The 54,381-nt window shown below is 66.4% G+C and carries 57 protein-coding genes (1 of these 57 running past the window's edge); 31 read left to right on the top strand and 26 right to left on the bottom strand.

Translation table 11 applies throughout. The annotated features are described in order from the left end of the window. Positions 1–593: 593 nt before the first annotated feature. The gene (locus BLP88_RS12975; RefSeq protein WP_074589769.1) at positions 594–971 is read right to left on the bottom strand and encodes a YegP family protein; all 378 of its coding nucleotides are present in this window, start codon (positions 969–971) and stop codon (positions 594–596) included. Between the two features lie 186 nt (positions 972–1,157). Continuing rightward, the gene (locus BLP88_RS12970; RefSeq protein WP_074589767.1) at positions 1,158–1,685 is read right to left on the bottom strand and encodes a methyltransferase family protein; all 528 of its coding nucleotides are present in this window, start codon (positions 1,683–1,685) and stop codon (positions 1,158–1,160) included. A gap of 130 nt (positions 1,686–1,815) precedes the next feature. Here BLP88_RS12970 and BLP88_RS12965 point away from each other — a divergent pair, with 130 nt between their 5' ends. Beyond that, positions 1,816–2,229 (top strand): hypothetical protein, encoded by a 414-nt coding sequence (locus tag BLP88_RS12965; protein WP_074589766.1) that lies wholly within the window; start codon positions 1,816–1,818, stop codon positions 2,227–2,229. 15 nt (positions 2,230–2,244) lie between these two features. Here the strand turns inward: BLP88_RS12965 and BLP88_RS12960 are convergent, their stop codons facing one another. Further along, a complete protein-coding gene (locus BLP88_RS12960; protein ID WP_444546274.1) occupies positions 2,245–3,318 on the bottom strand; it encodes a DNA polymerase IV in 1,074 nt (357 codons plus the stop codon). Between the two features lie 106 nt (positions 3,319–3,424). On the opposite strand from BLP88_RS12960, the gene BLP88_RS12955 reads away from it, so the two are divergent. Beyond that, positions 3,425–3,853: a DUF1003 domain-containing protein gene (locus tag BLP88_RS12955; protein ID WP_074589764.1), complete on the top strand. Its 429-nt coding sequence runs from the start codon at positions 3,425–3,427 to the stop codon at positions 3,851–3,853. Between the two features lie 12 nt (positions 3,854–3,865). Here BLP88_RS12955 and BLP88_RS12950 read toward each other — a convergent pair whose 3' ends face one another. The 3 genes from BLP88_RS12950 to BLP88_RS12945 are packed head-to-tail and all read right to left on the bottom strand — an operon-like array spanning position 3,866 to position 5,915. Next, entirely contained in the window at positions 3,866–5,311 is a 1,446-nt protein-coding gene (locus BLP88_RS12950; RefSeq protein WP_074589762.1) for a multicopper oxidase family protein, read from the bottom strand. Beyond that, on the bottom strand, positions 5,311–5,415 hold the full coding sequence (locus BLP88_RS19335; RefSeq protein WP_483771149.1) for an SHOCT domain-containing protein: 105 nt from the start codon (positions 5,413–5,415) through the stop codon (positions 5,311–5,313). Before BLP88_RS19335 ends, BLP88_RS12950 begins: the two co-directional genes overlap by 1 nt. 17 nt (positions 5,416–5,432) lie before the next feature. Next, positions 5,433–5,915 carry a pyridoxamine 5'-phosphate oxidase family protein gene (locus BLP88_RS12945; protein ID WP_074589761.1) on the bottom strand — a complete coding sequence of 161 codons (483 nt, stop codon included), beginning with the start codon at positions 5,913–5,915 and terminating at the stop codon, positions 5,433–5,435. A gap of 194 nt (positions 5,916–6,109) precedes the next feature. On the opposite strand from BLP88_RS12945, the gene BLP88_RS12940 reads away from it, so the two are divergent. Continuing rightward, positions 6,110–6,532, top strand: a complete 423-nt coding sequence (locus tag BLP88_RS12940; protein ID WP_084111172.1) for a pyridoxamine 5'-phosphate oxidase family protein — start codon at positions 6,110–6,112, stop codon at positions 6,530–6,532. A 396-nt stretch (positions 6,533–6,928) separates the two neighbouring features. Here the strand turns inward: BLP88_RS12940 and BLP88_RS12935 are convergent, their stop codons facing one another. After that, positions 6,929–7,402 carry a pyridoxamine 5'-phosphate oxidase family protein gene (locus BLP88_RS12935; protein ID WP_074589759.1) on the bottom strand — a complete coding sequence of 158 codons (474 nt, stop codon included), beginning with the start codon at positions 7,400–7,402 and terminating at the stop codon, positions 6,929–6,931. A 169-nt stretch (positions 7,403–7,571) separates the two neighbouring features. On the opposite strand from BLP88_RS12935, the gene BLP88_RS12930 reads away from it, so the two are divergent. Continuing rightward, positions 7,572–9,248, top strand: coding sequence for a GAF domain-containing sensor histidine kinase (locus BLP88_RS12930; protein ID WP_245679860.1), 1,677 nt, complete (start codon positions 7,572–7,574; stop codon positions 9,246–9,248). 15 nt (positions 9,249–9,263) lie between these two features. Here BLP88_RS12930 and BLP88_RS12925 read toward each other — a convergent pair whose 3' ends face one another. After that, a complete protein-coding gene (locus tag BLP88_RS12925) occupies positions 9,264–9,950 on the bottom strand; it encodes a response regulator (protein ID WP_074589758.1) in 687 nt (228 codons plus the stop codon). Positions 9,951–10,248: 298 nt separating this feature from the next. Between BLP88_RS12925 and BLP88_RS12920 the strand changes: the two genes are divergently transcribed. Beyond that, a complete protein-coding gene (locus BLP88_RS12920; protein ID WP_074589756.1) occupies positions 10,249–10,611 on the top strand; it encodes an SPW repeat domain-containing protein in 363 nt (120 codons plus the stop codon). Between the two features lie 82 nt (positions 10,612–10,693). Continuing rightward, on the top strand, positions 10,694–11,545 hold the full coding sequence (locus BLP88_RS12915; RefSeq protein WP_074589755.1) for a universal stress protein: 852 nt from the start codon (positions 10,694–10,696) through the stop codon (positions 11,543–11,545). Positions 11,546–11,589: 44 nt separating this feature from the next. Here BLP88_RS12915 and BLP88_RS12910 read toward each other — a convergent pair whose 3' ends face one another. The 4 genes from BLP88_RS12910 to BLP88_RS12900 are packed head-to-tail and all read right to left on the bottom strand — an operon-like array spanning position 11,590 to position 13,467. Further along, on the bottom strand, positions 11,590–12,474 hold the full coding sequence (locus BLP88_RS12910; protein ID WP_139163385.1) for a universal stress protein: 885 nt from the start codon (positions 12,472–12,474) through the stop codon (positions 11,590–11,592). A gap of 5 nt (positions 12,475–12,479) precedes the next feature. Continuing rightward, complete coding sequence (locus BLP88_RS12905) at positions 12,480–12,920, bottom strand: universal stress protein (protein ID WP_074589752.1); 441 nt, start codon at positions 12,918–12,920, stop codon at positions 12,480–12,482. Positions 12,921–12,941: 21 nt separating this feature from the next. Then, positions 12,942–13,082 carry a hypothetical protein gene (locus BLP88_RS18985; RefSeq protein ID WP_175453550.1) on the bottom strand — a complete coding sequence of 47 codons (141 nt, stop codon included), beginning with the start codon at positions 13,080–13,082 and terminating at the stop codon, positions 12,942–12,944. A gap of 46 nt (positions 13,083–13,128) precedes the next feature. Next, positions 13,129–13,467 (bottom strand): DUF3040 domain-containing protein, encoded by a 339-nt coding sequence (locus BLP88_RS12900; RefSeq protein ID WP_074589750.1) that lies wholly within the window; start codon positions 13,465–13,467, stop codon positions 13,129–13,131. A gap of 240 nt (positions 13,468–13,707) precedes the next feature. On the opposite strand from BLP88_RS12900, the gene BLP88_RS12895 reads away from it, so the two are divergent. Further along, the gene (locus tag BLP88_RS12895) at positions 13,708–14,748 is read left to right on the top strand and encodes a zinc-dependent alcohol dehydrogenase family protein (RefSeq protein WP_074589748.1); all 1,041 of its coding nucleotides are present in this window, start codon (positions 13,708–13,710) and stop codon (positions 14,746–14,748) included. On the opposite strand, the gene BLP88_RS12890 is transcribed toward BLP88_RS12895, so the two are convergent. Next, positions 14,717–15,178 carry a pyridoxamine 5'-phosphate oxidase family protein gene (locus tag BLP88_RS12890; protein WP_074589746.1) on the bottom strand — a complete coding sequence of 154 codons (462 nt, stop codon included), beginning with the start codon at positions 15,176–15,178 and terminating at the stop codon, positions 14,717–14,719. The genes BLP88_RS12895 and BLP88_RS12890 overlap by 32 nt on opposite strands. Before the next feature lie 4 nt (positions 15,179–15,182). Then, positions 15,183–15,653 (bottom strand): pyridoxamine 5'-phosphate oxidase family protein, encoded by a 471-nt coding sequence (locus tag BLP88_RS12885; protein WP_074589745.1) that lies wholly within the window; start codon positions 15,651–15,653, stop codon positions 15,183–15,185. Positions 15,654–15,830: 177 nt separating this feature from the next. On the opposite strand from BLP88_RS12885, the gene BLP88_RS12880 reads away from it, so the two are divergent. Then, positions 15,831–17,984 carry an amylo-alpha-1,6-glucosidase gene (locus BLP88_RS12880; RefSeq protein ID WP_074589743.1) on the top strand — a complete coding sequence of 718 codons (2,154 nt, stop codon included), beginning with the start codon at positions 15,831–15,833 and terminating at the stop codon, positions 17,982–17,984. A 15-nt stretch (positions 17,985–17,999) separates the two neighbouring features. Here the strand turns inward: BLP88_RS12880 and BLP88_RS12875 are convergent, their stop codons facing one another. Further along, entirely contained in the window at positions 18,000–19,337 is a 1,338-nt protein-coding gene (locus BLP88_RS12875; RefSeq protein WP_074589741.1) for an MFS transporter, read from the bottom strand. A 104-nt stretch (positions 19,338–19,441) separates the two neighbouring features. Then, complete coding sequence (locus tag BLP88_RS12870; RefSeq protein ID WP_245679859.1) at positions 19,442–20,932, bottom strand: FAD-dependent monooxygenase; 1,491 nt, start codon at positions 20,930–20,932, stop codon at positions 19,442–19,444. Between the two features lie 99 nt (positions 20,933–21,031). Here BLP88_RS12870 and BLP88_RS12865 point away from each other — a divergent pair, with 99 nt between their 5' ends. Then, a complete protein-coding gene (locus BLP88_RS12865; protein ID WP_074589737.1) occupies positions 21,032–22,423 on the top strand; it encodes an MFS transporter in 1,392 nt (463 codons plus the stop codon). Positions 22,424–22,502: 79 nt separating this feature from the next. Next, complete coding sequence (locus BLP88_RS12860) at positions 22,503–23,132, top strand: dihydrofolate reductase family protein (protein ID WP_074589735.1); 630 nt, start codon at positions 22,503–22,505, stop codon at positions 23,130–23,132. An 11-nt stretch (positions 23,133–23,143) separates the two neighbouring features. On the opposite strand, the gene BLP88_RS12855 is transcribed toward BLP88_RS12860, so the two are convergent. Both BLP88_RS12855 and nirB read right to left on the bottom strand, forming a co-directional pair. Continuing rightward, positions 23,144–23,740 carry a dihydrofolate reductase family protein gene (locus tag BLP88_RS12855; protein WP_074589733.1) on the bottom strand — a complete coding sequence of 199 codons (597 nt, stop codon included), beginning with the start codon at positions 23,738–23,740 and terminating at the stop codon, positions 23,144–23,146. Between the two features lie 173 nt (positions 23,741–23,913). After that, positions 23,914–26,532, bottom strand: a complete 2,619-nt coding sequence (gene nirB, locus BLP88_RS12850) for a nitrite reductase large subunit NirB (RefSeq protein WP_074589798.1) — start codon at positions 26,530–26,532, stop codon at positions 23,914–23,916. Positions 26,533–26,808: 276 nt separating this feature from the next. Between nirB and nirD the strand changes: the two genes are divergently transcribed. After that, positions 26,809–27,177 carry a nitrite reductase small subunit NirD gene (gene nirD, locus BLP88_RS12845; protein ID WP_074589731.1) on the top strand — a complete coding sequence of 123 codons (369 nt, stop codon included), beginning with the start codon at positions 26,809–26,811 and terminating at the stop codon, positions 27,175–27,177. 83 nt (positions 27,178–27,260) lie between these two features. Here the strand turns inward: nirD and BLP88_RS12840 are convergent, their stop codons facing one another. The 3 genes from BLP88_RS12840 to BLP88_RS12830 form a co-directional block, all read right to left on the bottom strand. Then, positions 27,261–28,670, bottom strand: coding sequence for an aldehyde dehydrogenase family protein (locus tag BLP88_RS12840; RefSeq protein ID WP_074589730.1), 1,410 nt, complete (start codon positions 28,668–28,670; stop codon positions 27,261–27,263). 143 nt (positions 28,671–28,813) lie between these two features. Beyond that, on the bottom strand, positions 28,814–29,356 hold the full coding sequence (locus tag BLP88_RS12835; RefSeq protein ID WP_074589728.1) for a hypothetical protein: 543 nt from the start codon (positions 29,354–29,356) through the stop codon (positions 28,814–28,816). Between the two features lie 24 nt (positions 29,357–29,380). Continuing rightward, on the bottom strand, positions 29,381–31,327 hold the full coding sequence (locus BLP88_RS12830) for a primary-amine oxidase (protein ID WP_074589726.1): 1,947 nt from the start codon (positions 31,325–31,327) through the stop codon (positions 29,381–29,383). Between the two features lie 101 nt (positions 31,328–31,428). Between BLP88_RS12830 and BLP88_RS12825 the strand changes: the two genes are divergently transcribed. The 12 genes from BLP88_RS12825 to BLP88_RS12770 all read left to right on the top strand — a co-directional run bounded on the left by BLP88_RS12825 (position 31,429) and on the right by BLP88_RS12770 (position 40,952). Further along, a complete protein-coding gene (locus BLP88_RS12825) occupies positions 31,429–32,055 on the top strand; it encodes a TetR/AcrR family transcriptional regulator (protein WP_074589724.1) in 627 nt (208 codons plus the stop codon). A gap of 258 nt (positions 32,056–32,313) precedes the next feature. Beyond that, positions 32,314–32,712, top strand: coding sequence for a hypothetical protein (locus BLP88_RS12820; RefSeq protein WP_308807338.1), 399 nt, complete (start codon positions 32,314–32,316; stop codon positions 32,710–32,712). Between the two features lie 224 nt (positions 32,713–32,936). Further along, the gene (locus BLP88_RS12815; protein WP_074589720.1) at positions 32,937–33,164 is read left to right on the top strand and encodes a Flp family type IVb pilin; all 228 of its coding nucleotides are present in this window, start codon (positions 32,937–32,939) and stop codon (positions 33,162–33,164) included. A 53-nt stretch (positions 33,165–33,217) separates the two neighbouring features. After that, positions 33,218–33,445 carry a Flp family type IVb pilin gene (locus tag BLP88_RS12810; protein ID WP_074589719.1) on the top strand — a complete coding sequence of 76 codons (228 nt, stop codon included), beginning with the start codon at positions 33,218–33,220 and terminating at the stop codon, positions 33,443–33,445. A gap of 120 nt (positions 33,446–33,565) precedes the next feature. Beyond that, positions 33,566–33,940, top strand: coding sequence for a TadE/TadG family type IV pilus assembly protein (locus BLP88_RS12805; protein ID WP_074589796.1), 375 nt, complete (start codon positions 33,566–33,568; stop codon positions 33,938–33,940). Next, positions 33,928–34,959 carry a pilus assembly protein TadG-related protein gene (locus BLP88_RS12800; RefSeq protein ID WP_074589717.1) on the top strand — a complete coding sequence of 344 codons (1,032 nt, stop codon included), beginning with the start codon at positions 33,928–33,930 and terminating at the stop codon, positions 34,957–34,959. Before BLP88_RS12805 ends, BLP88_RS12800 begins: the two co-directional genes overlap by 13 nt. 33 nt (positions 34,960–34,992) lie before the next feature. Beyond that, positions 34,993–35,763 carry a Flp pilus assembly protein CpaB gene (cpaB, locus tag BLP88_RS12795; protein ID WP_084111166.1) on the top strand — a complete coding sequence of 257 codons (771 nt, stop codon included), beginning with the start codon at positions 34,993–34,995 and terminating at the stop codon, positions 35,761–35,763. Continuing rightward, a complete protein-coding gene (locus BLP88_RS12790) occupies positions 35,760–36,953 on the top strand; it encodes a CpaE/TadZ family protein (protein ID WP_074589715.1) in 1,194 nt (397 codons plus the stop codon). The genes cpaB and BLP88_RS12790 overlap by 4 nt, the downstream gene beginning before the upstream one ends. Positions 36,954–37,085: 132 nt before the next feature. Next, a complete protein-coding gene (locus BLP88_RS12785) occupies positions 37,086–38,549 on the top strand; it encodes a TadA family conjugal transfer-associated ATPase (RefSeq protein ID WP_074589793.1) in 1,464 nt (487 codons plus the stop codon). A gap of 6 nt (positions 38,550–38,555) precedes the next feature. Continuing rightward, the gene (locus BLP88_RS12780) at positions 38,556–39,485 is read left to right on the top strand and encodes a type II secretion system F family protein (RefSeq protein WP_074589714.1); all 930 of its coding nucleotides are present in this window, start codon (positions 38,556–38,558) and stop codon (positions 39,483–39,485) included. Positions 39,486–39,494: 9 nt separating this feature from the next. Next, positions 39,495–40,379, top strand: a complete 885-nt coding sequence (locus BLP88_RS12775) for a type II secretion system F family protein (RefSeq protein WP_074589712.1) — start codon at positions 39,495–39,497, stop codon at positions 40,377–40,379. 123 nt (positions 40,380–40,502) lie between these two features. Then, on the top strand, positions 40,503–40,952 hold the full coding sequence (locus BLP88_RS12770) for an Hpt domain-containing protein (RefSeq protein ID WP_084111163.1): 450 nt from the start codon (positions 40,503–40,505) through the stop codon (positions 40,950–40,952). 6 nt (positions 40,953–40,958) lie between these two features. Here BLP88_RS12770 and BLP88_RS12765 read toward each other — a convergent pair whose 3' ends face one another. Next, complete coding sequence (locus BLP88_RS12765) at positions 40,959–41,750, bottom strand: response regulator transcription factor (protein WP_074589710.1); 792 nt, start codon at positions 41,748–41,750, stop codon at positions 40,959–40,961. Between the two features lie 280 nt (positions 41,751–42,030). Between BLP88_RS12765 and BLP88_RS12760 the strand changes: the two genes are divergently transcribed. Next, positions 42,031–43,728 carry a sensor histidine kinase gene (locus tag BLP88_RS12760; RefSeq protein WP_074589708.1) on the top strand — a complete coding sequence of 566 codons (1,698 nt, stop codon included), beginning with the start codon at positions 42,031–42,033 and terminating at the stop codon, positions 43,726–43,728. 23 nt (positions 43,729–43,751) lie between these two features. Here the strand turns inward: BLP88_RS12760 and BLP88_RS12755 are convergent, their stop codons facing one another. Then, complete coding sequence (locus BLP88_RS12755; protein ID WP_074589707.1) at positions 43,752–44,330, bottom strand: NUDIX hydrolase; 579 nt, start codon at positions 44,328–44,330, stop codon at positions 43,752–43,754. 121 nt (positions 44,331–44,451) lie between these two features. Here BLP88_RS12755 and BLP88_RS12750 point away from each other — a divergent pair, with 121 nt between their 5' ends. The 7 genes from BLP88_RS12750 to BLP88_RS12720 all read left to right on the top strand — a co-directional run bounded on the left by BLP88_RS12750 (position 44,452) and on the right by BLP88_RS12720 (position 52,267). After that, positions 44,452–44,922 carry a hypothetical protein gene (locus BLP88_RS12750; protein WP_074589705.1) on the top strand — a complete coding sequence of 157 codons (471 nt, stop codon included), beginning with the start codon at positions 44,452–44,454 and terminating at the stop codon, positions 44,920–44,922. Then, the gene (locus BLP88_RS12745) at positions 44,919–47,075 is read left to right on the top strand and encodes a bifunctional polysaccharide deacetylase/glycosyltransferase family 2 protein (RefSeq protein ID WP_245679858.1); all 2,157 of its coding nucleotides are present in this window, start codon (positions 44,919–44,921) and stop codon (positions 47,073–47,075) included. The genes BLP88_RS12750 and BLP88_RS12745 overlap by 4 nt, the downstream gene beginning before the upstream one ends. A gap of 78 nt (positions 47,076–47,153) precedes the next feature. Beyond that, positions 47,154–48,167, top strand: a complete 1,014-nt coding sequence (locus BLP88_RS12740) for an isopenicillin N synthase family dioxygenase (RefSeq protein ID WP_074589703.1) — start codon at positions 47,154–47,156, stop codon at positions 48,165–48,167. Between the two features lie 119 nt (positions 48,168–48,286). Further along, positions 48,287–50,134, top strand: a complete 1,848-nt coding sequence (gene ggt / locus BLP88_RS12735) for a gamma-glutamyltransferase (protein ID WP_074589701.1) — start codon at positions 48,287–48,289, stop codon at positions 50,132–50,134. A 148-nt stretch (positions 50,135–50,282) separates the two neighbouring features. Further along, a complete protein-coding gene (locus BLP88_RS12730; protein ID WP_084111180.1) occupies positions 50,283–50,930 on the top strand; it encodes a D-sedoheptulose-7-phosphate isomerase in 648 nt (215 codons plus the stop codon). A gap of 269 nt (positions 50,931–51,199) precedes the next feature. Continuing rightward, on the top strand, positions 51,200–51,739 hold the full coding sequence (locus BLP88_RS12725; RefSeq protein ID WP_074589700.1) for an SRPBCC family protein: 540 nt from the start codon (positions 51,200–51,202) through the stop codon (positions 51,737–51,739). Positions 51,740–52,003: 264 nt separating this feature from the next. After that, on the top strand, positions 52,004–52,267 hold the full coding sequence (locus BLP88_RS12720; protein ID WP_139163384.1) for a hypothetical protein: 264 nt from the start codon (positions 52,004–52,006) through the stop codon (positions 52,265–52,267). Positions 52,268–52,354: 87 nt separating this feature from the next. Here BLP88_RS12720 and BLP88_RS12715 read toward each other — a convergent pair whose 3' ends face one another. From BLP88_RS12715 to BLP88_RS12705, 3 genes are all read right to left on the bottom strand, one after another. Then, positions 52,355–52,819: an SRPBCC family protein gene (locus tag BLP88_RS12715; protein WP_074589697.1), complete on the bottom strand. Its 465-nt coding sequence runs from the start codon at positions 52,817–52,819 to the stop codon at positions 52,355–52,357. A 90-nt stretch (positions 52,820–52,909) separates the two neighbouring features. Then, on the bottom strand, positions 52,910–53,518 hold the full coding sequence (locus tag BLP88_RS12710; protein WP_074589695.1) for a cysteine hydrolase family protein: 609 nt from the start codon (positions 53,516–53,518) through the stop codon (positions 52,910–52,912). Positions 53,519–53,589: 71 nt separating this feature from the next. Further along, positions 53,590–54,381, bottom strand: partial view of a DNA topoisomerase IB gene (locus tag BLP88_RS12705; RefSeq protein WP_074589693.1) — the 3' portion only. The gene runs 165 nt beyond the window's last position; 792 of the gene's 957 nt are visible here — the last part of the coding sequence; the start codon falls outside the window, past its right edge; it ends in the stop codon at positions 53,590–53,592.

Raw genomic sequence — 54,381 nt, 5'->3', positions numbered from 1 at the left:
CGCCGCCGCCGATCAGCAGGGCCAGGCCGACCGCGATGCCCACCTTCAGGCCACGGCCGGCCTTGGGCTTGCTGCTCTCACCGGCAACGATGCGGGTGGTCGTGTTGTTGTCCTGGGGTGATGACACTGACGTATTCCTTTGCGGGAGGACAGGCCTGCATAACGCTCCAGGCCCAAGAACGGAGATGATGGGGTGACCCGCAGCACCCGGCGGTTGGGGCATGGGCGCCTGGTCCTGGGGTGTGCGTGGTGGTCTGATGCCGAGGCTGTGTGCCTTGGCTCGATAGAGATTACGGTCGCTCCGTCACGGCGACAACGGGATCTGACACCTGCGGTCATTGGGCGACGCCGGCGGTAATGGCCGGACGCCCCGCGTCACGCAACGACCAAATCCGTCATGAAAGAAGGCGGCCTCAGCCGCCGATCTCTGCCTCCTCAACGTGGACGCCCGCGTCCCGGAACTTCCGGACCTGGGCCGGGTCGGCGCCGTCGTCGGTTATCAGGGTCCAAGGCATCTGCGGCGGCGCCTCTCTTTAACCCGGAATGCGCCGGCGCGGCAGGACGCCGTCGCCGGCGCAGCGGTAGTCCGGTGCCTAGCGGACGGAATGGCTGCCAGTCATGCGCCTTGATGCGCTGGCGAGCTGCGGCAGAACCGGAACATGCGGGGCATGGTGTGTGCGGGGCAGGTGGACACTGCTCTGTGCTGCGGGTTCGGGGCACGCGGGGGAGCCGGCCTCAATCGCCCTGGTGTTCATGAACCTGTCGGCGCCCCGTCCATCCAGGGGGACACCGGGGCACAGGTCGGTGATCAGGCCCATTCCGGCGTACTCGCGCATGGCTTCGATGCCTGCCACCGCTGCCCGCTTGTCCGGAAAATCCGTGGAGAGGGCTACCACGCTCCCGTTGGGGGCCGTGACCCTGAACCTGAAGTAGCCGTACTCATCTTCGAAGAGTTCGAACGAACCGGTCATGACTGTCCTCCTAAGTCCGGCGATCAGCCGGAAATTCGACGTTACTCATGGGCCGGGATGCGTCGTTGCGTCCCGGTGATGGCGAATCGTGGAAATGGATACATGGCCGTGAATGTGAGGCGTGCCACATTACGTCAGGGCCCAAACATACCCGAACGTCCTCCGTGCTGGCGAGGGCCATTCCTGTCACAAACCGTTCGCACGTCCTTGCCGCCATGGCGTGCGCCGTGGCCACCAGCCGGGGACGTTGCGCCGGTACTCGAGGTACTGCCGGCCATAGGTGCCGGTGAGAGTCGGTTCCTCGTAGACCTTGACGAACCCCATCACCGCCGCGAGGACGATCCCCGCGTAGAGCAGGAGCGGCCAACTGCCGAACAGCAGAGCCTGGCCGAGGATGATCGCGAGTAGCGAGAGGTACATCGGGTTGCGCACGAACCGGTAGGCGCCTGTCACGACGAGAGTCCCGGTTGGAAGGGGAGGAGCGGGTGTGCCGCGGTGCATCGCGAACAATGCGAAGGAGTGGAGCAGGAAAGCAATCCCGAGGGAGATCGCGATCCAGGCCGCTGGCACGAGGACCCAGCCCGCACCGCCCCAGTCGAACCACCGCCAGCCCGAGATGAGCCACGGGAGGAGGCCGGCAACCGTGCCGGGGGCAAGGAAGAGGAAGCCGACGGTGCCGATCCACGCGCCGGTGGGCGAGGTTTTCCGGCCCATGCAGTCAGGCTAGTCCTATGGCGGGCGGTCCGGGTGCCGCCGTTCGCCTGGGCCGTGCGTTGCGGAAGCAGTAGCCTTTTAAGTACATGCCAGTCGGCTCCGACCCCCACGATAGACCCAGGAGCACAACATGAAGGTCCCCCGGCATTTGCTCACGATTGCCACGGTGCTCACCGTGATTTTCGGCCTCACGGCCGCTCCCGCGGGAGCCGCACCCAGACCGGTGTCCTTTGCTCAGGTGAGCGCAACGCTGCTGCCCGGCAACCAGGTGCGGGTCGACCTGACAGTGAAGTGCGACCCGTCGGATACCTACCAGTTCCAGATTTTCCATGTCCTGCAAGGCGAGACGGCCGGTTGGAACGATGACCCCACGTTCCTGCCCACTCCTTGCGGCACACGGGAAATTCTGCCTGCGTCCGGCCTGACCGGCTTGTTTCTGCCAGGGAAAGCCCAGCTGCACGCGCTCCTGAACATCTGTGAAGGGGGAGACCCGGCGGCCTGCTCGGTGGCGGAGGTCTGGAAGACCGTCAAGTTGCGTAGCTGACGAGGCCTGAGAGTCTCACCAGCCGCCGCGCGTCGGCGTGTGTCCCTGCCGGGCGTCGTCGGGCATCGTCATTTCGGCGCGCAGGCCGAGGAGCCGGATCGGTCGGCCCGCTTCGATCGCGGAGGCGAGTTCCACGGCCCGGGAGATGACTTCATTACGGTCGAAGGTCTCGGGGATCTTCTTCCCGTGGGTCGTGGTGAGGAACGGCGCGTACCGCACTTTCAAGGTCAACCCGACCACGGGCCGACCCTCGGCCGCCACGTCTTCCAGGACACGCGATGCCAGTTCCCTGACGGCGTCGTCCACTTGGGCAGGCTCGGTAAGGTCGCGTTGGAAGGTGATTTCGCGGCTGTGCCCACGGGCAACCCAGGGGGTGTCGTCCACAACGCTGGCTCCGTCCCCGCGTCCGAGCTGCGCGTACCAGGGACCCATCCGGGGGCCGAACTCCGAGGCCAGTTCCTGGGGATCAATCGCTGCAAGGTCGGCGACCGTGAGGATACCAAGTTTGGCCAGCCGCGCCGACACCCTGGCTCCAACGCCCCATAGTTCTTTGGTGGGCTTGCTGCCCATGACGTCCAGCCAGTTCCCGGCCGTGAGGCGGAAGACCCCGGCGGGCTTGCCGAAACCCGTGGCGACCTTGGCCCGGACCAGGGTGTCGCCGATGCCCACGCTGCAGTAGAGTTGCGTGCGTTCCAGCACGGCGGCCTGCAACCGCCTGGCGTAGGCTTCCGGATCGGCTGTTTCCACGCCGACAAAGGCCTCATCCCAGCCCAGTACCTGCACGGTGGCGCCGGGCTGCGCGCGCAGGGTGGCCATCACCGTTTCGGACGCCTCCAGGTACGCCTCGTGGTCGACCGGCAGGATCACGGCGTCGGGCACTTTCCGGGCCGCAATCCGCAGCGGCATGCCGGACCCCACACCGAAGGCCCGGGCTTCGTAGGACGCGGTGGACACCACGGCCCGTTCGGTGGGGTCGCCCCTGCCGCCGACAATGATCGGTTTGCCCGCCAGCTCCGGCCGCCGGAGCACCTCGACGGCCGCGATGAACTGGTCGAGATCAACGTGCAGCACCCACCGGATTCCGCTCACGCCACCAGTGTGCACGAAACATCCCGCGTTGGCACCGGGCCGCATGGCTGTTCCCTGGCCCAGACCGTGGGGAGCCATCGGACTCAACCGCCCTTAGCCTGTGGTTATGAATCAGCGTGAAAAGAACTGGCACGGACAACACAAAGCTGGACTGAGCCGGGGCGAGCGCGCCGCGGACTTTCTCCGCAACGGAATGGGCAGTTGGACGTTCGTCGGCCTGTTTGTCGCATTCATGGCAGTCTGGGCGGCCGTCAATACGTCCCTGCGTCCTCCCCAGGCGTGGGATCCCTATCCGTTCATCCTCCTGAATCTCTTCCTCTCCATGCTGGCGGGCCTTCAAGGCGCGATCCTGCTCATCGCCGCCAAGCGCCAGGACGCCATCGCGGCGGCCATGGCCCAGCACGATTACGAGACGGATGTCCAGGCAAAGTCCGAGATTGACCGGCTCATGGCCGTGAACAATCAGCAGCTCCAACTGCTGGAGGAGCTCCGCGCCATGCTGGCGCAGCGGGAGGGCCGGCCCGGGCCCGGCTGAGCTTCCGGACTGTCACCGAACCTCGAGAACGCCCATCATGCCCAGGTCTTCATGGTCGAGGATATGGCAGTGATAGACGGACCTGCCGGTGAAGTCCGTGAAGGCCACCCGGACCTTGACGCTGCCACCCGCAGGCACGTTCACGACGTCCTGCACACGGACCGAATCCGTGCCCGTGCCGTCTTCTTCGACGATCTGCATGGGCCAGACATGCAGGTGGAAGGGATGATCCATGGGCGTGTTGTTGAACAGGGTCCATTCTTCGAGGCTGCCCTTGGCGGCCGTGATGTCCGTTCGTGCCGGGTTGAACCGTTTGCCGTCGATGGTGAAGCCCTGCATTCCCATCGCTCCGGCCCCGAACACCAGGTGGCGCCGGGCCGCCAGGGGCAGCAATCTCAGGTCCTCCGGGCCGGAGCGCGTGGTCAGCGGCTTCAATGCCGGTCCGGGGTCGCCTGCCACCCTCACGGTCGCCAGGACCGTGCCGCCATCCGGCCTCCGCACGCCGGGACCCACGGGCCCCATTGCCCCACCTCTGAAACCCCGGTCATACGGCTTCGCAAGCACCATGGACTCGCCGGAAACCGCGGTGACCAGCAAGTCCGCCCGGTTGCCTGGTGCCAGCAGGACCTCCGGGACCTCCTTCCCTTCCCGCAGCGGACCCGAGTCGACGCCGAGCAACTGCAGGGACTGTCCCTCAAAGCCGAGCCGGAGGTAGCGGGTAACGCAGGCGTTGATGACCCGCCACAGCTCGCGTTCTCCCGGGCGTGCTTCGATCGTAGGCACTAAATGGCCATTGACCAGCAGGAGCGTTCCGGTGCGGCCGGCCATCCGGTCCATCATCGACGGCGGGCTGACGCTCCCTGCCGTGTCCAAGGTGATGTCGGAGACAACGAGGACCCGTTCCCGCGTAACCTCGGCTGGCGCAGCATCTTCGACGACGATCGCGCCGTACAGGCCCCCAAAGACCTGGCTCGCCGCGCGGCCGTGGTGGTGCGGGTGGTACCAGTACACGCCGGGAGGGTGGCCTTCCGGAACGCGGTATTCGTAGTCGAAACTGCTGCCCGGTGCCACCGAAATGAAGGCGTTGTCGCCATTGTCCCGGGGCGATACGTGCAGCCCGTGGACGTGCAGGTTCGTTTGTTCCCCGAGGTTGTTGAGCAGGTGGACCGCCAGGACGTCGCCCGCCCGGACCCGAAGCGTCGGGCCGGGGACCGCGCCGTTGTATGCAAGGCACGACGCCGGCCGGCCCGCGAGCTGTACGGTTCCGGGTGCTGCCTCAAGGCGGATTTCCAGGCGGCCTGATGAGCTATGGACAGTGGGCGGCTGCGTCAGTCCCGTCCCGGCAACGGTTCCCGGCGCTGATCCCCGCGACAGGAAGAGCCCGGTTGCGCCGGCTGCCGTACCGGCCAGTCCCAGCCCACCCAACAAGAGGGCCGTGCGGCGGCTGACCCGCGGCACTACAGCCCCTCGCCGAATACGTTGAGCTGCTCCCGGTATGCCTCCGTGGTTAGTTCTCCCCTCGCGAAGCGTTCATCGAGAATCTGCAGGGCCCGGCTCTTCATCGACGAGTCCCTGCGGTTCAGGTGCCGTTTCCGGGATCACGTGGCGCCACGCCAGGCTCCAATGGCGGCCACCACTGCGCGGGTGCGCTGATGACGAAACGCCGCCCGCTCACTTCCCGCGGGACTATGCGGATGAGTTGGTCCTTGACGCCGGCCTGCCATGGCGAGGGGGAAGTGGCGGCGGCTTCCTGAAGTTCGGCGGTGTTTTCGACGAGTTCGGCCGTGCCCTTGACCACCACGCTCCACGCGATGGTGCCGTAGGTGTTGAAGCCGTCCGCTTCGAAGGCAACTGATTTTCCGCCCTTCAAGGCACTGAGTTTGGTGCCGGGTCCGGTCCGGAAGATCACCGTGCCGAAGTCGGGGGCGTAGTTGACAGGGAAGATTTCAGGGTCACCGCCGATCACCAACGCCACCCTGCCGACAGAGGAAGTCTCGAGATGCTTCCAGCAGTCGTGCACGGTTAGGGACACGGTTTCAGAACCGGGTGCTGGGGTATCCATGGGGCGAGCATAGGTTCCAGGTCCCGGCCGCCGGTAGGGCAGAAAGTCCTGCGGGGGAACTGCGTTTTGTGAAGCCCCGCGGACATTGATGCCGTGACCTTCGGCCCTGTTTCCGCTGCGCCTGCCGGCGGAGACTAAGGCCACGATCCGGTGTGCTTCCGATACCGGGCGGCCGACCAGCCAGGAGGAACGTAGTGGAAAACGATGAACGGCCCGGAACGGTCCTGGACGAGGAACAGTCGTGGGATGTGCTGCGCCGCTGCGGCCACGGCCGGCTTGCCGTCTCGGTCCTGGGCAACCCCGACATCTATCCCATCAACTACATCGCGGACCATGGCGTTCTGCTGATGCGGACGAATCCGGGAACAAAGCTGGCCGAGCTCACGGTCAACGCGAATGTTGCGTTCGAGGTTGACGAGGTGGCGGACGGCGAAGCCTGGAGCGTGGTGGTGACGGGGAAGGCGAGAGTAGTCGAGTCGCAGGCGGAGGCGGACAGCTTGGACAAGCTTCCGCTCAAACCGTGGATTCCTACGCGGAAGTACACATATGTGGAGATCACCCCGGAGCGTATCCATGGCCGGTATTTTGAGTTCGGTGACGAGCCCGAGAGGTACTGAGCACCCGGGAATTATTGAGCAACCGGACGGGCCGGCGATGGCAGGACGGGCAGGGCGACGATGAAAGGCGGGATTCTTCTGGGAGCCGGTGAAGCTGCGCGGCTGTCCGCGCGGCACCCGCAGCTGCGGCGCGCAAACGTCGTCGCCGACGGCGAAGTTGCACAGGTCATGCGCGGACTTTCCGCTGAAGCAGACCTCGTGGTTGTGGGAACAGACCGCGGACCCGATTCCCACGGCAAGGGATTCGGCTCGGCAAGCTTCCAGACATCCATCAACCCGGGACTGACGGTTCATGAACTGCTGGACCTTGACCACGGCCCGGCGGATGCGCTCCGGAAAGCGCCGCCGGTGTCAGGTTGCTGGTCCTTGGCTGCCGCGGCAAGGGCGGACTCGGGGTCACTCCAAGCCTGCCCGTGGTGCATCATCCAAAGGGCTCCACCATGTGAGCGGTGTCGTCACGGTAAACCGGCGGCCCGTGATCGAGGCGGGGACTATCCGCACGAAAACGTCCTTCCGGCCAGCCCGCCACGGAAACAGCAGGAGCCCCACGGTGTCCAGGAGTTCCTGGGTCAGCTTTAAGCCGGCGGCTTCGCCTTTCACCACCACGCTCCAAGCGATGCCCGAATCCTGGTCTACCCCGTCGGCTTCCAGCGCCACGGGCGTCTCTCCCAGGGCTGCGTGAAGTTTGGTGCCCTCCCCGGTGCGGAAGACCAGCGTTCCATGATCAACCTTGTAGTTGACCGGGAAGATGTCGGGATGGTCGGTGACCCAGACCGCCAGCCGTCCCACGGACACGCCCCGCAGGAGGCCCCAGCATTGCTCGGGGGACAGGACTTCGACCTCCGAAACGGGTGGTGGTTTGCTCGTCATGGCCCTGACGGTACGCCGGAGTGGCGGACCGAAACAGGGTACAAAGCCCCGTGCCGAAGCTGGAACCGCGTTGTACCGCCGAGTAGGCTGGCATGGGGGCGCATGGAAGGGGCCGATGGATATGTCCAGCCCGGAACGGGGCGAACACTCTCCGGTTGCGGGGATTCGGATGGAAGCATTGCTCACGGACTTCCTGGCCCAGGCAGGCGATCTCCTCCACGCCCAGCAGGACATGCGCGGCCTGCTGGAAGCGGTGGTGTCGGTCGCCGAAGACCTTAGCCTTGAGGCGGTCCTGGACCGCGTGGTCACGTCGGCTTGCCGGTTGCTGAAGGCCCGTTACGGTGCCCTCGGGGTCATCGGTGAGGACAGGTCTTTGAGCCATTTCATCACCGTTGGCATCGATGATGACCTTGCGCGCAGGATTGGGCCGCGTCCCACCGGCCACGGCGTGCTGGGCCTCTTGATTTCGGACCCTTTGCCACTGCGGCTCCATGACCTGCGCGAGCATCCGAAGGCCTACGGTTTTCCGGCACATCATCCGCCCATGAAGTCATTTCTCGGGGTTCCGATCCGTGTCCGCGACGTGGTCTTCGGAAACCTTTATCTCACCGAAAAGGAAGGCGGGGAGGACTTCAGCCCGGAAGACGAGGACCTCGCTGTTGCCCTCGCTGCCGCCGCGGGGGTCGCCATCGAAAATGCCCGGCTCTATGAGGATGCGAGGCGCCGGGCCTCCTGGCTGGAGGCCTGCATGGACGTCACGGGCAGGATGCTCGGCGGGGAGCGGGCACTGGAGCCGGACAAACCCCTGGAAGAGAGCAACTGGGGGCTGAACCTGATCGCTGACCGGGCCCTGCGTGAATCGGGCGCCTGCCTCTCCTTGATCCTGATCCCGGCGGAGAACGACAGCTCCTACCGGGTCCTGGGGGCATCAGGGGAACACGCCGGACATTTCGCCGGCGACCTGCTGGCTCTGGACTCCGAAGCCGTCCGGAGCGTCGCCGCCGGCGGCCCCCCGGCCCGGATCGACGAAGCACGGACCGTCCTGGGCCCCACCGAGGGCTTGAACCTCGGGGAACTCCTGGCGATCGACCTCGGCGCGCACGGCGCCCACCACGGTCTCCTCATTCTGGTGCGGGCAGCGGGTGCCGGTGGCTTCCCGGTCACGGACATCGAGATGGGGGCTGTCTTCGGTTCGCACGTCGTGCTTGCCCTCGAGCTTGACCGGGTGCACCGACTGCGGGAGCAGCTGGTCCTTTTCACAGACCGGGACCGGATCGCGAAGGACTTGCATGACGTGGTCATTCAGCGTTTGTTTGCCGCGGGCCTGAGCATTCAGAGCCTGCGGCGCTTCACCAATAACGAGGCTGCGTTGGCCCGGATCGATTCGGTAACCGGGGAGCTCGATGAAACCATTCGCGACCTCCGTGACACCATCTACTCCCTGCGGACCGGGTCAGGGGAGCGGGAGCTCCTGAGCAGCCGGATCCTTCAAGTGGTCCGAAGCGCAACCAGATCCCTGTCCTTCGCACCGCACCTGAGCCTGAACGGCCCCGTGGATTCCGTGCTCGACGACGACACGGTCGTGAACCTGTTGGCTGTCATTTCCGAGGCCCTCAGCAACGCCGTACGGCATTCCGGGGCAGAGTCGATCAGCGTTTCCGTCTCCGCCGAAGATGGCAGGCTGCTTCTGGCCGTCGAAGACGACGGCTGCGGCTTCATGGAGCCCGCCCCGGGAAACGGTCTGGCCAACATGGAACGGCGGGCAGGCGAACTCAACGGGACTTTCTCCATCAGCAGCACGCCTCAATCGGGGACCCGGCTCGAATGGACCGTTCCCGTCGGCTGAGGCTGCAGACGGGCCTCAGTGGCGGGGAACAGAACCGCTTTGCGGCCCCTGCGCCAGGAACACTGCCGCTTGCGTGCGCCGCTCGAAGCCCAGCTTTGCCAGCATGGATGACACGTAGTTCTTGACTGTCTTTTCGGCCAACAACATCTCTTCGCCAATCTGGCGGTTCGTCAGCCCCTCTCCGACGAGTTCGAGGACCCTGCGTTCCTGCGGGGTGAGGGCAGCCACCCGCGGATCCACGCGTTGTGGCTCGGTGAATCCTTGCACAACCTTGGCTTTCAACCCGGCATCAAACAGCGACTCGCCCTGTGCGGCCGTGCGGAGCGCGCCAAGCAGGTCGGAACCACCGATCTCTTTCAGGACGTAGCCGGCCGCCCCGGCCAGGACCGCGCTACGGAGCGCCTGTTCGTCGTCGTAACTGGTCAGGATGAGGCATACGAGGGAGGGATCCACTGAGCGAACGTCGCGGCATACCTCGATGCCGGTGCCGTCCGGCAGGCGGGCGTCAAGGACTGAAACGTCCGGGCGCAGTGCAGGGATGCGGCGGGCCGCTTCCACGGCGGAGCCGGACATGCCGATCACGGCAAATCCTTCGCCCTCCAGAAGCTCTTTGAGGCCCCGCCGGACCAGTTCGTGGTCGTCAAGGATAAACACCGTGATCGGTTCGCCGGACGCGGGATGTGGCGCTGGTTGACGGTCCATGGTTCTCCTGTCACGGCACGGCTTCGACGGCGTTGTGCGGGCTCTGTTACCCCGTTCTGACATTGTTTCCTGCCCGCTCCGACACCTACAAGGGCCGAAGGGCCCGGGCAGGTCCCGTGACCTTTGGCACTGGTTCGCCGCCGGCCTTCCGTTCACGCTGGGATCAGGCGAGGAGACGAACCGTGGCGAAACGCTCAACGCGAAAAGACCATCGCCCGTCAAGGCTCACCGATCCCGCCCCGGAAGCAGCCGTGACGGGGTACCCACAACCGAGAAAACACGAAGGAGTTGGAATCACATGAAGAGATGGACACGCTGGCAAGACTGGACCGTTGTTGCTGCCGGGGCCTACGCGGCGCTGTCCGTGCTGTGGACCGAGCAGTCCGGATTCTCGACGGCCTACCTGGTCACCCTTGGCGCCCTGCTCATCGTGGCCGGCGCCATCAACCTTGCCTGGCCGGGGATGCCGGCCGCCGAATGGGGCCAGGCCGTCCTTGCGCTGGTGCTCCTGCTGGCTCCGTGGGTGGGGGGCTTCACCTCGCAGACCGGAGCCGCATGGAGCGCCTGGATTCCGGGCGCCGCCGCCTTGCTTGTAACCGCACTTGCGATCAGGCCGAGCACCGAGGAATACCGTCACCACCACATGACGACGGCCCACTAGATCACGGCCTGGTGTCCCGCCCACCGCGGGATACCAGGCCGTCGATGTCGACGAAGTCCCTTGACGAGGAACGGGAAACACCATGAAGAATCCAATTGTCGTCGGCGTCAACGACACCGAGGCAAGCCAGGCCGCCGTGTCCTGGGCCATGCGCAGAGCGGCGGTGTTGCAGCTGCCGGTGATCCTGATCCACGCCGTGGACGACCGCTGGTCCTACGAGAACTACGCCCTCATCGACGCGGTCAGGAAGTACGGGACCGAGCTGCTTGAGAAGGCCAGGGCACGGGCCGTCGAGGCGGAACCTTCCGTCGACCTCGAGGCCAAGCTGGTTTCCGGAAGCGCCGGGTACGTACTGCGGAAGCAATCCCGCAAGGCCTCGATGGTGGTGGTAGGTGCCGGGGAATCCTGGTTCGGGGCCGCGGTGACTGACAGGGCCTTGCAAATTGCCGCCGTCGCACACTGCCCGGTGGCGGTGATTGGAAGGAAAGCCGGCGACGACGGGCGGCGGGGCATCCTCGTGGGGGCGGATGGTTCGGAGGAAGCCACCCAGGCGGTAGCCTTCGCGGCGGCCGAGGCAGACCGTGACGGCCAGGACCTGACGATCCTGCACGCCTTCGGAAACCCCCTCTTCCGCGTGCCGAAAGGCATGCCCGGCAGCGAACTGGCCGAACGTGCCGCGGACGAGGAACGGGTCATCCTGTCCGAAACCGCCGCCGGACTGGCAGCGGACTACCCCGACCTCGTAGTCCATCAGGTCCTTGCTGTCGACCGGAATCCTGCGCAAGCGCTGACGGAGGCCGCGGGCAACGCCCGGTTGCTGGTTCTAGGCAGCCGGGGCAAGGGGGCATTCAAACGCCTGCTGATGGGCTCTACCGCCCACGCGGTGCTTTCCCAACTGCCGTGCCCGACAATCATCACCAGGGTGCGCCGGTGAAAGGCTGACCCGCCGGTTGTGCGTCCTCCGGGTGCCCGGGCGGCTCAGTCGCCTGCTGCCGCGCCGGCAGGCCGCACAACCAGGACAGGGCACTGGGCATGATGGAGTACCGCGTGTGCGGTGGACCCGACACTGGCACGGACCACACCATGGCCGTGTGTTCCGACCACGACCGTGCCGGCGGCGCGGGAGGCCTCCAGCAAGGTTCCGGCAGCCGAGGTCCCGGCGAGGATCCGGGTCGAAACCTCGAGCGCCGGTGACCACCTCCGGACGGTCCGGGCGATGTCCTCGAGGAGGTCCTCCGGACGATGCGGCCCGGTCGGCGCCGTGGAACGGTGCCACACACCATGCCTGGGCTGTACATACACGATCTGCAGCGGCGATTCCGTAAGCGTCGCAAGGACGCAGGCTTGGCGGGCCACCTCTTCCCACAGCCGCTTGCTGGCCGGCGCAGAACCGAATCGCAGGGCATCAATGCCGACGACGACAGCCCCGCCGGGGTGCTCCGTCTCCCGGATGACGGCAACGGGACAGTCCGCGGTGGCCGCCAGTTCGAGGCTCACCGAGCCGACCAGCAGGCCCATGAATCCGCCAATGCCCCGGCTGCCCACAACGAGCATGTCCGCGCCGGCCGAGGCATCCCGCAAGAGCACAGCCGGCCAGCCGTATTTCAACACCGTACTCACGGCCACGTCGGGGGATTCATCCCGGGCGATGACAGCGCCTTCGGCCAGGACCGCCTCCGCGGCGTGCCGCAGGCCGCTGTCCGCGATCCCTGGAACCGGGGCAAGGTCGTGGGTGACTGCCGGCCACATGGAGCAGTGGATCACGGCGAGGTCGGCCTTGCGCAGCAATGCCTGGCGGGCGGCCCAGCGGACCGCTGTCGCGGACGCGGGCGAGCCGTCGAAGCCCACAAGGATCCGTCCCACGAACCTCAGCCCGCTTCCGGAGCATGGACGACGAGCACGGGGCAGTGGGCATGGGCCGCCAGCGCCGAGCTGACGGAACCAAGGAGCAGCCCGCCGAAACCTCCATGGCCGCGCCGGCCCACAACGATCATGTCTGCATCCTTGCTCGCCTCGATGAGCATGTTCCGGGGATGGCCCTGGACCAGCCGGGTCACCACGTTGTCCGGAGGATCGGCACCGAACGCCTTCCCCACCGCCTCGTCCAGGATGTTCCCTGCCGCAGTCTCGAACTGATCGATACCCATCGCAACGTAGCCCGCATACATCTGGGGGTAGTCCCAGAAAGCCGTGGCTTCGAGGCTGGCGCCGAGGGGCCCGGCGAGCTTCTGTGCCTGCCGGAGTGCCTCGACGGATGCATCAGAGCCGTCCACGCCTACCACGATCCGGGGTCCCGAATCCTTGTCCATGGTGTTCCTCCTGGTCTGTTCCTATGAGAGGTCTGTCTGACGCCGGGATTTTTTCAGCGCAGGAATGGTCGCCTTGATGCCGTTGAAGGTGCCCGTCAGGTTGACGCCGGTGCCGCGGGCCGCGCCGGTGACCGGTGCAACCTTGTCAATGACGCGTTCCATGGGGTCTTCCTTCGTATGGGTGGGATGGGAGCGCAGTCGAAAAGGCTCACCCGGAAGCCGGGGCTCCGCCGCCGTCGGGATCCGGGGCTGTGGCATGCCGGAAGCTGATCCGCAGCCGGGTGTGCTCAAAAACGAAGTAGGCGCCGGTTGCCATGATGGCGAACCCCAGGAAGCCGAGCCCGGTGACCTGCGTGGCGATGCCCGCCATGAAAGCGAAGAGCCCGACAAACAAGGTGAAGCCCCCGGCGGCCCTGCGGGCGGGATGCGTGGCCTCGCCGGTCCCGTCCGCGCCGGCCGAGAGCTTGGCGGCCAGGCGGGGATCCTGCTGCATGAGTTGTTCGGCGAGCAATTCCAACTGGTGTCGCTCATGGTCAGTCAGGGCCATTGCATCCTCCTGCTCTTGGAACGCTGCCGGGCGGGACCTGGACGGTCCGCCTGCGGGCTTGCTTCAAGGATCGGCCCGCCCGTGTCCCGATGACAGGGCCGAAAGTCACGGGCGGTGGCCGGCTTTCCGGCCCGCCTTGCGCCACCGAAGAGGACTTTCGGCCCTGTTGGCGCCCCGAAGGCACAGTGATTCTGGGTGGTGGGAGGATGTTCCGTCATTCCCCCGGCAGAGGAGGACCCCGTGCGCGCATGGTGGGTAGAAGATCCGGGCCCGGTCCGCGGACACCGGCTTAAAGGCGGGCAACGCCCCGACCCGGTCCCCGGCCCGGGCGAACTCCTCCTGGCCGTCAAGGTCTGCGGGGTGTGCAGGACGGACCTGCACCTGGCCGAAGGCGACCTTCAACCGAAAACGGCCGGAGTCATACCGGGCCACGAAGTGGTGGCCGAAGTGGCCGGCCTCGGGGAAGGCTCTTCAAGGTTCAGGCCCGGTGACAGGGTAGGCGCGGCCTGGCTGGGCTCTGCATGCGGTACATGCAGGTTCTGCCTCGGCGGCCGGGAAAACCTGTGCCTTGCGCAGCGGTTCACCGGCTGGGACTTCGACGGCGGTTACGCGGAGCTCATGGTCGCCCGCGAGGAGTTCGTCTACCCGCTTCCTGACGCCTTCAGCGACGAAGAGGCCGCACCCCTCCTATGCTCCGGGATCATCGGATACCGGGCATTGCGGCGGTCTGCGCTCCCGGGCGGTGGACGGCTTGGAATCTATGGTTTCGGAGCCTCTGCCCACCTGGCTGCCCAGATTGCGGTCTCCGAGGGAGCCGAGGTCTACGTGATGACCCGTTCGGAGAGCGCTCGCCGGCTGGCGCTGGAACTGGGGGCCGTTTTCGCCGGGGATGTCCGGGACCGGCCGCCGGAGGCCCTGGACTCGGCGATCCTGTTCGCGCCGGCGGGCGAACTGGTGCCCGTTGCAATGCGGGCCCTGGACAGGGGCGGCACCCTGGCCGTCGCCGGGATCCACTTGAGCGCCATCCCTTCCCTGAACTATTCAGAGGACCTGTTCCAGGAACGGCAGTTGCGCAGCGTCACGGCCAACACACGGCAGGACGGTGAGGAACTCATGGAGGTGGCGGCGCGGGTACCTTTGCGTCCGAAGACCGTCGCCTACCCCTTCGAGGAAGCCAACGAGGCGCTGATGGACCTTGCGGAGGACAGAGTCACCGGGGCAGCGGTTCTGCGGGTGAACAACGGGAAGGCTATTCGAAGGACTTCCGGCGCTCGTCGTTGAGCCGGGTGGTCCAAACGTCGGGCGCCTTGACTTTGAACCGCCGCCCGGTCAGCACCCTCGGCGAAAGCCGCACGTAGTGTGACTTTTCCCCGGGTTGCCAAGGCTCCAGGCCGAGCGCGTCCACGGCGGATCGTTCATCCGGGTCTTCGATCAAGGACGTGCCGCCGCGCGCGGTGACGCTCCAGGCTTCTTCGGTGGCGGGGTCGTAGCCATCGATTTCGAACGCCGCAGGCACTTCCTTCATGGATTCCCACAGCTTGGTGCCGAACGCAGTACGGAAAGCGATGCTCCTGCGTTCAAGAACGAAGTTCACCGGGAAGATTTCCGGGTGTCCGTCCACGATGAGTGCGAGCCTGCCGACAACTGCCCCGGCAAGCAGCTGATAGCAGCCCTCGAAGTCGATTTTGCCGTTGTTCGGTGCGTCACCCATGGGCTTACTCCATGCCTGCCCGGGTCGCGTCGTCGATCCCGGCCTTCCAGCGAATGTCCGGCGTGACGGCATACCGCCGGCCGGTCACGGAATCCGGGGCGATCCGGAACAGGCGGTCCTTGCCGGCCCCCTGCCAGGGAAACAAGGCCCGGCTCATTGCGTCCAGGGACTGATTCGTCGCGGTTGCGGCCAGGGCCTGCCCCTTGACGACGACGCTCCACGCCATGCCGAATTCGGCACTGACCGCGTCAGCCTCCAGGGCCACTGCGGCATCGTCCTCGAGCGCACGGGTCTTGGTGCCCGCTGCCGTGAGGAAGACGAGGGTATTGTCTTCCACCCTGTAGTTCACGGGGAAGATGTCCGGCCGGCCACCAGCGGTGACCCCCAGCCGCCCCACCGTGGTTTCGCGGAGCAGCCGCCAGCACTCCTCGGCGTCGAGTTCTTCTGCTTCCGGTGCTAAGTCCTTGTCACCCATGAGGCGATCCTAGGAGTGACAGCGGACCTCCCGACAGGGCCCAAAGTCCCGGCGGCCCGCAAGTGCCTGTCGCCGGACGGGACACAGGCGTAGCGTCTATCCAACAAGGCAAGGGCGGCTGCCGGTGTTTGGCCCCGGAGCGCCCTGCCGGTTCCTGAACTGCGAAGGAGACGGGGCATGGCTGGATGGAATGCAGACACCGCTGCAGGCCCCGTGGGGCCAGGGACAGTGACGTTGGTAGAGGGCTCGTCCTTCTGCATCTCCCAGTCGAACGGAGACATCCAACCGGACCATCCGCATGGCGTGTTCCACGACGACACCCGCATCCTGTCGCGCTGGAACCTGTTGATCAACGGCCAGTCCCTGGAATCGCTGACCGCCTCGACGACCGAGCCTTACCGGGCCCTGTTCATCGGCCGGGTGCCGCGATCGGACGGGTACGCGGACAGCCCCCTCATCGTTGAGCGTGTCCGCGAAGTCGGCGCCGGGATCCTCGAGGAGGTCACCATCCGGAACTACTCCACCGAGGAAACCGAATGCGAGATCACCCTCAACGTGGAAGCGGACTTCGCGGACCTCTTCGAGGTCAAGGAAGCCCGGGTCCAGCGGCAGTGGGAGGAATCCCGGATGCCCGACGGCGACTCGCTGGCCATCAGGGCCGCGTGGCGGGACGTGCGGAAGGGCGTCGTCGTCAGGGCCAGCGGTGCCGATGTCACCGCGGAGGCCCTGCGCTACCGGGTGGCCGTCCCGCCGCGGGGCCGCTGGAGTACCCGGCTGAGCGTGGTGCCCGCCAGCGACGGTGCCGCACCGTCGTCGTTCGTGCGGCAGTCCGGCGGTGAAACTTCCCCGAGCGACCGCCGCCGGCAGGAATGGGTGGCGAAGATTCCGAAACTGCACATGGGCAACCGGTCCATCGAACGGACGCTGCGGCGCAGCTACGACGATCTGGGAGCGCTCCGCATCGAGGATCCCGCCCATCCCGAGCGGATCGTGGTGGCCGCGGGCGCACCGTGGTTCATGACGCTCTTCGGCAGGGACTCGCTCTGGGCGTCGGAAATGGCACTGCCGGTGGACCCGTCCCTGGCCTTGGGCACGCTGCAGACCCTGGCGGACCGCCAAGGAAAAGTGGTGGATCCCATGAGCGAGGAAGAGCCCGGGAAGATCCTGCACGAGGTCAGGCTCGGCGTCTCCACCGGGCTCTCGCTCGGCGGCAAGTCCGTCTACTACGGAAGCGTCGACGCCACCCCGCAGTTCGTGATGACCCTCGGTTCAGTCAGCCGGTGGGGTTTTGCGAAGGACACCATCACTGCGCTGCTGCCGCACGCCGACCGCGCGCTGGATTGGGTTCGGAATTACGGGGACAAAGACGGCGACGGCTTCGTCGAGTACGAGCGCCTCAACGACCAGGGCCTCATCAACCAGGGGTGGAAGGATTCCTGGGACGGGATCAACTTCGCGGACGGCCGCCTGGCCGAACCGCCGATCGCGCTTTGTGAGGTCCAGGCCCTGGTGTACTCGGCGCTGTTGTCCCGCGCATGGATGGCGTACGACGGCGGAGACACCGCTTTGGCGGCGCAACTCACCGCCGAAGCGGCGGAGCTGAAGAAGCGGTTCAACGAGGCGTTCTGGATGCCTGACCGCGGGTATTACGCGATCGCGTTGGACGGAAAGAAGCGGCAGGTGGACGCGTGCGCGTCCAATATGGGCCAGTGCCTGTGGCACGGAATCGTCGACGAAGACAAGATTCCGTCCGTGGCTGAACGCCTGATGTCCCCGGAAATGTTCAGCGGCTGGGGCGTGCGGACCCTCGCGAGCGACATGGGTGCCTACAACCCCGCAAGCTACCACAACGGGTCGGTCTGGCCGCATGACAACGCGGTCATCGCCGTCGGCCTTCTGCGCTACGGCTTCGTGAAGGAGGCGCAGCGCATCGCCACCGCCCTCTTCGAGGCTGCCGAACACACCGACGGCCGCCTTCCGGAACTTTTCTGCGGCTTCAGCCGTGACCAGGTAGCCGAGCCCGTGCCATATCCGACGGCATGCTCTCCACAGGCCTGGGCGGCCACCACGCCGATCATGCTGATCACCAGCCTGATGAGGTACGACGCCCACATTTCCCGCGGCGGCTTCTGGATGGATCCGGCGCTGCCCGAGTCGTACGGCGACCTGCACATCACCAACGCGCCCATGGGAAGCGGCCGGATCACGATCGACATCACGGCGTCGGAGCCCACCGTGCAAGGGCTGCCCGACGGAATCGCCTTCCACCGGGACCACCGCCCGTGGCTGACGGAACTGATGGACCAGGCCGGACTCGGGGACCAGGGTTAGCCTACGGCCCAGGGATTAGTGCGAGAACCCCGCAGCCGCCTCGGTGAGGCTCTTGCCCTTCGTTTCGGGGGCCAGCCACTGGGACAGCGCGGCGCCGACGAAAGCGATCCCGGCGGCGATCAGCATCGACGTTGCCGGGCCGAGATTGACCATCGCCCACGGCAGCAGGAAGGTGCCCAGCCCGGCACCGATGCGGCTGACGGCGGCAGCGAAGCCCGTGCCAACGCAGCGGACCTCCGTGGGGAAGACCTCGCCGGGGTACACCCCGGTGAGGGTGCCGACCATCGCGTTGAAGAAGGAAAACGCGAGGAACAGCGTCAGCACGGCGGCGGGCGGCGCGCCCGCCCACAGGCCGATGACGGCGAGGAGAACGGTGCAGATCCACTGCGGTGGCACGGTCAGCACGCGCCGGCCGACCTTGTCTATCAGCAGGACGGTGAGGATCACTGCCGACAGGGCCACGGCCGAGAGGCCTACGCCGCCGGCGAGTCCGCCGCCGAGTCCGTACTGCCCGAGCACGCTGTCCGCGAAGGTGGCGATGGCGAAGTAGGGTGCCACGGCGCAGAACCAGAACATCGAGACGAAGAGCGTCGCCCGCCAGTAGCGGCGGGAGAACAGCATCTTGAAGGTTCCCTTTTCGGTGTCTTCATGTTCGACGTCGGACATCTCGGCCGCGTGCGCCATGTACCGGTGCGCCACGGCCATGGCCTCGTCCTTCCGGCCTTGGTTCCACAACCACCGGGGCGACTCGGGGAGCCCGAACCGGGCCACGAACAGGACCACCGCGAGCAGCGTGCTCGTGCCGAGGATGACGCGCCAGCCAAGGGTGGTTGAGTGGGCCAGCCAGTAGCCCAGCGCGAACGCGACCATGAACCCGGTGTACCAGGCGATCAGGGTCACGCCCAGCAGGCGCCCGCGGAGCTCGGCGGGCGCGAACTCGGACATCAGCGGCCAGCCCACCGAGTATTCCATGCCGATGGCCAAACCCATCATCAGCCGCACCACGAAGAGCAGCTCGGGCGAGTCAACGAAGAACTGCAGGCCCGACGCGACCACGAACAAGCCCATGTCCACCATGAACAGCGGCTTGCGGCCGAACCTGTCGGCGGCCCACCCGCCTGCCGGGGAGCCGAAGAAGATGCCGAAGAGGGGCGCGGCCGCGATCAAACCTTCCCAGAGCGTGGACAGGCCCAGATCGGCGGTCAGGCTGCCGGTGACAGGGCCGACGATCCCGAGGATGTACCCGTCCAGGAACATGCCGCCCGCGAGGACGAACACCAGCCTCCGCATGAAGCGCCGCTTGAATGCCGACGTCGTTGCCGAATCCCCGGTGATGCGCTCCCGCTGTGACATTGGACGAGCCTCTTCCTCCCCTTTGTCCATGATGGCCCTATGCGGGGGAGGGAGAAAGGGGTGGACGGTGGAAGCGGCGGCAGGTGCCGCATGCCGGCCGGAGGCTAGGTGTCCGCTGCGCCGCACCAGGTGGCCAGCGCCCCGCTGAGGCCTTCAGCCGAGCCTTCACCGACCCACGCAACATAGCCGTCGGGACGTATCAGGACGGCCGTGGGGGCTGCCACTTCACCCAGCACCGGAAGCCGCCACCCGCCGTCGTAATCCGCGGTGACGTGCCGCACCCTCCCGGCCCAGGCACCGGTGTCCAGGCCCGGACCGCCGAGTTCGAGCAGCACCGGCCGGGCCTGGTGCAGCAGCTCGAACACGCGTACGGGGCCGTCTGCGGTGACGACGTCGAGGTCCGGCATGCGTCGCCCCGGCAGTGGGTGCCCGGCCCCGGGCCCCTGGGCACCGACCTTGTACGCCACGTCGAGACCGGTGACCAGGGCAGCCACCAGGGCGGCCGCGTCGTCGAGGACCAGCACCTCGTCGAGCAAATCCCGCAGCGCCTCCTGCCGCGGGTCGGCCTTCTGGAACAATGACTGCGCCATGGTGTATTTCAGCGCACGCGCCCCGGCGGGACGGCGTTCGGCGTCGTAGCTGTCGAGCAGCTCCTCGCCCGAGACGCCGCGCACCACCTGCCCGAGCTTCCAGCCAAGGTTGACGGCGTCCTGGATGCCGAGGCCGATGCCGAGCCCGCCGGTGGGGGAGTGCACGTGCGCCGCGTCACCGGCCAGCAGCACGCGGTCCTTACGGTAGGACTCCGCCTGCCGCGTGGCGTCCGTGAATCTCGACAGCCAGGCGGGGCTGTGCACTCCGAAGTCCGTGCCGAACACTTCGGTCAGACCCCGCCGCAGCTCTTCAAGCGTGGGCTCGGTGTTCGGTCCCAGCTCGGCTTCGGTCAACACGACCCGCACCATGCCGTCGCCCAGCGGGTGCAGCCCGTGCACGCCGCGCTCGTCGATCTTTCCGGACGGCGTCAGCTCCCCGGTCACCCGCACCTCGGCGATCAGGCTGCTCCGCGTCGCGTCCGGGCCGCTGAAGCCGATGCCGGCTGCCCGCCGCACCGCGCTGCGGCCGCCGTCGGCCCCCACCACGTACTGGCCCTGCACCGATCCGCCGGATGCGAGCTGGACGTCGACGCCGCCGTCGTCGCTCACGACGCCGGTGACCTCCACGCCGCGCCGCACCGGCACGCCCAGCTCCGCGGTCCAGCGGAGCAGCAGCCGCTCGATGTCGTTCTGGAACAGCGCGAGCGTGTACGGGTGCCGCGTAGGCAGCCCGCCAAGGTCCAGTGCGGTGCCGCCGAACGTGGCGGCGTTGATCGTCCTGCCTTCCCCGAGGAAGGGCCCGGCGATTCCGCGCTGGTCAAGCAGCTCGATGGTCCGGGCATGGATACCGCCGCCGCGCGGGCCCGCCAGCTCCTGGGATTCGCGCCGTTCGAGGACGACCACGTCCGCCCCCGCCAGTTTCAGCTCACCGGCCAGCATCATCCCCGTCGGCCCGCACCCGACCACCACCACGTCCTGCATCCCTGAACTCGCTTTCTTCGGCACCCGATGGCCAGTATGGATCGGCTGGGGGGCCTTCCCAAAAGCCCCCCTGAAACGCTGCGGACACTGGCGCAGCGGTGACCCGTCACTAGACTGGGACGCATGACCGAGCAGGAGAGCCTCGTCACCTCCACGCGCAGTCCGGAACAGCGCTCGCGGACCTTTGCCGGGATCTTGGTCAACACGGCCCTGGCAAACATCACCACAAGCTACTTGTGGTTCGCCCTCACGTTCTGGGTGTACCTGGAAACCCGGAACGTTATCGCCACCGGTGTGATCGGCGGCGCCTACATGCTGTTGATCGCTCTGTCCAGCATCAGTTTCGGTACCTTCGTGGACCGCTACCGGAAACTTGCCGTGATGCGCTTCGCCGCAATCTTCACGTTGGTGATGTTCCTGCTGGCCGGGGGAATCTTCCTGGTGACGCCGGCCGCCGGGCTGTTGGACCTGACGCAGCCGTGGTTTTGGGTCTTCACCCTCATCATTCTTGTGGGTGCCGTGGTGGAAAACATGCGCAACGTCGCCCTTTCCACCACCGTGACCATCCTCATCGACCCGGAGAAACGGGCGAACGCCAACGGAATGGTGGGCATGGTCCAAGGGCTGGCCTTCATCGTCACCTCGGTGCTATCCGGGCTGTCGGTCGGGCTGCTGGGCATGGGGTGGACCGTGGTTGTCGCGGTAGTGCTCACCGCCCTGGCCTTTGCCCATCTGCTCGTGCTGCGGATGCCCGAGGAAGTACAGGTGGCCACAACGGACGCGCAGGGAACGTTCGACCTGCGCGGCTCCATCGCAGCGGTCCTGGCAATCGCAGGCTTGTTCGCGTTGATCCTCTTTTCCACGTTCAACAACTTCATCGGGGGCGTCTACATGGCGCTGATGGACCCCTACGGCCTGGAGATGTTCCCCGTCGAGCTGTGGGGGACGTTCTTTGCGCTTGGATCCACCGGCTTCATTGTGGGCGGAGCCCTCGTGGGCAAATTCGGCCTGGGGAAGAACCCGCTGCGGTCGATGCTGCTTGCCGTGGTCCTGATGGGAATCCTCGGCGCGGTGTTCACGGTGCGTGAATGGGCCTGGCTGTACGTAGCGGGGATCTGGCTTTACCTGGTCCTGGTGCCCGTGGTGGAGGCCGCCGAGCAGACAGTCATCCAGCAGGTGGTGCCGCTAAACCGGCAGGGCCGGGTGTTCGGCTTCGCGATGGCGGTCGAATCCGCGGCAGCGCCGGTCACCGCGTTCCTCATCGCTCCGATCGCACAGTTCTGGATCATCCCATACGCGCGCTCCGGCGAGGGGGCCGCCCAACTGGCGCCGCTGCTGGGTGAGGGCACTTCGCGGGGCATTGCCCTGGTCTTCCTCATCGCCGGAGTCATCATGATCCTCACGGCGCTGCTGGCTTTCCTGACCCCCGCATATCGCCGGGTTTCGGCGTCCTACGCCGTGGCCGCAGCGGAAGAAAAAGCGTCGGAAATCACGGGCCTTCCCTCCCAGGGCTGAGCAGCACGGCCCTTGTAGCCTGCCATGGCCGGGGTTAGCATTGCCCCGCACCGGCGTCGAGCTCAACGAGGAGACTGTCATGGGAGAAACCACCGCCGACCCCGCAACGTCCCTGATGGTGGACCTGATCATTTCTCTGGACGGCTACGCCTCCGCCGAGGGCTGGCCCGGGTGGTGGGGCTTGGAGGGCCCCGAATACCTGGCCTGGCTGGGGGAGGAAGGCGAAAAGGGCTACACCTTCCTGATGGGGGCGAACACCTACCGCGTGATGTCCAGCATGTCCGGGGAAGCCACGGAGCAGGACTCCGGATTCTCGGAAGACGAGGGGGCCGCGCTGACCGGCCTTGACGCGGTTCCGAAAGTCATCTTCTCGTCCACGCTCAAAGCCCCGCTGAGCTGGCCGAATTCGCAGTTGGTCGGCGGCGACGCGGTTGAGGCCGTGCGGCAGATGAAGCAGGAAGGGAAAGGGCCCCTGACCACCCTCGGGAGTCTCAGCCTTGCCCGCTCCCTGTTGAAGGCAGGACTCGTGGACAGGTTCAGGCTCGTCGTGTTCCCCGTGATCACCGGTAGCACCGGTCGGGAACGGATCTACGACGGCTACCCGGACGTCGCCCTGGAGATGGTGGGAAGCCGGACTTTCGACGGTCGGCTCCAGCTGCTCGAGTACATTCCAACGGTCCTGGACGGTCCGCCGGGCGGCCGGACCTGAGTCGTTCCGCCCTAGCGGACCACGCGGTAGCGCACGTGCGTGACCAGGCCCGTGCCGCTCACCTCAGTGGGTTCCAGCGTGAGGTTCCCGACGCCGTCCAGCAGCCGGGTGCCTCCGCCCAGGATGAGCGGGGAGATGTGGAGCCGCAGTTCGTCGATCAATCCGGCTGACAGGAACTGCCGGGCCGTGTCCGCGCCGCCCGCGACGGCGACGTCCCGCTCGCCGGCTGCCGCCCGCGCCTGCGCCAGGGCGGAGCCGACTCCATCGGCCACGAAATGGAACGTCGTGCCGCCGCCCATTTCCAGGGGCGGGCGGGGATGGTGGGTGAGGACGAAGACCGGGGCATGGTAAGGAGGCTCTTCGCCCCACCAGCCGCGCCAGTCCGCGGCCCACGCGATCGGCCCCGGGCCGGCGAACATGTTGCGGCCCATGATGTAGGCGCCGGCGGAAAGGATCCCTTGGATCGCTTCTGCATTGGCTTCGGGCTCCTCGAACATCCAGCGGTGCAGGCTCTCTCCGCCCTTGCCCAGTGGCTCGGAGAGGCTTTGGTCCGGGCCGGCGAGGAAGCCGTCCAGGGAAACGGTGAGATCGCATGTGACCTTGTTCATGAATTCCTCCACACTGGCCGGGCGGATGCACCTCAGCGCAACCCTAACCCGGCGGACCCTGGCCGTGAACCCTGGCGGGCAACGCGGCCCCTGACGCGCGGCAAAAAGGGGGCGGCCGCCGTCGTGAAGTACGACGGCGGCCGCCCGCCTGGTCTGCTGAGGCAGCTCCCGTGTCAGCCGGCGTCGCCGCGGACGGGGATGGTGGCGCCGATCAGCACCTTGCCCTTTTCCTCGTTGGTGGCCGGGCGGATTTGGCCGCGTTCCGGGACGAAAGTGATGGAGTCGTCCTTCTGGTCGGGGGCGTTGACGAAGGACCGGAAGCGGCGCAGGCGCTCCGGGTCCTTCAGGGTTTCGGCCCACTCGTCCCGGTATGTCCCGATGTGCTTGGCCATGGCGGCCTCAAGTTCGTCGGCGATGCCCAGGGAATCCTCTACCACGACCTGGCGGACGTGCTCCAGGCCGCCCTCGAGTTCTTCCTGCCAGCGGGCGGTTCGCTGGAGGCGGTCGGCGGTGCGGATGTAGTACATGAAGTAGCGGTCGATGTACTTGATGAGGGTGTCATCGTCCAGGTCCTTGGCCAGGAGCTGCGCGTGGGCGGGGGTGGCGCCGCCGTTGCCTCCGACGTAGAGGTTCCAGCCGTCTGCGGTTGCGATCACGCCCACGTCCTTGCCGCGGGCTTCGGCGCATTCGCGGGCGCAGCCGGACACGCCCATTTTGAGCTTGTGCGGGCTGCGCAGGCCGCGGTAGCGCAGTTCCAGGTTGATGGCCATGGCCACGGAGTCCTGGACGCCGTAACGGCACCAGGTGGAGCCGACGCAGGATTTCACGGTGCGCAGGCTCTTGCCGTAGGCCTGGCCGGACTCGAAGCCGGCGTCCACCAGTTCCTTCCAGATTTCCGGGAGCTGTTCGAGCCGGGCGCCGAACATGTCGATCCGCTGCCCGCCGGTGATCTTCGTGTACAGGCCGTACTTCTTGGCCACCGCGGCAATCACGGCCAGCCCGTCCGGCGTGATTTCCCCGCCCGCGATCCGGGGAACCACCGAGTAAGTGCCGTCCTTCTGCATGTTGGCCAGGGCGCGGTCGTTGGTGTCCTGCAGCGTTCCCCGTCCCGCATCCAGCACATACGCCGAATGCTGCGACGCGAGAATCGACGCGATGGTGGGTTTGCAGATGTCGCAGCCGGCGCCGGTGCCGTATTTGGCCATGATTTCTTCGAAGGAGGTCAGTTCCAGGATGCGGATGGTTTCGAACAGTTCCTGGCGGGAGAGGCTGATGTGCTCGCACAGGGCCTTGGAAACCTCGACGCCGGACTTCTTCAGTTCGCCTTCGAGCAGCTTCTTGAGCATCGGCACGCAGGAGCCGCACTGGGTTCCGGCCCGGGAGCAGCTCTTCAGTTCGCCCAGGTCCTGGACGGGGGCGTTGCCCTCGCAGGAGCCGCAGCCGTTGATGGCATCGCGGATGGAGCCCGCGGCGACGTTGTTGCAGGAGCACAGGATCGCGTCGTCGGGCAGTTCGGTTTCCGGGGCCTCGCCGCCGCCGGCCGCGCTGAGGAACGCACCGGGTTCGGCCGGAAGTTCACGGCCCAGCAGCGGGCGCAGGCTCATGTACGGGGTGGCGTCGCCCACGAAGATGCCGCCCAGCAGGGTCTTCGCATCATCGGTGGTGACGATTTTCTGGTAGACGCCGCGGGCGGGGTCGGCGTAGACGATTTCCAGGGCGTGCTCGGTCTCGGCGAAGGCGTCGCCGAAGCTGGCCACGTCCACGCCGGAGAGCTTGAGCTTGGTGGCGGTGTCAAAGCCGGGGAAGGTCGCCTGTCCGCCGTGCAGGCGGTCCGCCACGATCTCGGCCATCGTGTTGGCCGGGGCCACCAGACCCAGGCACATGCCGCCGAAGTTGGCCACCTCACCGATGGCGTAGATGCCGGGAATCTCGGTCTGACAGCCCTCATCGATGACCACACCGCCGCGGGGACCGAGCGAGAAGAGCTGCTCCTCGCCGTCGGCCGCCCTGAACAGCTCGTCGCGGGGACGCACGCCGATGGCGACGATGACGATGTCCGCCGCGATGGTCCGGCCGTCGGCCATCAGGACACCGGTGACCTGGCCGTCGTCGTCGGAAAGGACCTCGGAGGGGAAGACCCCGCCGTGGATCTCGAATCCCTTTTCCTTGATGAGGCGGCCGAGCGCCTGGCCGGCCCCTTCATCGAGCTGGGTGGCCATCAGCCAGTTCGCGCCGTCGATCACCACGGGGGTGGCGCCCAGTTGCTCGGTCCCTGCTGCGGCTTCCAGGCCCAGGAGGCCGCCTCCGATGGTCACTGCGGTGACTTCGCGGCCGAGCTTTTCACGGAGCGCGGTAATGGCGCCGTTGATGGCCCACACGTCCTCAAGGGTCCGGTAGACGTGCGTGTGCTCGGCGCCCGGAATGGGCAGGCGGGCCGCGTTCGATCCGGTGGCAACCACGAGGGCGTCGTAGCCATAGGTGTTGCCGGCTGCAGTTTCCACGGTCCTGGCGTCCGGGTCGATCTTGACCACCCGTTCGCCCGTGCGCAGGTCCAGTGCCTCGTGATCCCACATGGCCGCTTCGCCCAGGGTGAGGTCATACTCCATGTCGGTCAGTGCCTTGCTCAGCGCCACGCGGTCGTAGGGCAGGTGGGCCTCTTCGGTCAGCACCGTGACCTGCCATCCATCGAGGCCGCGCGTATGCATGGCGTCCGCGAAGCGGTGTGCGGCGGGGCCGCCGCCGGCAACGACAATCCGGCGCGGGGCATTGGGGCTGGTGGTGTGTGCGTTCATCGGCACCCTTTCACGTGCGCCGCAGAACGTCCTCTACGACTCCTTGCAGCAGCTTATGGACGGGCAGTTTCGCGTCAGTTTCCCGATTGTTTCGGGGGCTTAACTTCTGCATCACCACGGCTTTCAAGCCCCTGTGAGTACTCCTTTACGGGGCCGACACATGGGCCGCATCCGGCCGAAACATCCCGCACCTACCGTTGTTGTCTGGCTGCACACTGCCTGTCCGGTGGCGGCATCGGAGCCGCCGCCCGGCGGGCCAAGCGATAGGGGTTGAACATGGCCATTGGTCTTGAAAGCATCGAACGTCAGGTTGAAGAGCAGGCCGGCGCGTGGCACCGCGTCTGCGCCGTCGAGGAGCTGGAATTCGCCTGGGGCGAAGCCGCCCTGGTGGACGGCAGGCAGCTCGCGCTGTTCCGCCTGGAGTCCGGCGAGGTCTACGCCGTGGCGCAGCAGGACCCCGCCACGCTGTCCAACGTCATGGCCCGCGGCATCACCGGCTCCCGTGGCGGCCGTCCCACCATCGCCTCCCCGCTGCACAAGGAGGTCTACGACCTGCAGACCGGCGAATGCTTCACCACCCCCGGACTCCGCCTGGACTGCTTTGCCACGAGGATCGTGGACGGCAACCTCGAAGTGGCGGTCTGAGCCGTACAAGCTGACCGGTGCAACGCAGGAGGGCACCACCGGAATTGCTCCGGTGGTGCCCTCCTTGCGTCCCAGCCGTTAGTTCAGCCGTTGATCACCTGGGGGACGCCGAGGTGCTTGAGGCCTTCGACGCCGAACTCGAGTCCGTAGCCCGATTGCTTGGCGCCGCCGAAGGGGACGCGGGGGTCCACGGCGCCGTGCTTGTTGATCCATACGGTGCCGGCCTGGAGGCGGGCGGCGACGTCGCGGGCTGCGGTGAGGTCGGGGGACCAGACCGAGGCGCCCAGTCCGACGTCGAGCGCGTTCGCCATGGCGACGGCTTCGTTCACGGAGCTGTAGCGGATGATCGGCAGGGCGGGGCCGAACTGTTCCTCGGCCACGAGCGGGTTGTCGTTGCTAATGTCGGCCACGAGGGTGGTGGGGTAGAAGTAGCCGGGCTGCTCCGGATCGGGGTTGCCGCCGGTCAGGACTCTGGCGCCGGAGTCTCGGGCTGCTTCGACCAGGGACGCGACGACGTCGTACTGGGCCTTGTTCTGCAGCGGGCCCAGGACGTTGTTCTCGTCCAGGCCCACGCCCATGGGCATCGCTTGGGCGACCGCGGTGAGCTCGTCGCAGACGGCGTCGTAGATGGAGTCGTGCACGTAGAGACGCTTCAACGCCGCGCAGGTCTGGCCGGTGTTGATGAACGCGCCCCAGAACAGGTCCTGTGCGATCGCCTTGGGGTCGGCATCGGGCAGGACGATGCCGGCGTCGTTGCCGCCGAGTTCCAGGGTGAGGCGTTTGATGGTGTCGGCGGAGGAGCGGATGATTTCGCGGCCGGCGGCGGTGGAGCCGGTGAACATCACCTTGCCGATGGCGGCGTGCTCGGCGAGGCGGGCGCCGACGTGCCGGTCGCCGGAGACCACGTGCAGGATGCCTTCGGGCAGTTCTTCATTGAGGACCTTGATCAGGGCCAGGACGGAGAGCGGGGTCATCTTGGAGGGCTTGACGACGGCGGTGTTGCCCATCCGCAGGGCGGGGGCGATCTGCCAGACGGTGATCATCATGGGCCAGTTCCAGGGCCCGATGGCGCCCACGACGCCGATGGGCCGGTAGTGCAGTTCGGCGCGGGTCTGGCCGTCGTCCACCACCGTCTCAGGCTCGAGCGGGGTCGTGGCGGCGGTGCGCAGCCAGGCGGCGCAGGCGCCGACTTCGAACCGGGCGTTAGGCCCGTTCAGCGGCTTGCCCTGCTCGCGGGAGAGCAACCGGGCGAGCTCTTCTGCGGAGCGTTCGACGGCGTCGGCGGCCCTCAGCAGCGCGGCGGACCTGGCGTCGTGGCCCAGCGCCGCCCAGGCCGGCTGCGCCTCGGCCGCGGCGGCGATGGCGGCTTCCAGGTCCTCGACGGTGTGGACGGGGGCCTGACCGACCACCTCACCGGTGGCGGGGTCCAGGATGTTCCGTGTTTCGCCGGTGGACGGGGTGATTGAGGCCAGGAGGGCGTCGTAGCTTTCCAAGGTGTCACTCCACTTCGAGTAGTTGGTACGCAGCGGCCGGCGTGGCCGCGGGGCGTTGTGTCGAGTTTTGCCTGTCCCGCCGGGGAGCGCCTTGTCTCTCCGGGAAGGGCAGTTGATGACGGGCGAACAAACGTCCTCGCCTGTCAGAGCCCGGCCATCAGCAGCATGGCGCCGAGGGCTCCGGCCGCGGAGAAGGCCTCGACCCGGTGGGCCAGCCGGCGGGACCGGAGCGTCCGGACGGCCAGCACCAATGAGTAAGCCGCCACGGCGGCGGCGAGCGCCGCGGCCAGCAAGGGCGTGATTCCGCCTGTCCCGGCATGGGCGTGGACGTGGGGTGCCGCGTCCTGCGCCGCCGGCTGGAGGCCGGTGACGAGGAGCGCGAACATCCCCAGGACGGAGAGGGCCCGGTGCAGTTCCATGCCGTTGCGGCGTTCCCTGCGCAGCAGGACCAGCGGAAGCGGTGCGGCCAACAGCAGGATCAGCCCCCACAGCACCCCGGGAAGCAGCCCCGGCCCGACCGTAGTGTCCGCCATGGCCGCGAGCATCACCGCCATGGTCCCCCACTGGCCGGAGTTCCTAATAAAGCCGTTCCGCAGGACGCCGCCGCGCGGCGTGCCTTCACTCATGGGGCACAGGATGCCGACGGCGCAGCAGGCGAGCATGACCGCCGTGAGAAACGCGTGCATGGGGAATCTCCCGTGGCTTCCGGCTCAGCGCCCGCTGTGGCAGTGGCCGCCGGCAAGCTTCGACGCCGGAACGTCCAACACCGGGCTGCGGTCGAAGAACCCATCGGGACGCAGCTTGAAGCCCACCGTGTCCACCGGCATGATCGGCCAGTCCTCCGGGCGCGGGAAGTGGGTCAGGCCGAAGGTGTGCCACACCACGATGTCCTGCCCATCGATGTCCCGGTCCCGGGCGATGTAGGACGGCAGGCCCGCCCCGCCGGAGTGCTGGTTGACGAAGTCGCCGGTGGGGTAGAGCTCGTCCTCGGCGTAACGGGTCACCCAGAGGTCCTTTGTGGCGAAGGCTGCGCGACGGGCGATCGAGGAACCGGGGTCGGCCAGCAAGGTGGGCTGGTTTTCGCTGTGCAGCTTGTACCCCACGGCTTCGCCCAGCCGGTTCCTGGATTCAGGGTTGGAGATGATCCAGGTGCGGCCGTTGCGTGCGTCGCCTTCACGGACGCCCTCGGATTCCTTGGTGAGCACTGTGCGTTTGCGGGAGAACGCGTTGCCGCGTTCGTTGCCCGGTCCCATCGCCTGCCGGACCACGTCCTCTTCCTCCACCCGGTTGCTGAAGCCGTCGACGGCGAAGTCCAGGCGTGCGCTGAAGAGGTGCTGGTGGTAGGGGGCGCCCAGGCCCGGTGCCAGTTGGGAGATGTTGTCCGAGCCGCCCTCGGGGAAGGCGCTGGTGAACACGACGCCAGTGGCCTTGGCTTCGAACTCGATGGTGCCGTCGAGGTAGAGGTACCAGTAGAAGCCGTAGTCGTAGTTGCCGATGGTGGTGAAGAAGCTGACCACCAGGCGGCGGTTGCGGCGGGTGTAGTTAACCCCGCTCCACAAGTCGCTGTGCTTGGACAGGATGCTCCAGTCCTCTTCGTGGATGCACACGGCGTTACGGATTTCGCGGGGGTTGCCGAAGGAGTCGCTGACCACCGGGCTGAGGTAGGTGATCTCGCCGAGGCAGTCACAGCCCAGTTCCAGCGAATTCGCGTACTGGCCCACCAGGTATTCGCCGGTATCGAAGTAGTTCTGCCAGGAGCGCACGGGGGAGGGGTCGCCGTAGGGGACCACCATTTCGGCGATGGACGCCCGCTTGAGGATGCTGCGCCGGCGGCCGCCGTCGTCGAACGCCACATTGTGCAGCACGACTCCCTCGCGGACGTCGAATCCCACGTCCATGCTCCACTTCTCCCACTCGATGCGGTTGCCGCCCGTGATGCTGAAGCTTGGACCGTCAGGCTGCGTGATGTGGAGGGGCTTCTGGGTAGTCCGCAGTTCGCCGGTCAGTTCCGGGTCGGTGTAGTTGCCATGCTCGGCCGGGACCGGCATTGCCCCGAAGTCCAGGACCTGGTCCACGGTTTTGTTTACCACGTCGACGTAGGCGACCAGCCCGTCCACCGGGTGGGCCCAGGCGTTGTCCTCGGGGAAGTCCTGGACGAAGGCCAGTCCGCGCAGGATGCGGCGGCCTTTCTCTTCGGGGTATTCGAAGACACCGGCGGAAAGGGGAGCGACCCGTACCTTGGCGGGGTCGAGGTTCCGGTCCGCAAGGGCCTTGAGCCAGCGTTCGTCCCGGGCGAGGACGGACTCAACCAGTTCGAATTCCTCTTCGATGACGGGCAGTTCGCCGGTGACGGCGGTGTCCAGGTCGATGTTCCTGGTGATTTCCGCGCCGGCCGCGCCTTCGCCGAGGGAGACCACCACGTCGCGGGCGGTGCCAGTGGCGATGTTGTGCAGGAAGACCCGGAAACGGCGGGGTGTTGCTTCTGCTTCGCCCGCGGCACCGCGCGGCGGGTCCAGGAGGCCGAGGTAGGCCACCCGCGCGGATTCATCGAACAGTCCGGCGTCGCCCAGGGCGGCGCGGACGGCGGTGATTTCGCCGGCGCGGACAGGTGCGTAGGCGGTAGTTTCGGCCGCTTCGGAAATGGCGGATGCGCTCATGGAAAGCCCCTTGGGAGTGACGGTTTATTTTCTATGCCTGTAGACAATAGCAGCGTGTAAGCTGAGTCACAACGGTTGTAGAAAAAAGATTCGGGGACTGCGTGCCGAAAATCGTCGATCATGACAGGCGCCGGGTGGAGCTGGTTGAGGCCACGTGGCGGATCATTGCCAGGCGGGGGATCGAGGGCGCCACGATGCGCGAGATCGCCACGGAAGCCGGCTTCGCCAACGGTGCGCTCAAACCCTATTTCCCCACCAAGGACGACCTCCTCTCCTTTGCCTTCGCCCACGTTTTCAACCAGACGAATGCACGGATCGGAACCGTGTCAGGCGGCCTGAAAGGCCTCGCCGCGCTGCGCAGCTTCTGCCATGAGATCCTTCCGCTCGACGCGGAGCGGCTGAACGAAGCCCGGATCGCAATCGCGTACTGGCAGCGCGCCCTGACCGATCCGGAGAAGGCAGCCCTCCACGACAGGTCCATGGAACAGTGGCGCCGGGAGCTCTTCGGCCGGTTGCGCGAAGCCCGGGACGCCGGCGAACTGAAGGGCGGCCTGGAGGACGACGACGTGGTTGGCGGAATCATGACGTTCGTGCTTGGCGCGCAGATCACGGCGACCCTCTCGCCGTCGCACCACTCCCCGGAGCAACTGCGTTCCCAGCTGGAGTCCTACATTTCGCTGCTGGCCGCTTCCGGTGCGCCGGGTGCTGTGGAGGGCCGGACCAAGTAGTGCGCTGCCCACGCGCGTACCGAATTGAGTACACGGTGCACTACTTGGATGAATTACACGCGGCAAAGTGGAGTACCTGCCACTCGTGACGGCTCTTCGGGCCAGCGGATTCAATGGAACGTAGCTGGTCTCAAATGCAGTACATGGTCTCTGGGGGGTCATCCGCATGTGTGGTTTCTGCAATCCTGTTGTCCTCGGCTCGCGCCGCGCGATTCCGTGCAGCGCAGTTCCGTGCCCGACGCTGACGGAGCGTGCGCGGTGAGCGCGGGAATGGAAACCGCCGCCATGTTCGCGGGGTCCCTGCCCGGCCTGCTCCTGGTTTCCTTGGGCCAGACGATGGTGGTTGCCTGCCTGTGTTTCGACATGGTCCGTGCGATGTCCGTACCCAGCTCGCACCGCCGCTACGTGGCCAGCACGGTCTTTCGGACCCTGGCCGTGCCCTCAATCTTCGTTATGGCCTTCAGCGTGCTGGTCGACGTGATCCTCGGCTCCTGGCTGGACCTGGTCCTTGCCGTCTTTGTGATGGTGGCCATCATCTTCCGCTTCCACCAGGACACGGACGAGGACAACTGGTGGAAAGGCAAGGGCAGGAAGCTGGCGGGCTGGGCGCGCCGGCAGCTGGCGCCGCTGGGTGGGGTTGCGCCGGCAATGGGCTGAACGGAACGGCAGGCGACGGCCCTGTGAAGCATCCGTGACCGGCTGGACGAAGAGCCTCCGGACCCGGGATTTCCCCCGGATTAACGCAGGAAAAGCGCAGTTTGGCGAGCATTCCCACAGGATGTTCCAAGGACCACGCAACGCGGTGTTGGGCGTTGCTATGTTGATTGCGAGCTGGTGCTGGGCCAGCCCACTTTCCCCCTAAACTCGCTCAGGAGTTAACAATGCTTTCTCTCATCTCCAACACCGCATCCCGCCTCCGCCGTGACGAGAACGGCGCCACCGCCGTCGAATACGGCATCATGGTTGCCCTCATTGCCGTCGTCATCATCGTCGCCGTTACCCTGCTGGGCGGAAACCTCAAGGAGACGTTCAACAGCACGGCATGTTCCGTCAAGGGCGGCACCTGGACCGCGTCCACGTCCACCGTCGCGGGCAGTTGCTCGAAGTAGTAGGTCCCTCCGCTCAGCGGAACGACCCGGCCTATCTCACTAAAGGAGCTGCAATGCTTTCCACCATCGTCAAGTCCGTCGCCCGCGCCCGGCGGGAAGAGACAGGCGCCACCGCCGTTGAATACGGCATCATGGTCGCCCTTATCGCCGTCGTGATCATCGTCGCTGTGACCTTGCTCGGCGGGAACCTCGTTGAGACGTTCAACAGCACTGCCTGCAGTGTCAAGGGCGGCGCCTGGACGGCGTCCACGTCCACCGTCGCCGGAAGCTGCTCGAAGTAAGCAGACATCCGGGTGGGTGGGGCCGGTTCCCCACCCACCCGCACCATCCCCATCAAGGCGCCCCCAAGCCGAAATTCTGTTCAAACGCAGGCAGCGATGCAGCACGAAAGGCAGTTCCCCATGACCAGGAACTCAGAGCGCGGCGCCGTAGCAGTCGAATTCGCACTGCTGGCACCCGTCCTGGTCCTCCTGCTTCTCGGAATCATGGAGTTTGGCAGGGCCTACAACGCACAGGTGTCCCTGACCAATGCTGCCCGCGAGGGCGTCCGGGTCATGGCAATCTCCAACGACCAGACTGCGGCCAGGACGGCGGCCAAGAACGCGGCCGTTTCCCTGAGCCCGCAGCTCGCGGATGCCAACTTCACCTTCAGCCAGGCGAGCTGTTCCTCCGGCGGCCAGATGTCGGTGACCATTAAGTACACCCTCAGCACCCTCACGGGGATCGCCGGCCCGTTCCCGATGCAAGGCGTAGGAGTCATGGTATGCGCCGGCTGATGCCCCGCGGTGAGGACGGCGAGCGCGGCGGAGTCGCAGTGCTGATCGCACTGTCGCTCGTAGTGCTCCTCGGGTTCGCAGCCCTCGCTGTTGATGCAGGGATGCTGTACTCCGAACGGGCGCAGGTGCAGAACGGAACCGATGCTGCAGCCCTTGCCGTCGCGCAGAAATGCGCAGCAAGTGTTGCCGACCCGAACTGCCTGGCCGCATCCCAAATGGCTGCAGACCTCGTCAACAAGAACGCAGTGGACGGCGCGAGCAATGTCAAGTCGGTCAACCTGGATCTGGTCAACCGCAAGGTGACCGTGACCGGTGGCTCCAAGCAGGCCAGCGCTTCCCAGGGCGGGGTTTCGCTCTTCTTTGCCAGGGTCCTCGGAATCTCTACGGCCGACGTCGAAACCACCTCGAAAGTCGAGTGGGGCAGCGCCTATGCCGGCAGGACCGCGTTTCCGCTTGCCTATTCAATCTGCCAAGTGCAGGGCTACATCGGGGGAGCACTGCAACTGCTGCAGGACCACGGAAGCGGCGCCAACCCCGGCTGCCTGTACGGTCCTTCGGGAGCGGCAGTGGCCGGGGGGTTCGGCTGGATCACCCAGGATCCCGGCGTCTGCGGCGGGACGATCGACCTCGCGGTCAGTGAAGGCGGTAGTGCGCCGGGCAACAGCTCGCCAGGAAACTGCGCCGCTACCCTGCAGAAGTGGGCCGACAATATTGCCGCAGGACGCGACGTCATCGTCCTGTTGCCGGTGTTCGACGCCGTGACAGGCACCGGAAGCGGCGCCATCTACCACCTCGTGTCCTTCGCGGCCTTCAAGGTGGCAGGGTGGAAGTTCAGCGGCAACAGCACCGCGCCGGATGCCTTCCGCAACTCAAGTCCCGATGTTCCCTCAACACTCTCCTGCACCGGAAACTGCCGTGGAATCATCGGCAGCTTCGTCAGGTACGTGTCCTTGGCCGACGGCTATTCGCTGGGCCCGGTGGACGCGTTCGGCGCCACCATAGTGCGCCTCACCAACTAGGTTTTCGTCCCAATGTTTGAACAGGAGTAGCAAGTGAAGTCCCGCTTGTTGGCCGGATCCGCAGCTGCGCTGCTCGCCGTCGTCGGAGTGATCCTCGTCTTCTCATACGCCCAGGCCGCCGATCAGCGTGCCGTCCAGAACCTCACGCCGGTGGACGTCCTGATCGTCAAGGCGGCGGTTCCCGCCGGTACGCCGGTCGAGGCCATGATGGCCTCGCTGGCCACACAGCAGCTGCCCGAATCAGCGGTTCCGAAGACGGCTTTGCACTCCCTGGGCGACGTAACCGGCAAAGTGGCCGCCGTGGATCTGGTCCCCGGCGAGACGCTGCTTGCTGAGCGCCTGGTCGCCCCGGACGAGCTCAAGACGCCCGGAAGCGTCGAGGTGCCGGCGGGTCTCCAGGAAGTCTCCTTCCAAGTGGAACCCCAGCGGGTTGTCGGCGGCCGGCTGGCCCCCGGCGACCACATCGGCGTGTTCATCTCCCAGGTCGCCGGAAAAGACGAAGACAAATCGGGAAAGACCAAGCTGGTCATCCATAAGGTCCTCGTGACGGCGATCCAGCGCGCGCCGCAGGCGGCGGCATCCGCACAGCCGACGCCGGCTCCGAGCCAGGGCGCGCCCGCGGCGGATCCGCAGGACACTACGCTTCCGAACGGATCCCTCCTCCTGACAGTGGCTGTCAGCGATGCCGACGCCGCGAAGATCGTGTTCGGCAACGAGTTCGCCAAGATCTGGCTGAGCAAGGAGCCGCTGAACGCAAAAGTCAGCGGACCCAGGATCATCGACGGGAACGAGGTCTTCAAATGAGCCGCTTCGTCCTGATCACTCCGGATGCCGAATTCGATCAGCGGCTTCGCCAGGCCGTGGCGGGCGGGCTGCCCGGAAGCGTGCAGACCTTCTTCACCAATGTCCTGCCGTCCGACCCCGCCGAGTTGTTCGGCGCACTCAACCAGGAGCAATTCGAAGTCCTGATCCTCGGACCCGAGGTCCCCGTGGAGGAGGCCCTGCGGCTGGCTACGGTCCTCGACGTCCGTGCACCCGAGCTAAGCGTCATCCTTGTCACCGAGCCGGAATCCGGATTCGTCCTGCAGGCCATGCGCTCAGGCATCCGCGACATCATGAGCCCCGCCGCGGACGTGGCCCAGATCCGCATCATGCTGGAGCGGGCGTGCCAGTCCTTCGCCAGCCGCCAGCGCACCGTGGAGCCGAAGCAGGCTCACGCGCCCAAGGGCATGGTGATCGGCGTCTTTTCCCCCAAGGGCGGGGTTGGCAAGACGACTATCGCCACGAACATCGCCGTGGGCCTGGGCAAGATCGCGCCGATGAGCGTGGTGATCGTGGACTTGGACCTACAGTTCGGCGACGTCGCCTCCGGACTGTACCTCAACCCGGAACACACTGTGACCGACGCCGTCACGCCCTCGGCAAGCCAGGATTCCCTGGTCCTCAAGGCGTTCCTCAGCGTTCATCCGGCAGGAATCTACGCCTTGTGCGCTCCCAAGGACCCCGTGGAGGCGGATGAAATCACGCCGGAACAGGTGAGCCGGCTGCTCGAACAGCTGGCGGAGGAGTTCCAATATGTGGTGGTGGACACCGCGCCGGGGCTGCCCGAAGTGGGCCTCGCCGCGCTTGAGCAGTGCACCGACGCCGTGTGGGTCACAGGCATGGACGTCCCAAGCGTTCGCGGCCTCCGCGCTGGCCTGGACATCCTCCGGAAGCTTGACCTGCTGCCCGAAACCCGCCACGTGGTGCTCAACATGGCCGATTCGAAGGCCGGCCTGTCCGTGCAGGACGTCGAAGCCAACGTCGGCGCTCCTGTGGATGTGAGCCTTCCCCGGTCAAAGGCTGTTGCGCTCTCGACCAACCGGGGCATTCCCGTACTCCAGGAGTCCATCAAGGATCCGGCGGTCAAAAGCCTCAATCAGCTCGTAGAACGCTTCAACCCGGCGTGGCGTGCCACCACGCAACGGCAACTGCACAGAAGGGTGGTGGTCTAGGTGAAACTCTCCCAGCGGCTGCGCGCCGTCGAGGACAAGGCAGATGGTCCCTTCGGTGCCTCCTCGGTAGCCGGGCGTGGCGCACACAACCGACCGGAATTCAATCATTCCGCGCAGGCTCCTGACTCCGGTATGCCGGGACAGCCCGTTCGTGGAGCGGTGGCGCCTGTCGCAGCTCCTTTTGCCGAGTCCGCACTGCAGGCCACGCCCTACTCGGCGGGGAAGGCTGCCGGTTCCGGAAAGACGCATGCATCCTTGAAGCTCGCCGAGCACGCCGATCAGGGCAAGGCCAAGGTCCAGCAGCCCGTGGACGCCTTCGCCGCGCTCAAGGCGCGGGCAGCAACAGCGTTGTTCGAGCGCCTGGGTGCCCGGTTCAACGACTCGGCGCTGAGCGAGCACGAGTTGCGGGCGACCGCCCGGGAAGAACTGATCCGTATCGTCGACGCCGAACAGGTTCCGCTGTCCGCTGAGGAGCGGAGCCGCCTGGTGGGGGACGTGGCGGACGACGTCCTTGGCTACGGGCCGCTCCAGCGGTTGCTGGACGACCCGGACATCACGGAAATCATGGTCAACAGGATGGACCAGATCTACGTCGAGCGAAAAGGCAGGCTGACCCTGACCGACTCCGGCTTCAGCTCAGAAGAGCATCTCCGGCGCGTGATCGAGCGGATTGTGTCCAAGGTGGGCCGCCGGATCGACGAATCGTCCCCGCTCGTTGACGCACGGCTCGAAGACGGATCCCGCGTCAACGCAGTGATCCCGCCACTCGCCGTCGGAGGTTCGTCCCTGACCATCCGGAAGTTCAGCAAGGTGCCGTTGACCGTCCGCAACCTGATCGACTTCGGCACGCTCACCCCCGAAATGGCCGAACTCCTCAATGCCTGTGTCAAAGCCAAGCTGAACATCATTGTGTCCGGCGGCACGGGCACGGGAAAGACCACCCTGCTCAACGTCCTGTCCTCCTTCATCCCCGATGACAACCGCATCGTCACCATCGAGGATGCCGTGGAACTGCAGATCCAGCAGCGGCACGTGGTGCGGCTCGAAAGCAGGCCCGCGAACACTGAAGGAAAGGGCGAGGTCACCATCAGGGAGCTCCTGAGGAACTCGCTGCGCATGCGCCCGGACAGGATCGTCGTCGGGGAGGTCCGCGGCGGAGAGTCCCTGGACATGCTGCAGGCCATGAACACCGGCCACGACGGCTCGCTGTCCACGGTCCACTCGAACTCGCCGCGTGACGCGGTGGCCCGCCTCGAAACGCTGGTCCTCATGGCGGGCATGGACTTGCCGCTGCGGGCGATCCGCGAGCAGATCGCGTCCGCCGTGAACCTCATCATCCAGATCTCGCGCCTGCGGGACGGAACGCGCCGGATCACCCACGTGACCGAAGTCCAGGGAATGGAGGGGGACGTCGTCACCCTCCAGGACGCCTTCGTTTTCGACTACTCGGCGGGCGTGGACTCGCACGGGACGTTCCTTGGCAGGCCGGTGTCCACCGGCATCCGCCCGCGGTTCATCGACCGCTTCAATGACCTGGGCATCCACGTTTCCCCCGAGGTCTTCGCCGCACCCGTGGCGACTGCGGCGAGGGTGTGACCGGCCATGATCCTCCTGACAGGCACGGCCTTCATGCTTTCCGCCATCGTGCTGTTCGGGGTCGCCGTGATCCTGCCCAAGAGTCCCGGGGTTCCCCTGGACCGCAGGCGGCCCTACCAGCCGGCCGACTCCTCGCTGACGAGGTTTGCCGGCTCGGCGTCCGGCGCCGTCCATGGGTTCCTCACGCGGCGCAATGTCCGCTTGTTCAACCGGGAAGAACTCGAGAACGCCGGGCTGCGGACGAGCCAGGCGGAATTCTTCATCCTCGTGATCGCTGGTGCATTCGTCAGTGCACTAATCGGGGTGATTGCCGGCGGGCTCTTGCTCGGCATCCTGTTCTTCATCCTGGCGCCCTTCGTGGCGAAGTTCGTCCTGAGGTTCCGGACCGGCAAGCGGCGCGCGAAGTTCGATGAGCAGCTCGGAGACACGCTGCAACTGCTCTCGGGCGGCCTGCGCGCCGGGCACAGCATCCTCCGTGCGATTGACGCCGCGGCCACCGAATCGGTCAGCCCGACCGCCGAGGAAATGCGCCGCATCATCACCGAAACCAGCCTGGGCCGGGAGCTCCAGGTATCGCTCAACGACACCGCGGAGCGGATGCGCAGCGAGGACTTCGTGTGGATCGCCCAGGCCATCCAGATCAACCGCGAGGTGGGCGGCAACCTGGCAGAAGTCCTGGACCAGGTCAACGAGACCATCCGGGAACGTAGTGAAATCAAGGGCCACATCAAGTCCCTGGCGGCGGAGGGAAAGTTCTCCGGATACATCCTGATGGCCCTTCCTTTCGGCATCACCACCATGCTCATGGTGGTGAATCCCGGCTACATGAACGTGATGTTCACCCATCCGCTCGGCTGGGCCATGATCGCGGCGTCGGCCGTCCTCATGACCATCGGCGGTCTCTGGATGCGCAAGATCATCGACCTGAAGTTCTGAGGTGAAGGCGTGAATTCCCTGTTGATTTTGGCTTTGTTGCTGGTGCCGTTGCCGATCGCCTACCTCGCGTGGTCGTTCCTTTCGGTGGACCGCAGGACCCAGCGCTCCGTCCGGGAACTCCTGGCACGCGGGGCCGGTCCGGCCGAGACGGGTCCGCAGTTGCGCAGCAGCTCCCTCGAAAACCTCGGTTACCGGCTCACTCCCGGCAGCTACGTCCAGAAGCTGGACCGCTTGCTCTCCCTGGCGGGCCGGCCTCAGTCCCTTCCGCTGGGGCGCGTCCTCACAGCCAAGCCCGCACTCGGATTATGCGGCGCGCTGCTGGGATTTTGGATCAGTGCGAATAGCGACAGCGGGATCCTGAAGCTGGTGGGCATATTTGTGGTGCTGCTGGGCTATTTCATTCCGGACCTGATGCTTTACAGCAAGGGGCAGGAGCGGCAAAAGACCATGCAATTGGAACTTGCCAACACCATGGACCAGATGCTGATTTCGGTCGAGGCGGGCCTCGGCTTCGAAGGTGCCATGGCGCGTGCCGGCGAAAACGGGAAAGGCCCCCTGGCGGAGGAACTGGTGCGTACACTCCAGGACATGCAGGTCGGCCGGAGCCGGCGTGAGTCCTATCTGGCCCTGGCCGAACGTTCCAACGTCCCGGAGCTCCGCAGCTTCGTGCAGGCCGTGATCCAGGCTGACACGTACGGGATCGCCATTAGCAGGGTGCTGCGGGTGCAGGCGAAGGTCATGAGGGTGAAACGGCGCCAGCGGGCCGAAGAGAAGGCGATGAAGCTTCCGGTGACGATTCTGTTTCCCTTGCTGTTCTTCATTTTCCCCGTGTTGTTCATCGCCATCCTGGGGCCGGCGGTCATCAACACGATCATGACCTTCAGCGGCGGTTGAGCCGGACAATCCAATACTGGAATTATTTGACCCGTAAAAGTCACCTAAACCCGTAAGTCTTAAGATTCCCTCAGGAAATCCCCAAGAACCGCTTTTTCGGAATTCAGAAAGTAGCATTGAGCTATGTCCAGTCCAGGTACAAGCGAAGCCGACGGCGTTGGACCCGAACGCACGGGTTCCGCCGACGATTCGAACTGGCTGCCCGCGACCGGGTCCGGGCAGCCGTTATTGGACCTGGCGGTGTTCCAGCTCCTGGAAGACCAGCTGGACAATCCGCTCATTGCCCGCAGCTTCGCCAGCGATTTCGCGAAACTCTGGACCCTTCGCTACGAAGTCCTTGCCGGCGCCGTGGAACGCGGCGACATCGCCGGGGCCCTCGAAGCAATTCTCAGCCTCAAAACCTCTTCAATAATGGTCGGAGGAATGCGGCTTGCGGGGCTTGCAGGCGAATTCGAGGAACATATCCGCAAAGGCGGCGTGCGTGATGCCCGCTCGCTGCTCGCCGCCGTTGCCGAATGCGGCCATGCCACGGTTCTCGAGCTTCAGGGCAGTTACGTTCTCCGGAATGAATAGTCAGGATTAGTCGGCCCGCTTGGGCGCGAGCCGGTATCCGATGCCCCGGACGGTCAGCAGAAAACGCGGCGATTGCGGGTCCTCGGAAAGCTTCCGGCGCAGGTTGCCGATATGGGTTTCGACGGCCCTCTCGTCCGCTTCACTGATGTAGGCGTCATCGTCGTAGTAATCCCCGCGGGCCGCCCGGACCAGGTCAGTCTTCGTCCGCACTTCCCCTTTCCCTCGGAGAAGGTCGTATAGCAGGTCGAATTCGCTCCTGGTCAAATTCAGCGCGGAACCTTGAAGCGAAACTGTCCTGGTCTTGTAGTTCAGCGCCAGCCCGTTATGCCTGATGACGGCATCGTCCGGGCGGGCCTCGTCACTACCGGCACGGCCGCCGTCGTGCAGTCCGCCGGGCGCCCGGCCGGCAAATGCCGGCGCGTCCGCGGCCCGCGGGCGCCGCATCATCGCGGTGACCCGGGCCCGAAGTTCCCGGGGAAGGAACGGCTTCCTGACATAGTCGTCGGCGCCGGTGAGGAACGCCGTCAGGGTTTCCGTTTCATCCTGCCTCGCCGTCAGCATCAGCACGTATGCATCGCTGAACTGCCGGATCCGGCGCAGGACCTCGTGGCCGTCCATGTCCGGAAGCCCAATGTCCAGCGTGACAATTGCCGCCTGTTGATGCCTTACGACTTCCACGCCTTCGCGCCCGGTAGCGGCGGAATGGACCACAAAACCGGCTTCCTTGAGGATGGCGTCAACCAAATTCCGGACGTCTTCATCATCCTCGATGACTACAGCTACCCCAGGCTCGCTCATTTGTACCCTCGAGTCGGTGATCACCGCCGCACAGCCCAGCGCAATGCGGGAGTGTCTCCGATTAGCAACGATACAAGCATCCACGTTATTTGGCACCTAATATGTGGAATATGTGCCGCCTTGAAGGTCCACGCCCGCCGCTGATGGCCGCATTTTCCGGCCGTCCAAGCGCCCCCGATTGCGCTCCCTTGCCCCCGGAGCCCTTGCTACCGGAATCGCCGTTGCTAGAATCGGCCGAAGCAGCAATTTCCACAGCGCCTCGCCAACGAAAGGTCATGCCTTGAGCGAGCAGGCTATTCTCCGCACGGCCTCGCGTTTCTTCAGGAAACTCCGGCCGCGGGCACGGCTTGCCGTGTGTGAATTGCCGCTGACGATCATTGTGGCCGGCATCGTGATTGCGGCGCCCACCGTTTGGCCCGGATTGCTTCAGAATCCGTTGTTTGCCACCGGTGTTGTGCTGCACGGATTATTGTTCCTGAGCTGCCTCCTCGTTCCATGGGAGCGCCTGGATCCGCGGGCGAGCCTGGTTATTCCCATTCTGGATTTGCTGGCCCTTTGCTTTACCCGCAACGGCGCGTTCAACGTAGTCCCGGGCCTCACGGTGCTTTCCGTTTTTCCCGTGATATGGCTGGCGGCCTCGGGGATGCTTGCCAAGACGAGCCTCATTCTGGGGTTCGCGGGGCCTTTCCTCATTGCCCTTCCCGTGCTCCTCGCCCACCTGCCCAACCCCACGGCGTCGGACATTTCCTCGGTGGTCCTGTTGCCGCTCATGATGTTCGCGGTGGCGCTTTCGATCCGGCTGGCAGGTTCTTATGCGCGCCTCCAGGAGCGGCGGGTGAAACACCGCGACAGTGCCCTGCGGCAATTGCTTTCCGCCAGCAGGGACCGTGAGGCGCTGCTGCAGACCATCCTGGACACCATCGACGTCGGCATTGTCGCGGTTGATTCCAAAGGCGAAACCGTGCTGGTGAACAACCAGCAAAAGGCGTTCCTGGGGCTGACGGCATCCACTGCCGGCCCGCCGCAGGCGGCAACGGAAAGCCGGCTGGTTTTCGGCCAGGACCGCCACACACCGCTGCCGCCTGAAAAGGACCCTGTGCTGCGGGCTGTCCGCGGGGAGACCTTCTCCGACTATTTGCTGTGGTTCGGTGAGGGCACGGAGCAACGGGCCATCTCGACTGCCGCACGCGGGATGCCGAACGATGCCGACGGCGGCTTCGGCGGGGCCGTGGTCTTCTTCCGGGACCTGACCGACGTGGTCAACGCCCTGGCAGCCAAGGACGAACTCGTGGCCAACGTCTCCCATGAATTCGGGAGCCCCCTGACCGCGATCCTCGGCAACCTCGATATCGTGATGCGTGGCGCCCCCGAACTCGACGCCGGGTCGAGGCGGGGACTGGAAGTCGCCGAACGCAACGCGGAGAGGCTCCGCGTCCTTGTCCAGGACCTCCTCTCCTCCGCGGCATCCGTGGAGAGCGTGCAATTGCGGCGGACGGACCTGGCTGGCCTGGTTGAAAACAGCCTGGGGTCGGCACGTGCCCAGGCGGATGCGGCCAACGTCGGACTCGTGGCCGACGTGCCGGCGCCCCTGTGGGCGGACGCGGATCCGCTCCGGCTTGGACAGGCCCTGGACAACCTCGTGTCCAACGCCATCAAGTACTCGCCGGACGGCGGGCTCGTGAGCGTCAGGGCAAGCCGGGACGACGGCTGGGTCAGGCTGGAAGTGCAGGACACCGGCATGGGAATGACGAAGGAGGAGAGCGCCAGGATTTTCACCCGGTTCTTCCGGACCCGTGCCGCCCGTCAGGCAGCGATCCCGGGCGCCGGCCTGGGGCTGTCCATCACGAAGTCCATCGTGGAACGCCACGGGGGCAGCATCACCTGTGACAGCAGTCCCGGGAAGGGAAGCACCTTCACCGTGGCCCTGCCTGCCGGGTTGTCCGGTGAACAGGACCCGCTCCCGCCGGTTCTCACGTAGCTCCCCCTTTCCCGGCTTCTGCTTTATCCGGCTTCCGCTGGCCCGGGTGGCCGACTGCCCAGGCGCGTCAACAGCGCGTCGAGCACAGGCACCTGCCCGCGCACCAGCAAGGCCCGGGCCTCGGCTTCGGCGGTCCAGGCGGCACGGTCGATCTCGGGGAACTGCTGGATTCTGCCGGAGCCCTTCGGCCACTCCAGGGGAAAGGTGTTGCTCCTGATCTCTTCCGGGGTGAAGTCCGATTCCGCAGCGAAAACCGTGATGACTTTGCCGGAGGGCTGCTTGAAGTCGCCGAGACGGAAATAGTCGGCGGGTGGAGGGGGCGAGCCCATTTCCTCGGCAAACTCACGTTGGGCAGCCAGCCATGGCTCCTCACCGGGGGAGTACTCACCCTTGGGAACGGACCAGGCGCGGGCCTCCTTGTTGGCCCAGAACGGACCGCCCATGTGGGCGATCCACACCTCCAGGTCGGCCCGCGGCCCGGGTGCGGAGCCTGCAAGAGGACTGGCTGGAGAACCAGCAGGAGGGCCCGCCGGAGAATCAGCCGGGGACCCCGTTGCCGGGCCCCGCCGGTACAGCAGGATGCCTGCGCTCAGGACCACCATCTGCGCTCCATTCCCCTAGGCTGTCCGGGCCGTCCAGCCTTGCACTTGGCGCCCCTTCCGCACAAGCCTGCCGTGCACTTCTTTAGGCGGCCGGGCACCGATCGGCTAAAATTGATGCCCGATGCCAGATCTTGATGAAAACCCCGTTCGTGTCCAGTCCCCGATTTCCCGGGGGCCTGTCTTCGTGGACGCCTCGGGGCGGCGCCTCCGCCGTGTCAAACTGGCAGGTCTCGCGGCCGCCGCACTGGTGGCCGGATACCTCGTCCTCCTCCTGGTCGCCTTCATCGGCGGGTCCAACGTGGCCGCGCCGTACCTGCCCATTCCGGTCCCGGCCGCCGGTGACCGTCCCGCGCCGCCCGCCAACGGCGCCGGCAACGGTGGCCCCGCGGAATCCATGGAAACACCGGGTACCCCGCCCGCCGTCGAACCACCACCCGCCGGGACCGAGGCCGTGCCGGTCGCCGAGCCCGCCGGTTCCGCGGCCCCTGAACCGACTGCCGCGGTGCCTGCAGATGCTGCGGCCACGCACCCGGCCAAGAACGACGAGGCCCCGGGCCAGGCCAAGCGGCGAGCCACCCCGACGCACCCGTGAGCGGCCGCCGTCCGGGTCCGCCCCGCGAGCAAGCCGGCGTCAGGGCGCACTGGTTCATCCTCGTGGCGGTCCTGTGCTCGATAGCCGCCGCACTGATCGTCCAGGGGTACATGCACCACCTCGCCGGGATCAGCGACGACTCGGCGCCGGCGGCCGGGACATCCACCACGGTCCCGAAGACCGTCACCGAAGGCGGCCCCGTCGTCGACTCCCGCGGGGACTCCGTACACTCGGTGCACCCGCCGGAGCGCACCCTCGCGCTGACCTTCGACGACGGACCCGACCCCGTGTGGACGCCCCGGATCCTGGACGTCCTGCGGAAACATCACGTCCACGCCACCTTCTTCGTGGTCGGTTCCGCAGCGATCGACAACCCGGACCTCGTACGCCGGATCGTGGCCGAGGGCCATGAAATCGGTGTCCACACACTCACCCACGCCGACCTCGGCAACGCCCCGCAATGGCGCCGGCAGCTCGAAGTCCAGGGGGCCCAGAAGGTGATCACCGGCATCACCGGACAGTCGGCCTCCCTGCTGCGCCCGCCCTATAGTTCCGGGAACGCAGCGGTGAACGACGCCACGTGGTCCGCGATGCAGGACCTGGCTGACGAGGGATACCTGAGCGTGTTCAGCACCCTCGACAGCAAGGACTGGCAGCGGCCCGGCGCCGCTGCGATCGAGCAGAAGCTCGCGGCGCCCGGCCGGCAAGGCCAGGTCGTGCTCATGCACGACGGCGGCGGCGACCGCGCGGACACCGTCGCCGCGCTGGACTCAAGCCTTTCGCGGTGGGCTGCCGAAGGTTACAAGGTCACCACCGTGGGCGCCGCCGTCGGCATCGACAGCATGCGGCAGGCCTCCGTTGCCGAACAGATCAGCGGCACGGCCCTCGGGTGGGGAATCCGCCTCAGCGATTTCGTTGTCACGGCCATCTCCTGGGCGCTGGTCGTGGCCGGCGTCGTGACGCTCGCCCGTGCCGTCCTCGTCATCGGGTTCGCGGCGCGCCACAGCCGCATCGCCCGCCGCCTCAGTGCCCGCGGGCGCGGCCGGCGCCGCGTCGACGTCGCAGTCCGTCCCGAGGTCACCGACCCGGTGACCGTGATCGTCCCCGCCTACAACGAAGCCGCCGGAATCGAAGCCGCCGTGCGCTCCATCGCCGCGTCGACCCACCAGGTGGAGATCATCGTGGTCGATGACGGGTCCACGGACGGCACCGCGGACCTCGTGGAGGCGCTTGCCCTTCCCCGGGTCACGGTCATCCGCAAGGAGAACGGCGGCAAGCCCTCAGCGCTGAACGCAGGGCTCCAGGCCGCCAGCCACCAGCTCGTGGTGATGGTCGACGGCGACACGGTGTTCGAGCCCGGCACGGTCCGCGCCCTCATCCAGCCCTTCGGCGACCCGGCAGTGGGCGCAGTCTCGGGCAACACCAAGGTGGTGAACCGCGGCGGCATCCTTGGCGCCTGGCAACACATCGAGTACGTGGTCGGCTTCAACCTGGACCGCCGCCTGTTCGACCTCGCCGAATGCATGCCGACCGTGCCGGGCGCGATCGGTGCCTTCCGCCGCGACGCCCTGCTCGGCGTCGGCGGAGTGAGCGAGGATACGCTCGCCGAGGACACCGACCTGACCATGTCGCTGTGCCGGGACGGATGGAGGGTCGTCTACCAGGACGACGCGCGCGCCTGGACCGAGGCCCCGGCGTCGCTGGGCGCGCTGTGGCGGCAGCGCTACCGCTGGTGCTACGGCACGCTGCAGGCGATGTGGAAGCACCGCCGCGCGGTAGTGCAGGGCGGTGCCGCCGGCAAGCTGGGCCGCCGCGGACTGGGCTACCTGCTGGTCCTGCAGGTGCTGCTGCCATTGTTCGCCCCCGTCGTTGACGTTTTTGCCCTCTACGGCCTGTTCTTCCTTGATCCGCTGCGGATCGCCGCACTTTGGCTGGGCTTCCTGCTGGTGCAGTTCCTGATGGCGGCCTACGCTTTCCGGCTGGACAAAGAGCCGTTGCGCACGCTCTGGGCCCTTCCGCTGCAGCAGTTCGTCTACCGGCAACTGATGTATGTGGTGGTCATCCACTCCCTGGTGACGGCGGTGGCCGGACTGCATCTGCGGTGGCACCGGATGGAGAGGTACGGCAGCCTGAGCGTCCCGTCCGAACGCTAGGCACCACCACGGCCGGTACGTAACATGGGAGCCATTACAAGCTGACGCTTGCCAAACCGGTCGAAAAGGAATATCGCGGTGGCTCTTGAGACTTTGCCCGTGCTCGATTTTTCCCGCCTGCATGCTGGCCCGGAAGAGGCCGCCCGTTTCCGGGACGAACTCCGGGACGCCATGCACGAGGTCGGGTTCCTGTACCTGTCCGGCCACGGCATTCCGCAGGAGCTCACCGACGCCATGCTTGATGTTTCGCGCCGCTTCTTCGCGCTGCCGGAGGAGCAGAAGCTCGCCCTCGAAAACGTCAACAGCCCGCAGTTCCGCGGCTACACAAGGATGGGCGGGGAACTGACGGCGGGCGCGGTGGACTGGCGCGAGCAGATCGATATCGGCGTGGAGCGTGATCCCGTCCCCCCCGGCCCAGGAGTCGCCGACTATTGGCGGCTCGAGGGGCCCAACCTGTGGCCGGAAGCGCTGCCCGAAATGCAGGGCATCGTGGCCGAATGGATGGACCGGCTGAGCGCGGTGTCGCTGGAGCTGCTCAGGGCCTTGGCCCTTTCCCTGGGCGCTCCGGAGGACACCTTCGATGCAGCATTTGCCGCCCGCGCCTTTCCCATACAGAAGATCGTCCGGTACCCGGGGGAGTCCGATCCGGACCCGAAGCAGGGGGTGGGTTCGCACCGCGACGGCGGCGTGCTGACCCTGCTGCTGGTGGAGCCCGGCAAGGGGGGCCTGCAGGTCGAACACGACGGCGGCTGGATCGACGCACCGCAGGTTCCGGGCAGCTTTGTGGTGAACATCGGCGAAATGCTTGAGCTCGCCACCAACGGCTACCTCAAGGCAACCCTGCACCGGGTCATTTCGCCGCTGCGCGGCACGGACCGGATCTCCCTGCCGTTCTTCTACAACCCGGCCCTGGACGCCCGCATGCCGCAGCTGGCCGTCAGCCCCGAATTCCAGGCGAAGGCGCGTGGCCTGTCCGTCGACCCGACCAACAGCCCCATTCTGGAAACCTACGGCGACAACGCGCTGCGGTACCGGCTCCGGGCGCACCCGAACGTGGTGGCCGCCCAGCACGCCGACCTGCTGAAAGACTGACGCCCGGCCTGAAGGGCAGGTGCCGCGGCGCCTGCCGGGAAACCGCGCGCCATTGAGTCCGTCCCTGTGCACGGGTATGGTGGGCGCACCTTCACCAGCACCGGACCCAGGGAGCGACCATGCCTGAAATGAGACGTCGACTGGCTGCCATTACGGCGGTTCTGGCCTTGAGCGTTACGAGCGGAGCGGCGTTGAGCCCCGCGTCTGCGGACCCGCGGAGCACCGACAAAGCGGCCACCGCCACCGGTTACGGGGGAGCCGTGAGCACCGTGGACCCGGAGGCCTCGGCGGCGGCGATCGAGGTGCTCCGCAAGGGCGGCAACGCGGCCGATGCCGCCGTCGCCGCTGCCGCCACCCTCGGAGTCACCGAACCGTACAGCGCCGGCATTGGGGGCGGCGGCTACTTCGTCTACTACGACGCGCAAAGCGGCGAGGTAGGCACCATCGACGGCCGCGAGACCGCTCCGGCGGCGATGCCGCACGACGCCTTCATCGACCCCGCCACGGTTACCCCGCAGAATCCCGCGGGCAGCCCCTACCGTTTCACCCCGGAACTGGTCACCAGCGGCGTGTCCGTCGGCGTGCCAGGTACCCCGGCCACGTGGGAGCGGGCCCTCGAGCGGTGGGGAACGCTCGGCCTGGGTGAGGCGCTGAAGCCGGCCATCAAGGTGGCCACCCGCGGTTTCGTGGTGGACCGGACCTTCCGCCAGCAGACCCTCGACAACAAGCTGCGCTTCGAGGCCTTCACCTCCACCAGCAAGCTTTTCCTCCCCGGTGGTGACGCCCCCGCCGTCGGGAGCATCTTCCGGAACCATGAGCTCGCCGCCACCTACCGCCTGCTCGCCGAGCGGGGCACGGACGCCTTCTACGGCGGCGCCCTCGCCGCGGAGATCGCCGACGCCGTCCAGTCCCCGCCCAAGACCGCCACGACCGGCCTGCCCGTCCCGGCCGGCCACCTCACTGCGGCGGACCTCGCCGCCTACCGTGTCCTGGACCAGGCACCCAGCCACGTGACCTACCGCGGCCTGGACGTCTACGGCATGGCGCCCTCGAGCAGCGGCGGCACCACGGTCGGGGAAGCCCTGAACATCCTCGGCACCTTCGACATGGCGGGAATGCCCACCGCCAACGCCCTCCACCACTACCTCGAGGCGAGTGCCCTTGCCTTCGCCGACCGTGGCAAGTACGTGGGAGACCCGGCCTTCGTCGATGTCCCGACGGCGGCCCTCACCGATGAGCTGTTCGGCAAGGAGCGCGCCTGCGAGGTCGATCCGCTGCATGCCGCCACCAAGCCGGTCGCCCCCGGTGACGTGACGGCGTACGACGGCGCGTGCCCGGCCGCCGCTGCGGCCCCCGCGGAGGAGCGCGACACCGAGAACATCTCGACCACCAACCTGACGGTTGCCGACAAGTGGGGCAACGTGGCCGAGTACACCCTCACCATTGAGCAGACCGGCGGTTCCGGCATCGTGGTGCCCGGCCGCGGCTTCCTGCTCAACAACGAACTGACGGACTTCTCCACCGTGTACAACGCCGGGGACCCGAACCGGATCGACCCGGGCAAGCGGCCGCGTTCGTCGATGTCGCCCACCATCATCCTGAAGGAAGGCAAACCCTTCCTGGCGCTTGGTTCGCCCGGCGGCTCCACGATCATCACCACGGTGCTGCAGGCCATCCTGAACCGGGTGGACCGTGGCATGAGCACCCCGCAGGCGATCGCCGCGCCCCGGGCCGCGCAGCGGAATACGCCCAACGTGACCGCGGAGCCCGAGTTCATTACGGCCTACGGCAATCAGTTGGCGCCATTCGGGCACACCCTGGTGCCCTCGGGTGACGCGTTCACCTCCGCGGCGGAAATCGGCGCTGCCACTGCCATCGAGTTCCTGCCCGGCGGTGCTTTGCTCGCCGCCGCGGAACCGTCGCGGCGGGGCGGCGGCTCGGCCATGGTAGTGACGGCGTCTCCATAGGGACACGGCGCCGCGGGAAGATACTAAGCAAACTTACTATAAGGTCTTGTGTTCGTCCGATTGCTCTGCTTCGCTGGAAGTGTGTCCGGTAAGGGCGCAACCGGTGCGCCCGTGGCGGAATCTGGCGGGCAATCGGAAGAAGGGCATCATGAAGGTCGTCATTGACCGCGGGCGGGACCCGGAGCCCGCGGTCGAGGAACTTCCGCAGGAAGCGGTGGATGTCGTGCTGGCCCATCTCGGCCAGGTGGGGCCGGCAGTGGCGGCGCTGCGTCGCGAATCCTCCAGGCTGGCCGAATGGGGCGAGGAGCTTGCACGCCGGCTGGTGACGGGGAAGAAGGTGCTCGCCGCGGGCAACGGGGGAGATGCGGCCGAGGCCCAGCATTTCACCGCCGAACTCGTCGGCCGCCATGTAAAGGACCGGCAGGCCTTTCCGGCCATTGCCCTGCCTGCCGACGCTTCCGCGGTGACGGCGATCGGCAACGATTACGGCTACGACGAGGTATTTGCGCGCCAGGTCAGTGGACACATCCGCAACGGTGACGTGCTCCTCGTCCTGTCCGCTGACGGACGCAGTCCCAACCTCCTGGCCGCCGTGGAAGCGGCGCACAAGGCGGGAGCGACGGTCTGGGCGCTGACCGGCGCTTCCCCGAACCCGCTTGCCGGCTCGGCGGACGAGGCGATCTGCATCAATGCCGATCCCTCCCACGCACAGGAGGCCCACCTCATCGCCATCCATGCGCTGTGCGGTTGTTTCGATGCCGCGGTGGAGCGGTTCCGGAAGGAAGGGCGGATATGAGGATCGCGGCGGACAGGGCGCAATGAGATACCCCCGCAACTATTTTCCGGTCAAGCGTTGCTTCTATAAGCGCCTGCACCCGGGCGGGGGCCCGCCGCCTGTGGTTTCGCCGCCGCGCCCTTCGCCGGGCCCGCTTCCCGCGGTGCACGCACCTCAGCCAAAAAAAGCTAAGCATACTTAGCAAAATGTCTTGATGTTCACTGGCGGCCTCGATAGCGTGAAAAACGTAGCACCACACCCCATCGAATCCACCATGTGAGGAGACCGTGATGGCTACTGTCGATCAGACCATCGAAGTTGACGTTCCCGTATCCACGGCATACAACCAGTGGACGCAGTTCGAAACCTTTCCCGAATTCATGAGCGGGGTTGACGCCGTCAGGCAATTGGACGATACAACCCTGCATTTCTCTACCAGCACGGCGGGCGTGCACCGCGAGTACGACGCGAGGATCCTGGACCAGGTCCCTGACACCGTGATCAGCTGGGAAAGCACCGATGGCCCACGGAACGCGGGCGTGGTCCGCTTCGAACCCCTGGGCCCCGAGCGGTCAAAGGTCAGCGTCAGCATCGAGTGGACACCCGAAGGGCTTGCCGAGAAGGCCGGCACCGCAGTGGGAGCGGACGAACTCCAAGTCGGGGCGGACCTGAAGAAGTTCAAGAAGTTCATCGAAGACCGCCGCTACGAAACCGGGGCTTGGCGGTCCACAGTGGTTTCCGGGCAGGTCGAAGACCCGCCCCTGGGTTCCGGTGGCGGAATCGGCTTGGATGAGGAGCCCCCGCCTCCGACCGGCGGAAGGGACTTCTAAGCCCTGACCGCCCCTGTTTGCCGGACAGTGCCCCGTCTCTGACACGACGGGGTACTGTCGGCAAGCCTGATCGTGCTCAGTGAACGTTGACGTGGTGAACGTTGACGTGCCGTTCGCTGGCGTCGACGCCGTCGCTCACCTTGTGCCGGCGTCACCTGCTTCCGGGCGGAAAAGTTCCCGGAGGAACGGAAATTGCCGCGGTGTTGGGGTGGGCCGGGGGCGGCCCCGGCGTCCGCGGCCCGAGGAGGAAGAACAATGAAGCGCATGAGCTCATCCCCAGTCCATGACGGAATCCAGAATCCGGAGCAGCCGGTGCCGAGGGACACGGATGAAGAGCAAGCGAAGGCCCGTGAGGAGCAGCCGGCGGCCGGCGAGCCCGGAGAGGCCCCGCCGCGGACCTTGGGCGGGGAACCCACCGGCGAGCCCGGGACGGCCGGTTCAAAGGATCCCAGCGGGCCCGCCGAAGAAGCCGACGACGCGAGCGCGGACGAACGCAGCCTCACCACTAAGTTGAGTCCGAGCGACTAGCGGCCAACGGTGGCCCGCACTGCAACACGGAGCCCTGCCTCATGGAGGCAGGGCTCCGTGTTGCAGTGCGGGCGCACGTTCTACCTGTCAGTCGACATGGCCTTCGGTAATGCTGCCGCGCCAGCCTCCGGTCTCTGTTTCCCTGTGCTCGATGAACTCCTTGAACTTCTGGAGGTCCCTTTTCACCAGGCGGTCGTCCAACCGTGTGCCGGCACCCAACCGTTCGGCAGGCGTCTCCGGTTGCCAGTCCAGGTCAACCGTGATTTCCGTTTCGGTTGCGCTTGAGGCCCGGAACGTGACTTCTCCCTTGCTGCGCGGCGCATCCACGCTTTCCCAGGCGATCCGTTCGTCCGGCACCTGTGTGGTGATCCTGGCGTCGAATTCGCGGCGTACTCCGGCGATTCCGGTGGTGAAATGGACCAAGGCCTCGTCGACCTGGCGGACCGATTCGATGCCGCTCATGAAGCGGGGAAACTCTTCGAACTGCGTCCATTGGTTGTAGGCCTGTGCCAGCGGAACGTTGACGCGGACTGATTCGTGAACGGTGGCCATGACAGATCCCTCCCGTGATCCCGGTCAGACCCTAGGCTTGTCCGAGGGCCAGTGGCCTCATTTCCACGCTAGAACCATCCCGGGACCGGTTCAAGGGGAATCTGGAAGCACAATGCCATCCATCCGAGCATTGGACGGGTGGACGGGATCGCTGGCGAGAAACGCCATGACTTCCTCGTGCGCAAGCATTTTCTGCCGGTATTCGCGTGCCAGGAGTTCTTGCGTGAATGCCTGTAACGCGGGTTCGTTCCCGGCGATGGCGTCTACCGCGTGCACCACCCTGAAGTTGTGCGCGAACGCATCCGCGGCGGTTTGGGCGATGCAGTTATGGGCCGACACGCCAGCCAGCACCAAGGTCTGGACCTGCCAGTTATGCAGGCGCCACAGGAGGTCCGTACCCATGAAGCCGCTGTCCCGCGTCTTGGTGAGTTGGGGCAGTCCGGACGTGTGCAGGCCGGGGACGAAATCCGCCTGGTCACTGCCCCGGTAGATGAACCCCTGCTGGTCGTCGAGCATGTTGAGGGTCCAGGTGGAGCGGTCCCGTTCGTGCTCCGTCTTGACCAGCAGCACAGGGAGCCCATGGGCAGTGGATGCGGTGATCAAGGCGTTGCAGGCGGCAACGGTCCGCTCGCGGTGCGGGGCCAGCGCCGGGTCTTCGAAATAGGCGTTCTGCATGTCGATGATCAACACTGCGATCATCTTGCGCCTCCTTTCTGTCTCCGGTCCGGGAAGCCTACCGCCCGCGGGCCGTCCCGGCGAGATCGGCATCATCATCCGGCATCGCCGGCGAGGAACCGAGCTATGGCCGCTTCGGCCACCCTGACCCGGCGCAGGCTCCCGTCCAGGTAGGCGTCCACCACCCGGGGGTCAACGTAGGCGTCCCGGGCCACGGCCACTGTATTGCCCAGCAATGCGGCAGTTTCCTCGAAGGCTTTCGCCAAAGCCTTGCGCTCCGGAACGTCGGCCGGGGTGCGTGCCAGGGTCTGGGCGGCCGTCAGGGTTCCCTTCCACGTCCGCAGATCCTTCGCCGTGAAATCTTCTCCTGCGGCGCGGCGGATGTAGTCGTTGAGCATGCCGGGATCCACGGCAATCCACCTGTCATCTTCCTCGAAAGCAAGGAGGGGCGCATCGGCCGCCCGGCAGGCCAAGGGGGCCAGGAACGCGGCGAGGGGCCGGTCCTGGAGCGTGCATTCCCAGAGCTGGCCGCTTTTGCCGGGGAAGTTCAGGTGCAGTGACTCGCCTTGGACGGTGACGTGGCGGCAGCGAAGCGTGGTCAGGCCGTAGGAGCCGTTTTGTTTCCGGTAGTTCTCATCGCCAACCCGCAGGGCTCCCAGGTCGATGAGCCGAACGGCGGCAGCGAGTGCCCTGGTCCTGGGGGAGCGTGATTCGCGCAGGTGCCGGGCAGCGGTCCTGCGGAGCCGCGGCATGGCCTGCCCCAGGAGGGCGGCACGCGTGAACTTTTCCACGTCACGCTTTTCCCGCCACAAAGGATGGTAGAGGTACTGGAGGCGGCCGGCGTCGTCGAGACCCGTGGCTTGGATGTGGCCGTTGGCGAAAGGGCA

It is taken from the genome of Arthrobacter cupressi, from assembly GCF_900099975.1.
Lineage (GTDB): Bacteria > Actinomycetota > Actinomycetes > Actinomycetales > Micrococcaceae > Arthrobacter > Arthrobacter cupressi.
This window is presented reverse-complemented; position numbering and strand designations above follow the sequence as displayed.

Excerpts from the sequence above, each read along its gene's own strand:
- BLP88_RS12830 (WP_074589726.1), bottom strand. The coding sequence starts at position 31,327 with ATGAGCGCATCCGCCATTTCCGAAGCGGCCGAAACTACCGCCTACGCA.
- BLP88_RS12765 (WP_074589710.1), bottom strand. The coding sequence starts at position 41,750 with ATGAGCGAGCCTGGGGTAGCTGTAGTCATCGAGGATGATGAAGACGTC.
- BLP88_RS12810 (WP_074589719.1), top strand. The coding sequence starts at position 33,218 with ATGCTTTCCACCATCGTCAAGTCCGTCGCCCGCGCCCGGCGGGAAGAG.
- BLP88_RS12800 (WP_074589717.1), top strand. The coding sequence starts at position 33,928 with ATGCGCCGGCTGATGCCCCGCGGTGAGGACGGCGAGCGCGGCGGAGTC.
- ggt (WP_074589701.1), top strand. The coding sequence starts at position 48,287 with ATGCCTGAAATGAGACGTCGACTGGCTGCCATTACGGCGGTTCTGGCC.
- BLP88_RS12755 (WP_074589707.1), bottom strand. The coding sequence starts at position 44,330 with ATGGTGGTCCTGAGCGCAGGCATCCTGCTGTACCGGCGGGGCCCGGCA.
- BLP88_RS12955 (WP_074589764.1), top strand. The coding sequence starts at position 3,425 with ATGAATCAGCGTGAAAAGAACTGGCACGGACAACACAAAGCTGGACTG.
- BLP88_RS12925 (WP_074589758.1), bottom strand. The coding sequence starts at position 9,950 with ATGGACCGTCAACCAGCGCCACATCCCGCGTCCGGCGAACCGATCACG.
- BLP88_RS12720 (WP_139163384.1), top strand. The coding sequence starts at position 52,004 with ATGAGCTCATCCCCAGTCCATGACGGAATCCAGAATCCGGAGCAGCCG.
- BLP88_RS12730 (WP_084111180.1), top strand. The coding sequence starts at position 50,283 with ATGAAGGTCGTCATTGACCGCGGGCGGGACCCGGAGCCCGCGGTCGAG.
- BLP88_RS12885 (WP_074589745.1), bottom strand. The coding sequence starts at position 15,653 with ATGGGTGACAAGGACTTAGCACCGGAAGCAGAAGAACTCGACGCCGAG.
- BLP88_RS12770 (WP_084111163.1), top strand. The coding sequence starts at position 40,503 with ATGTCCAGTCCAGGTACAAGCGAAGCCGACGGCGTTGGACCCGAACGC.
- BLP88_RS12780 (WP_074589714.1), top strand. The coding sequence starts at position 38,556 with ATGATCCTCCTGACAGGCACGGCCTTCATGCTTTCCGCCATCGTGCTG.
- BLP88_RS12725 (WP_074589700.1), top strand. The coding sequence starts at position 51,200 with ATGGCTACTGTCGATCAGACCATCGAAGTTGACGTTCCCGTATCCACG.
- nirB (WP_074589798.1), bottom strand. The coding sequence starts at position 26,532 with ATGAACGCACACACCACCAGCCCCAATGCCCCGCGCCGGATTGTCGTT.
- BLP88_RS12930 (WP_245679860.1), top strand. The coding sequence starts at position 7,572 with ATGGAAGCATTGCTCACGGACTTCCTGGCCCAGGCAGGCGATCTCCTC.
- BLP88_RS12905 (WP_074589752.1), bottom strand. The coding sequence starts at position 12,920 with ATGGACAAGGATTCGGGACCCCGGATCGTGGTAGGCGTGGACGGCTCT.
- BLP88_RS12890 (WP_074589746.1), bottom strand. The coding sequence starts at position 15,178 with ATGGGTGACGCACCGAACAACGGCAAAATCGACTTCGAGGGCTGCTAT.
- BLP88_RS12815 (WP_074589720.1), top strand. The coding sequence starts at position 32,937 with ATGCTTTCTCTCATCTCCAACACCGCATCCCGCCTCCGCCGTGACGAG.
- BLP88_RS12935 (WP_074589759.1), bottom strand. The coding sequence starts at position 7,402 with ATGACGAGCAAACCACCACCCGTTTCGGAGGTCGAAGTCCTGTCCCCC.
- BLP88_RS12790 (WP_074589715.1), top strand. The coding sequence starts at position 35,760 with ATGAGCCGCTTCGTCCTGATCACTCCGGATGCCGAATTCGATCAGCGG.
- BLP88_RS12965 (WP_074589766.1), top strand. The coding sequence starts at position 1,816 with ATGAAGGTCCCCCGGCATTTGCTCACGATTGCCACGGTGCTCACCGTG.
- BLP88_RS12855 (WP_074589733.1), bottom strand. The coding sequence starts at position 23,740 with ATGAACAAGGTCACATGCGATCTCACCGTTTCCCTGGACGGCTTCCTC.
- BLP88_RS12945 (WP_074589761.1), bottom strand. The coding sequence starts at position 5,915 with ATGGATACCCCAGCACCCGGTTCTGAAACCGTGTCCCTAACCGTGCAC.
- BLP88_RS12715 (WP_074589697.1), bottom strand. The coding sequence starts at position 52,819 with ATGGCCACCGTTCACGAATCAGTCCGCGTCAACGTTCCGCTGGCACAG.
- BLP88_RS12835 (WP_074589728.1), bottom strand. The coding sequence starts at position 29,356 with ATGCACGCGTTTCTCACGGCGGTCATGCTCGCCTGCTGCGCCGTCGGC.
- BLP88_RS12750 (WP_074589705.1), top strand. The coding sequence starts at position 44,452 with ATGCCAGATCTTGATGAAAACCCCGTTCGTGTCCAGTCCCCGATTTCC.
- BLP88_RS12880 (WP_074589743.1), top strand. The coding sequence starts at position 15,831 with ATGGCTGGATGGAATGCAGACACCGCTGCAGGCCCCGTGGGGCCAGGG.
- BLP88_RS12865 (WP_074589737.1), top strand. The coding sequence starts at position 21,032 with ATGACCGAGCAGGAGAGCCTCGTCACCTCCACGCGCAGTCCGGAACAG.
- BLP88_RS12710 (WP_074589695.1), bottom strand. The coding sequence starts at position 53,518 with ATGATCGCAGTGTTGATCATCGACATGCAGAACGCCTATTTCGAAGAC.
- nirD (WP_074589731.1), top strand. The coding sequence starts at position 26,809 with ATGGCCATTGGTCTTGAAAGCATCGAACGTCAGGTTGAAGAGCAGGCC.
- BLP88_RS12860 (WP_074589735.1), top strand. The coding sequence starts at position 22,503 with ATGGGAGAAACCACCGCCGACCCCGCAACGTCCCTGATGGTGGACCTG.
- BLP88_RS12915 (WP_074589755.1), top strand. The coding sequence starts at position 10,694 with ATGAAGAATCCAATTGTCGTCGGCGTCAACGACACCGAGGCAAGCCAG.
- BLP88_RS12900 (WP_074589750.1), bottom strand. The coding sequence starts at position 13,467 with ATGGCCCTGACTGACCATGAGCGACACCAGTTGGAATTGCTCGCCGAA.
- BLP88_RS12875 (WP_074589741.1), bottom strand. The coding sequence starts at position 19,337 with ATGTCACAGCGGGAGCGCATCACCGGGGATTCGGCAACGACGTCGGCA.
- BLP88_RS12805 (WP_074589796.1), top strand. The coding sequence starts at position 33,566 with ATGACCAGGAACTCAGAGCGCGGCGCCGTAGCAGTCGAATTCGCACTG.
- BLP88_RS18985 (WP_175453550.1), bottom strand. The coding sequence starts at position 13,082 with ATGGAACGCGTCATTGACAAGGTTGCACCGGTCACCGGCGCGGCCCGC.
- BLP88_RS12970 (WP_074589767.1), bottom strand. The coding sequence starts at position 1,685 with ATGGGCCGGAAAACCTCGCCCACCGGCGCGTGGATCGGCACCGTCGGC.
- BLP88_RS19335 (WP_483771149.1), bottom strand. The coding sequence starts at position 5,415 with ATGAAGAGCCGGGCCCTGCAGATTCTCGATGAACGCTTCGCGAGGGGA.
- BLP88_RS12920 (WP_074589756.1), top strand. The coding sequence starts at position 10,249 with ATGAAGAGATGGACACGCTGGCAAGACTGGACCGTTGTTGCTGCCGGG.
- BLP88_RS12785 (WP_074589793.1), top strand. The coding sequence starts at position 37,086 with ATGCCGGGACAGCCCGTTCGTGGAGCGGTGGCGCCTGTCGCAGCTCCT.
- BLP88_RS12975 (WP_074589769.1), bottom strand. The coding sequence starts at position 971 with ATGACCGGTTCGTTCGAACTCTTCGAAGATGAGTACGGCTACTTCAGG.